The following is a 57,671-nucleotide window of genomic DNA, read 5'->3' as shown; positions in this document are numbered from 1 at the left end:
AATATGCTTGGCTAATGCCTGAAACACTTCAAGTTGCTGACTGGGAATGGCAGACAAGCCAAATATGTATAAATTTTGATGAGATAAATTAATTGCATTTTGGTTTAGAGATGCAATTAAATCTTGATGCAGATTCGCACGGTGATATGGGTTTTGTCCAAGTGTTTTCGTATGCTCAACTAGTTTTCGCCATAATATGGGCTGCCACGGTGCAATTGATATATCGACATCGGCAAGTTCGTCATCGCCCTGCTGCCAGCTCTCTAACCAGACTGGTCGATACATTAAATATTGGTCAAAGGCATCGGCAATTTTTTCGCACAAACTAAATAATCGCGTATCGTTATCGAGCGCTGTTTGCGTATCCACCAAGTACTGTTTTAACAGTGCAAATTCCGCTTGTTCTAAACAATTAGGTAAAATATTAAATAGCTTCCACGCCATATTATTTTTGTTAAATGACGATTCTTGTGGCACATCTGACAACAAGCTTTGATATAAACGCCAAATATAACTTGAAGGCAACACATAATCGATTTGCCCAGTGACACCATGCTGCTCGGCAATCAACACTTTTAGCCACTGCGCCATACCGGGTGATTGCACCAATACTTGTTCTTTATTAAAAATGCTCGGATTGGGGCTGTGCATCAGCGACTGAGATAAGTGAAGCTGAAGCGCTTCCATACGGTTTGATTGAATAATATGCAGCATTTTAAGAACAAACTAACTAATTGGTTTACCTTATATTAATTTAAATAAAAGCGGCTGACTATGAAAGAGTAAAAAGCTAACGTGACACGCTTGTTTTTTGTTAGACTAGTGCACACTAATCTCAGATGTGGATAACAAGGTGAACAATGAAAGTTATCAGTTTTAATATAAACGGCTTACGTGCTCGTTTGCATCAACTACAAGCGGTTATCGACAAGCATCAGCCTGACGTAATTGGCCTTCAAGAAATTAAAGTACATGATGAAGCTTTCCCTATCGAAGATGTTGAAGCGATGGGATATCACGTTGCATTTCATGGTCAAAAAGCGCATTACGGCGTGGCGGTTCTTACTAAACAAGCGCCAATCGCAATTGAAAAAGGCTTTCCGACCGATACTGAAGAATCGCAAAAACGCATGATTATTGCGACAGTAGCAGATAAAAACGGTAATCCGGTTAAAATTTTAAACGGCTACTTCCCGCAGGGTGACAACATTGCCCACGAAACTAAATTCCCATACAAACGTCAGTTCTATCTCGATTTAATGACTTATTTAGCAAGTCATGATCCTGAAGAGCAAATTATCGTAATGGGTGATATTAATATTTCACCTCTCGATTTAGATATCGGTATTGGTGAGCCTAATCGTAAACGCTGGCTAAAAACTGGTAAATGTTCATTCCAACCAGAAGAACGCGAATGGCTTGCTCGCCTGCTCGATTGGGGATTTGTTGATACCTTCAGAGCATTAACGCCAGACGCCACAGAAAAGTACTCGTGGTTTGACTACCGTTCTAAAGGGTTTGATGATAACCGCGGTCTGCGTATTGATGTTGTACTAGCAACCAAAGCGCTTGCAGCAAAGTGCATCGAATCAGATATTGATTACGAGCTGCGCGGCATTGAAAAGCCATCAGATCACGCGCCAATTTGGGCAACATTTGATATTTAACCGAGTCAATTGGTAGGTAACCCTGTGCAATTTGATTTAGCTGAATTAACCTGTTTGTTGTTATTTGCAATTGCAGTGATTAAATCACTGAATGCGCCCACGCGTCATATTCTATTATCAAATCAAGTTGTGCAGCGAAGCGTGCTCGCCATCAGCCTAATGTTAGTTGGCTTTTGGTCACTCAAGGCTGGGCTTTATCTCGGTCTTGATATTCACGTTTTAGCGCTGACCGGTGTAACGTTAACGCTTGGTCCTCGCCTTGCAATTCTCACTGCAGCGCTTAGCCATAGTTTACAGTTAGGTCTTGGTTTAGTGCCGTTTGAACAAATTGGCAGCTATGCCCTGTTTACCTCGCTTTTGCCTATTTTGTTTAGCTACGCACTGTTTTTATTGTGCTACCAATACATTACCCGCCATTTATTTGTTTATATCTTTGTTAATAGCTTTTTAGGCGCTGGCCTTACCGCCGTGTTTCATATTGGCTTAATGACAGGCTATCATTATTTTTCTGGCCACTATGATTGGCAAACATTACTTGATAATTACACGTTTTTAGCAAGCCTCATCTGGTTTCCAGAAGCCACCATCAACGGCATGGCAATGACGGTGTTAATTATTTATCGCCCTCATTGGGTAAGAACCTTTTACGACAACGAGTATTTAGCGCGCTAAACCACATATTTTGAAAGAGCCGAGTTTATGGTGCACTAATCTCGTATCTGCTGGTGGTTTAAGGTTATAATCATGCGATTATTTATCGTGTAACCAGATTTAAATGTCTCAACTTTATTTTTGCCCTATGTGCCAGACGCCACTTGCCGATGACACACATCGTTTAATTTGCGCCAATAACCACAGTTTTGATAAAGCCAAAGAAGGTTATATCAACCTGCTGCCCGTGCAAAACAAAAAAAGTAAAGATCCGGGCGATAACAAAGAAATGGTTATGGCACGACGCGCGTTTTTAGCCCGTGGTCACTATAATTTTTTACGCGATGCGATTTGCCAACAGATTGAAGCACTGGAGAACAACAGCACGTTGCTAGATGTTGGTTGTGGCGAAGGTTTTTATACCCACAAATTTGATGAATGTGAGAATGTCGCAACGACTTACGGGCTCGACATTTCAAAACCTGCGGTTAAATATGCTGCTAAGCGCTTTAAAAATTGCCATTTTAGTGTTGCTTCATCGTCGAATGCACCATTTAACGATGCAGCGTTTGATATTGTAACCAGTGTATTTTCACCACTGTTTAGCGATGAATTAAATCGTCTTGTAAACGACAACGGTGCGCTAATTGTTGCAAGCCCAGGTGATAACCACTTAACTGAGTTAAAATCGATTATTTATAACGAAGTAAGACCACATCAACCAGTTGAAGCGCCAACAGGCTTTAGCCTGCAAAGCCATACGTTACATACCGAAGTAGTTAGTTTAGAGCTCGATGCGTTAACCGAATTAATTAAAATGACACCATTTGCGTGGAAATTCCGCCCGGAGCATTGGCACTCTCTCAGCGAGAAAACACCTTTTACAGTGACTTTGTCGTTTTATGTAAGTGTGTTTAACAAAGGCAATGCTTAATCTTACAAGGCATTTCTCGAAAGCAAAAAGTGTCAGCTAAAGCCCTGACACTTTTTGTTTTCACAGGATATTCAAAAAAGATCGCGTTTAAACGCATTATCCATTTTTTCGTACACCTCTTTAAGCAGATATGCCAAATCGCCGTAACGCGGTTTGGTAATTGATACTGGCGGCTCGACCCCGTGCTCAGTCATTTTGCCGTAAACCTCGCGAAACCACACCGCTTCTTGGGGCGGTAGCAACGTATTGGCACGCTTACCTAACCAATACAAACCTTGCACTGGCATTGACAACAAAAATAAAGAAAAGGTTAACGCTTGCGGTAAATATTCAAGACTTAAAAAGTTTACCTGCACAAACACACTTAACACCGCAAGCAAAGGCACAACTTTAATGGCAAGCTTAGTTGCCTTTATGACACGAAACTCCAAAAATACAGCGCCTAATTTAGGCTCCAACGGCCATGTTTTGCTGTAATGATGCCCATCAGAAATTTGCGCTAACATCGATTTTTGCATTACCACCTCGAAATTGCATTGAGTTTCTAGAATTACCTAACGAAAAAGTAAATTTTAGGGTAAAATTGCAACTAATAAAGTCAAGTATACCATAGTCTGAAATGACTGCCGAAAAATCTATTTAAGGAAACCATTAACTATGTCGCACAATGTGCTCGTATTAAATTGTGGAAGTTCAAGTTTAAAATTTGCCATTATCGATGCCACAACTGGCGCAGCAAGCCTAACGGGTTTAGCCGAGTGTTTATCACTTGATAATGCATCGCTAAGTTACAAACTTAACGGTGAAAAGCATAAAATCGAATTACCAAAAGGGGCACAGCACGACACTGCCATTGCAGAAATCGTTAATCTAATTAAACAGCAAAACTTAAGTAGCAGCTTAATTGCGGTAGGTCATCGCGTCGTTCATGGCGGCGAAGCATTTACCGGCTCAGTAATCATTGATAATGCTGTATTAAATAGCATCGAAAGTAATGTTGCTCTCGCACCACTTCACAATCCAGCTAATTTAATGGGTATTCGCGCTGCACAAGCGGCATTTGCAAACTTACCGCAAGTTGCAGTATTTGATACGGCATTCCACCAAACAATGGAAAAGCAAGCATACTTATATGCGCTACCGCTTTCGCTATACAAAGAGCACGGGGTGCGCCGTTACGGTTTCCACGGCACGAGCCACTTCTTTGTTGCTAACAAAGCCGCTAAATTAATTAATAAGCCAATAGAACAAAGTGCGATTATTACTGCGCACTTAGGCAATGGCTGCTCTGTTACAGCGGTTAAAAATGGCAAAAGCGTTGATACCAGTATGGGTTTAACACCGCTTGAAGGCCTTGTAATGGGTACGCGTTCAGGCGATTTAGACGCAGGTCTTTACAACTACCTATCAACCACACTTGACTATTCAAACAGCCAAATCGACGCATTACTTAATAAACAAAGTGGCTTACTTGGCTTAAGCGAACTTTCGAGCGATTGTCGAGAAATTGAAGAAGCAGCCGAGCAAAATCATGTACAAGCTAAGCTTGCTCTTGATGTGTTTTGTTACCGCCTTGCTAAGTACATCGCGTCATACGTTGTACCATTAGGTCAGCTTGATGCCATTGCTTTTACCGGTGGCATTGGCGAAAACTCATCGCTTATTCGTGAAAAAGTCATTCAATTACTGGCTTATTTTGCGTTTGAACTTGATAACGATGCCAACCTTGCAGCACGCTTTGGTAATAGTGGCGTAATCGCGTCAAACCCATTAGGTGCAAAAGTGCTTGTTGTGCCAACCAACGAAGAATGGGTTATCGCGATGGATGCACATAAGCTTGTGGAGGCACGCTAATGTCACATCGTATTATGCTTATTCCCGTATCAACGGGCGTTGGTCTTACCTCGGTTTCTGTTGGCTTGGTACGTGCCCTTGAAAAAAAATCGGTAAAAGTTAACTTTTTTAAACCTATTTCGCAGCCTCGCGGTAAAAAAACAGGGCCTGAGTTATCTACCGAAATCGTTAAAATTGGCTCAACCATTAACCCTGCGAAATCAATCGATTTACATACCGCGGAGCAAATGATTGGCGACGGTAAAACTGAAGTTTTACTCGAAGAAATTGTCGGACGTTTTGAAAAACACGTTGGCAAAGATGATGTTGCGATTATTGAAGGTATGGTACCGACACGTAAGCAACCTTATGTTGGCCGCGTAAACCGTGAAATTGCACAAACCCTTGGTGCACACATTGTATTTGTTTTAACGCCAAGTAACGATGACGTAGACGAAATTGAAGACCGTATTGAGCTAGCAGCAAGTTTATACGGTGGTGTTGAACACCCTCGCGTACTCGGCTGTATTTTCAATAAAGTAAATGCACCACTGGATGAAGAAGGTAATATTCGCACCGACTTTATCGAGCCAAGTAATGATGAAAGCTTGCAAATTGAGCTTAATCGCATTGCATCGCTGCCACTATTTCGTAAAAAGCCGTTTAAGTTATTAGGTTCGGTGCCTTGGTACCAAGATTTAGTTGCGCCGCGCGTAATGGACTTAGCCAAGCACCTCAACGCCGAAATTTTAAATTACGGTGATATCGAGCATCGTCGTTTAAGAAGCGTTACATTCTGTGCACGTACCGTATCAAATATTCTTAACCACTTTTCACCGGGTGCATTATTAGTAACCCCGGGCGATCGCTCGGATGTATTAGTTGCAGCCTGTTTATCAGCAATGAATGGTACAAAAATTGGTGCGGTACTGTTAACAGGTGGTTTTAAACCTGAAGAACGCATTTTAAAATTGTGCGAACAAGCGTTTGATACTGGTCTGCCAATTATTTGTACAGAAAACGACACTTGGCGCACCTCGATTCTACTACAAAGCTTTAATCTTGAAGTACCAGTAGACGATGAACAACGTATCGAAAAAGTAAAAGACCATAATGCCCGTCATATTGATAAAGACTGGTTAGAATCACTGACGCAGGGCGTTGCGCTAAATCGTAAAATGTCTCCGCCAGCGTTTCGTCATTTGCTGTCATCTACTGCACGCTCAGCGCAAAAAACCATTGTCTTACCTGAAGGCAACGAACCGCGCACAATTAAAGCTGCGGCAATTTGCGGCGAGCGTAACATTGCCCGTACCGTTTTACTTGGTGACCGTGAAGAAATTGAACGTATTGCTGAGCAACAAGGTGTGCAGCTAAACGATAACGTTGAAATTCAAGATCCGAGCATTGTACGACAAAACTACATTGCGCCTATGGTTGAGCTACGTAAACACAAAGGCTTAACGGAAGTTATTGCCGAAGAGCAACTGCAAGATAACGTCGTGTTAGGCACCATGATGCTCGCAGAGAATAAAGTGGATGGCCTTGTTTCGGGCGCGGTGCACACCACAGCCAATACAATTCGTCCGCCGCTACAATTGATTAAAACAGCGCCAAATAGCTCACTGGTATCATCTGTGTTCTTCATGCTTTTACCAGATCAAGTATTGGTTTACGGCGACTGTGCAATTAACCCTGATCCAACAGCAGAGCAATTGGCCGATATCGCCATTCAATCGGCTGATAGCGCAGCCGCATTTGGCATTGAACCACGCGTTGCGATGATCAGCTACAGCACAGGTACATCAGGTACTGGTGATGACGTTGAAAAAGTACGTTTAGCTACCGAACTTGCTCAGGCAAAGCGCCCTGATCTATTAATTGATGGTCCACTGCAATACGACGCTGCAATTATGGAAAGCGTAGCGAAGAAAAAAGCACCAGACAGTAAAGTTGCCGGTAAAGCAACAGTGTTTGTATTCCCAGACCTCAACACAGGAAATACAACATACAAAGCAGTACAACGAAGCGCTGACCTGATTTCTATCGGTCCAATGCTGCAAGGTATGCGCAAGCCGGTAAACGATCTATCTCGTGGCGCCTTAGTAGACGACATTGTTTACACCATTGCATTAACTGCGATACAGGCAACGCAAGAAAGCCGCTGATCAGGTTGAAAATAGCCTTACAGATGATATTTTTTTTGATATTGTAAGGCTATAAACCACAAGGATTTTTGGGAGTAATATGTCTCAACAAACGTTAGCCGTAATGCAAGAAACCTTTACGATTCACAGTTTTGACGTAGACACACCTATTCCACCTGCCGTTTATCAAAGCAAGGTGTTTTTTATTGCGCGCACCTATGATGAGCTCTCGGTTGTATGCCCATCTCATGTAAAACTTGATTCAAACGAGCAAGAAGAAGATTGGGCAGCGCTTGAGGTTTTAGGCCCTCTTGGGTTTTCTATGACCGGTATTCTTTCTAATATTTCGGGCGTACTCGCAAGTGCAAAGATTTCCATTTTCGCAATCTCAACATTTGATACCGATTATATTTTGGTGAAGAAATCATTAATTAATGACGCCGCAACTCACTTATCAAAAGCAGGCTATAAAGTGGTTGATAGCTAATGCGCGTGTTAAAACAAGATTTTTACAGCGTTAAACATGCAGCCCTCGCTATTCACGCGCCATTTTCCGGTCGGGTGATAAAGCAAAGCGACGCCGCAAACCCATTAGTACGCAATCAATTGTTGGGATTAGGGGTTGAATTAGAAATCAGCAATTATCAGCTTTTCGCGCCATTCTCAGGCACTCTGCTCTCAGTCAATCAAGGTGGTTTAGAGTTTGTCTTTAAATCAAAGCAAGGCCTTAAATTGCTCGTGCTCGTCAATCTAGATGAACAATCTCTACCAATGACAGGCTTCAAACAACACCTAAAGGTTGGCGATTTGGTTTCTGCTGGGCAACTTGTTGCTAGCTTTGATTTTCGTAAACAACATCACAGTGTTTTCGCGAGCATTTTACTGCTTGAACCTGAACGCTTAAGCAAGGTGCTTGATAAATGTTATTATCAAGCGAGCCGCGTAACCGCCGCAAACGATATTTTATTTAAACTAACAAAACGAATTAACCATGATTAAACTTTTTGGCATTCCAAACTGCGACACAATTAAAAAAGCAAAAAAGTGGCTTGAACAAAACAACATTGAATACACTTTTCATGACTACCGCAAAGACGGTGTAAACTCAGAGATGGTAAATAACTTTTGCCAACAGCTAGATTGGCAACAAGTATTGAATAAGCGTGGCACGACCTACCGCCAGCTCGATGATGCAACTAAAGAGAATCTTAACGCCGAGTCTGCGGTAGCACTATTAGTAGAGCAACCAGCCATGATTAAGCGTCCTATTTTAGAAAAAAATGGCGAATTCCATTTAGGCTTTAAAGCAGATCAATACCAAAGTATTTTCTCATGAGTGATTACAATGTAGTAAGCCTTACGCAAGCGCTTATTCAAAAGCCCTCAGTGACACCAGATGATGCTGGCTGCCAAGATTTAATGGCCGAACTGCTAACACCGCTCGGGTTTAATATTGAGTCTTTATTTTTTACCGACACATTAAACATGTGGGCGCGCAAAGGCACTGAAGCACCATTATTCTGTTTTGCAGGTCACACCGATGTAGTACCAACTGGGCCAACAGATGCATGGCATCAACCACCGTTTTCGGGTAATTTACTCGACGGCTATATTCACGGTCGCGGCGCCGCTGATATGAAAGGCTCGCTTGCCGCTATGCTGATTGCCACTGAGCGTTTTGTTGAAAAACACCCAAATCATAAAGGAAGTATCGCCTTTTTAATTACCTCAGACGAAGAAGGCCCGTTTATTAACGGCACAACTAAGGTGATTGACGTATTAGAAACCCGTAACGAAAAAATTGATATGTGCTTAGTAGGCGAACCTTCATCTAGCCATACCTTAGGCGATGTGGTTAAAAATGGTCGTCGCGGTTCATTGACCGGGTTTGTTACTGTGAAAGGTGTGCAAGGCCATGTCGCCTACCCGCATCTTGCAAAAAATCCAATTCATTTAGCTGCCCCCGCATTGGACGAACTGGCAAATACGCAATGGGATAATGGCAACGAGTACTTCCCAGCCACCAGTTTTCAAATCTCAAATATAAACGGTGGTACTGGTGCAGGTAATGTCATCCCTGGTAGCGTTGAAGTGCAATTTAACTTTCGCTACAGCACTGAAGTAACCGCTGATGAGCTCACTGCGCGTACTGTCGCTATTTTAGACCATCACGGACTTGAATATGATATTCGCTGGGTTTACAACGGACTGCCTTTTTTAACCGATGAAGGTCCACTACTTGAAGCAACCGTAGCAGCCATTAAAGATGTACAGCATATTGATACATCGGTTGAAACCACAGGTGGTACGTCTGACGGGCGTTTTATTGCACAAACAGGCGCACAAGTGGTTGAACTGGGTCCTATCAATGCAACCATTCATAAAGTTAATGAATGTGTAAACGCACGCGATCTTGAGATCCTTGCTGATGTGTATGAGGCCATTTTAGTTAAATGTTTAACCTAGATGAACAGGCTGCGCTTGGTCTTACACAAGCGCATTTATGCGATTATCACGGTCGCTTAGTTGAGCAATCGATTGTACGCGACCTTAAGCAAATGCAAGTTGCAGCAAGCAAGTGCAATATTACTCTTTCTCTTGCATCTAGCTTTCGTGATTTTGAAAGGCAGAGCCTTATTTGGAACAATAAGTTTAACCAAATCAGGCCTGTGTTTGATATCAACGACCAGCCGGTCGATTTAACTCACTTAAACGAACAAGACAAATGCCAAGCAATCATGGTGTTTAGTGCGATTCCTGGGGCAAGTCGACATCACTTTGGCACCGATCTAGACGTGTTTGACGCAAATAAGGTAGATGATGATTATCAATTGGCGCTTAGCCAACAAGAGTATGCGTCGGGTGGACCGTTTTTTGAACTTGCAAAGTGGCTTGAACAACACGCTGAAACGTATGGATTTTTCTTACCTTATAGGCAATTTAATGGGGGCGTTGCAAAGGAGCCGTGGCATATTAGTCATATCAGCCGCGCGCAATACTACAGCAATATTCACTCTAAAGAATTGCTTGAAAAGCTACTGATAAACTCAAATGTGGCAGGTTGGCCAAGTTTAGTTGACCAACTCGATACAATTTATCCTCAGTATGTCAGCAATATTAGCGCTGCTGGTAATTAGCAAAGAAGCGCTGTATTCCCTCTATCGCAGGAGTTAATTGGTCTGGGTGTGGCAAAAACACAAGCCTGAAGTGATCTGGATCCGGCCAATTAAACGCACGTCCATGCACTAATAAAGTGCGCTCTTGCTTAAGTAAGTCTAAAATCAGCTTTTCGTCATCATCGACATTAAAACGCTTACGATCAAACTTAGCAAACGCATACAGGGCGCCCTTTGGTTTTACACACGAAACACCATCGATGGCGTTCAAGCCTTCATATGTCATATTACGCTGCTGATACAATCTGCCGCCTGGCAAAATCAGATCGTCGATTGATTGCACACCACCTAATGCTTGTTGAATAGCATATTGTGCAGGTACGTTTGCACACAAACGCATTGATGCAAGCATTTCGAGCCCTTGCATATACTCATCTAACAATGACACTTTACCGCTTAGTACCATCCAACCCATGCGAAGGCCCGCTGCGCGATAGGTTTTTGCTAACCCATTAAAGGTAATAATTGGTACATCGTCACACAGGCTTGCAATCGAGGTGTATGGCGTGTTGTCGTAGATGATTTTTTCGTAAATCTCATCACTAAATACCAGTAAATTGTGCTCTCTTGCTAAACCTAACAGATCATTAAGCAATGCTTTGTCGTAAACAGCGCCCGTTGGGTTATTTGGGTTAATCAGCACTATTGCTTTGGTATTTGACGTAATTTTACTTTTAATATCATTGATATCTGGAAACCAATCTTGCTCTTCATCACACAAATAGTGCACTGGGTTACCACCAGCCAACTTAACCGATGCGGTCCAAAGTGGATAATCAGGCGCCGGGATCAGCACTTCATCTTGGCTGTTAAGCAAAGCTTGAGTCGCCATTTGAATAAGCTCACTAACGCCATTACCAATGAAAATATTATCGATTGATAAGTTAGAAAACTGTTTATTTTGGTAGTATTGATAAATAGAAACGCGGGCCGAATATAAGCCTTTTGAGTCACAATAACCCTGTGCAGCGCTCATATTTCGAATAATGTCTTTTAACATATCTTCTGGCATGTCAAAGCCAAAGGCGGCGGGGTTACCAATATTTAACTTTAATACCTGTTCCCCTTGATCTTCCATTTCGCGTGCCATTTTTAAAACTGGCCCACGAATGTCGTAACAAACCCCTTGTAACTTATCGCTTTTTTTAAACACTGCCAAACGTCCCCAAATACAAATTTTTGCGTTTACCTTAAACGCTCTATTTTTATAACAACCAAACGCGCAACGGACTTATGTCGTTACATAAGTCCGATAAAAGCATATATCAATTGAAAGCTAACGCGTGCTCAAGCCACAGGCTATCGCATTTGCATTAAAAGCGAAAGGATAAACACACTAATGGAATAAAATAATTAAACCAGTCTATTTATTGCGTCTTTAGTAGCAGAAATATGCGCGGGCAAAGTCGTTTTTAATTCGCTGGCTAGGGCCATATTTGACTCGTTAAGCGCGTGTTCGAGTTGTCTCGCGATTTGCGCAAGCGAGTCTGCACCAAATTGCGCCGCATTTGATTTTAAACTATGGGCATGTCGCGTTGCCTCGGTTAAATTACTATCAAAATCGTTTTCAAGATCTTGATAAAGGCGGTCAAATTCTGTCAGGCAGAATTCTAAGGTAGGTAAGAATTGATCTTGCAGCAGATCTTGCATAGCAAACAGTGCATCTGAATTAATGTTTACGTCTATTTCACTCATAGTAAGCTATTAAAGTATTTAACTTACTTTAACATTAAACCAAGATGCGCCACTTTTCTATTCCGATTTAAAAATTAACTGTTAGTTCCTATATTTAGCACAATATTTAGTTTTTATTTAACGCATCAATCGGCGTGCTTGAATGAAGTAACACGGACTATTAAACTACTCATTTTAGCGACGAAACTACACACCTATGGCCCGCCCCACTTGTAATACATGTCACTTTGTTAAAACTGATTGCATATGTGCACACGTTAAAACCCTTTCTAATTGCATCAACATCATTGTATTGCAACACAAAGGCGAAGAGAAAAACGCAAAGAATACAGTGCGATTGGCCGAGTTGATTTATTCAAATATAACGGTTTTAGTAGGTGAAAAACCTGAAGACTTTGACGCACTCAACGAACTGCCACAAAATTCCAGTGCCCTTTTGTACCCAACAGAAAATGCTGTGCCACTAGAAGACAACAATACCGCGTCACACCTTACCCATTTTATCGTGCTTGATGGTACCTGGAAAAAAGCGAATAAACTGTTTTTTAGTCTGGATATTTTGAGTCAGTTTAAACAGGTGAGTTTTAGCCAGCTACCTGAAAATCGGTATCATATTCGTAAAGCCAACCGTATGGATAGCTTATCGAGCTTAGAGGCGATTGCTTACGCGCTAAACTTAACGGAAAAACTACCGATGGAACCCGCCTACGCGGCATTAGAGGCAATGATGGAGAATCAATTTAAGCACATGCCCGCAGAAGTGCGAGCACGCTACAAACAAAACGATTAAGACTGGCTGTCGTCACTAATACGACTAGCCACAGCGCCAGATTGACCTTTATATTTTGCGTCTTTACGGCGGTTATAAGGGTTCTCTGCCGGACCAGACATGGTTTCAAAACTCAGCGCCCCGATTTTCATATACGGGCGAAGGGCTAATGGCAATTTGCCTGAGTTATAAAACTCAAGAACGATATTACCCGACCAACCTGGATCAATTCGGTGAGCGGTTACGTGAACCATTAAGCCTAAACGCGCAAGCGACGAACGGCCATCTAACCAACCTACGATATCGTCTGGCAAAGTGACACTTTCATATGTAATAGCGAGGGCAAGTTCACCCGGGTGTAGAAAGAATGCTTCTCCCTCTTCTAGCACAATTTCATCGCTCATAATCGATTCCATTGCCGCAGACACCAACTCTTTTGGACCACTTAAATCAACATAGGGTGCTTTATGATCCTGAAATACACGAAATTTGTTGCCTAATCGTAAATCGACCGTCACACCGGAAATCATGTCATCTTTTGGTGCAGGATCAATGCTAATTTTACCCGCGTTTAGATACTCTTTTATATGGGTATCGCATAATCGCATAGTTAATCGTCCGTTATAATAATTTCGACGGGATTGCTGCCACTTCCTTGATAAAACAAATGACTAGCAATAAGTTTTGCCGCTCGATTATAAATGGCAACGAGCGCCTTGTCAGCATTATGTGAAATAAACTCACCTGCTTCGCCACTTTCGCGAATGGCATGGGCCAGCGGCACTTGGCCAAGTAATAGTACATCAATACGCTGGGCAAGTGCTTTACCACCGTCTTCACCAAATACGTGGTTGATACCATTACAATGTTGACAGTGAAAGTAACTCATATTTTCAAGCAAACCTAAAATCGGCACTTTAACTTTATTAAACATGTCGATGCCTTTATTGGCATCAGCAAGCGCTAAATCTTGTGGTGTCGTAACAATCACAGCGCCACTTGCGGGAATTTTTTGCGACATGGTGAGCTGAATATCTCCCGTACCCGGTGGCATATCCACAATTAAATAATCAAGTTCAGGCCACGCGGTTTCGTTTAGTAACTGCATCAGCGCTGTGGATGCCATAGGACCCCGCCACACCGTCGCATCCTCTTTGCCTAGCAAAAAGCCTATTGATTGTGCTGCAAGCCCATTTTTACTCATAGGTAGCAAAGTCTTATCGTCTTTCGCTTGCGGTTTTTGGTCTTCAAGCCCCAGTAATAATGGAATAGATGGGCCATAAATATCGGCATCTAGCACCCCGACGGCTGCACCATTTTGCTTCAACGCATGAGCCAAATTAACGGCACTGGTTGATTTACCGACACCACCTTTGCCACTGGCAACTAAGATAATATGTTTAATCGTGCTATGGCGAAAAGGCTCGAGCAATTGCACCTGCACACTCACGTGCACCGGTTTTTGCAGTTGTTCTGAAAGAAACGCGGCGATTGCAGGCTGCTCTGTCGTGGCAGCAAAATGAAGCGTTAGAGCAACGTTAACACCGTCAACATCATCCACCGAGACTAAACTACACGCTTGTTGTAACCCCACAGGAAAGACGTCCGAGCGATAATCGCCGAGCAAACTGTTTATTTGCTCAAATAAGTCGGAATTTTGTGGTTTTTTCAGCGCTTTTTCGGCTGCTTTGGACCCTCGGAAAAGATTTTTAATATTAAACATGTAAATCTTCATTTGGCTAATGAAATACGCGCTGGAATTATGTAATATTCCTGACCTTAACTCCAGTTTTAAACTTAGCTTGTTGTACTGTTTAATATTCGCTTTCACAAGTTAGGTGTTACCCGTTGGGTATTTTAATGGTGTTGTCACCACACTAGTTTACGGTAAACGATATGTCGCAAAGAAAAATCTTAATTACAAGTGCATTGCCTTATGCAAATGGCCCGACTCACCTAGGCCATTTACTTGAGTATATTCAAACGGATATCTGGTCGCGCTTCCAGAAATTACGTGGTCACGAAACGTATTATGTATGTGCCGATGATGCGCACGGTACGCCGATCATGCTAAACGCGCAAAAACAAGGTATTACACCAGAAGAAATGGTGGCGAATGTAAGTGTTGAGCGCCAGCGCGACTTTGCTGACTTTCATATTAAATTTGATAATTACCACAGCACTCACTCAGAGGAAAATAAACAGTTTTCTGAGTTAATTTATAACCGTCTAAATGATGGCGGCTATATTAAAAAACGTACTATTTCTCAGCTATTTGACGAAGAAAAAGGCATTTTCTTACCCGATCGTTTTGTAACAGGCACGTGCCCTCGCTGTAAAGCAGAAGACCAAAATGGCGATAGCTGTGATGCATGTGGCGCAACTTACAGCCCAACTGAATTGGAAGCACCAAAGTCTGTGATGTCTGGTTCAACACCAGTATTAAAGGATTCTGAGCATTACTTCTTCGATTTACCAGCATTTGAAGACATGTTGAAATCGTGGTTAACCTCAGGCGCAATTCAAGGCGAAATGGCAAACAAACTAAACGAGTGGTTTGAAGATGGCCTACAGCAGTGGGATATCAGCCGTGATGCACCGTATTTTGGTTTCGAAATTCCTGGTGCACCCGGTAAATACTTCTACGTATGGTTAGATGCACCAATTGGTTACATGGCAAGCTTTAAAAACTTATGTGATAAATCTGGCCTAGATTTCGACGCATTTTGGTCAACCGATTCAGATGCAGAGCTATATCACTTTATTGGTAAAGACATTGTCTATTTCCACAGCCTGTTTTGGCCAGCAATGTTAGAAGGTGCAGGTTTTAGAAAGCCAAACAATGTATTTGCTCACGGCTTTGTAACGGTAAATGGCGCTAAAATGTCTAAATCAAAAGGCACCTTTATTAAAGCGCGCACATACCTAGATCACATTAACAACCCTGAATACTTACGTTACTACTTCGCGGCGAAGCTAAACTCAGGTATTACTGATTTAGACTTAAACCTAGAAGATTTTGCTCAGCGCGTTAACTCTGACTTGGTCGGCAAAGTAGTGAATATTGCGAGCCGTTGCGCTGGCTTTATCACCAAGAAATTTGATGGCAAGTTAAGCACTGATATTGCAGAGCCTGAATTACTTGCTGAGTTTGTAAACGCACAAGAAAGCATTGCAGCTTCGTTTGAAAATCGTGAGTACAGCCGTGCCATTCGTGAGATTATGGCGTTAGCGGATAAAGCAAACCAATATATTGATGCTAAAGCACCGTGGGTGTTAATTAAGAACGAAGAGACCCAAAACGAAGCGCACCTTGTGTGTTCAATGGGTATAAACTTATTCAAGTTATTAATGACTTACTTAAAGCCTGTGCTTCCAGCAATGGCCGAGCAAGTAGAAACGTTCTTGAACACCGAACTGACATGGCAGAGCATTAATACAGCACTAACTGGTCATGAAATTAGTAAGTTTAAAGCGCTTATGCAACGTGTAGAAATGGATAAAGTCAACGCTATGCTTGAAGAATCAAAAGAAAGCCTTGCACCAACAAAACCGGCAGTTGACCCAAATAGCCCACTGGCAAAAGAGCCAATTGCTGACGAAATTGAGTTTAACGACTTTGCAAAGGTTGACCTACGCGTTGCCAAAATTGCAAAAGCAGAGCACGTTGAAGGCGCAGACAAACTATTAAAGCTTACACTTGATTTAGGCGGCGAAACACGCCAAGTATTTGCAGGCATTAAGTCAGCGTATCAACCAGAAGATATTGAGGGTAAGCTTACAGTTATGGTTGCAAACCTTAAACCACGTAAGATGCGCTTTGGTATGTCTGAAGGTATGGTGCTTGCTGCAGGTCCTGGCGGTAAAGAGATTTACATCTTAAACCCAGATGACGGTTCAGAGCCGGGTATGCGTGTAATGTAATAGCAATTCTGTTGAGAGTGTGTTCAGAAATGGCGCAGGGTAAATTCAGACGCTGTTAGCAAAATATATACCCGCTAGCATGAACAGCTATTCAAGTAAATTGGTAGAAAATACACACTAAAAAAAACCGCCAACTGGCGGTTTTTTTGTATCTCAATAATTTAATAGGCAAAACACCTAAAACGGTCATTACATACCTAAATTAAAGCTAAACGGGTTAAGCATAAATCGGGAAAATTTAACTCACCTGTTTAATCGAGCGCATAAATGATTGATACGATGAGCTAATATCTTTTTGTGATTGTGATTTCAAGGCGCCTTCTAAACCTTTAGCCATTTGACCCAACTCATCAAAGCCAAACATACCTGCCGCGCCATAAATTGCATGGCACAGTTTTGCCAACTCTTTATTATCACCTAAACAAAATAGGTGCTCAGCGAGGGCTTTTTGTTCCATTAAGTTATTAATAAATTGCAAACGCATAATTTTTAAGTCTTGCTCTGGAATGGCCGCGACTTCAATTGGTATACCGGTATACTTGCTAAGCTTTTCATAAAACTCGGTTTGATCAATGGGTTTGGCAATATGATCATCAAATCCTACTGATAAATAGTGTTTAATTTCATCTGTCATAGCATTAGCAGTAAGGGCCAAAATCGGGCACGATACACCGGTTGAGCGCATTAATTCATGGGCTTCAATACCATCCATCACTGGCATTTGAATATCTAACAAAATAATATCAAACTCATCAGTAAAGGTGGCATCAACTGCCAGTGCGCCATTTTCAACACACGTAACCTGAAATCCTAAATTCTCAAGCATTCGGGATATAAATAGGCGATTATCAGGGTGATCTTCTGCCAGCAAAATACTGCCTTCGAGCTTTTTAACCTCGCCAGATTGTTTTTTCTTGGTATTCGCTTCTTGAGTGACTTGGTATGAATCAAGCCATTTGGTTTCTGTGGTTGTATAACATGGCAGTGTAAAACTAAATTTTGATCCTTTGCCTGGTTTGCTCGAAACATTAATTAAACCACCCAAGCGCTCAATTAAGTTTTTGGAAATATGTAAACCTAAACCAGTGCCACCATATTGCCGTGTGGTCGATATATCGCCCTGATGAAATGGCGTAAATAACTTTTTAACGGCCTGCTCATCCATGCCAATGCCCGTATCAACAATGGTAATTTTCAGGTCGTCTTCTTCCATTTCAACCTTAATACTGACACTGCCTTTTTTGGTAAATTTAACTGAGTTACTGGCTAAGTTAAGTAAAATTTGGCGCAACCTAACGGGATCTGACATGATGGTATTAGGCAGCGGAAAATGGTAATCAATATTAAATTCAAGGCCTTTATCGCGCACTTGGCGCCCCAAAATAGAACCTACCTCGGAAAGTAGCTGGAAGATATTTGTTGGTACTTGCTCAATGGTGAGTTTGTTTGCTTCAATCTTAGATACATCTAGGATGTCATTAATTAAGCTTAGTAAGTGTCGGCTGTTCTTTTGGATGACTTTAAGCGCATGACGCTGCTCGTTTGGCGTTAACGTGTTATCACTGTTTAAGGTATCCACATAGCCTAAAATAGAGGTCATAGGCGTACGAATTTCATGACTCATATTGGCTAAGAAGCGTGATTTTGCCTGATTTGCGTCTTTAAGCTCATCAGTCAATACTTCCAGAGCGATGGTACGTTCACGTACTTTTAGTTCTAGGTTTTGACTTAAATCGATATTTTGCTGATTAATTAAACGCAATTTATCAGCCACCGCAAACGCCAATAACAAGGCATCTAACGTGGTGCCAATTAAACCGTACAAGTAAAAGTTTGCGTTAACATCGCCCAATAACCCTAAGTTATTTAAATTGCCCACCATATTCGGCAGCAGCATTGCAATGTAAGCCAAAATAAAATAACGGGCTGGTTTAAAACCATGTTGCCAACTAAGTAACCCAGACGCCATGCCAATCACCATCATGGTTCCAGTAACGAGCGTGGCCCAGATAAAGCCGAACCCTGGCATAAACAAACTTATGGGAATGCCGGCGAGCGCGCCATAACCGATCCATAAAGCGACTTTTGCCAATTGGGGAAAGCGTTCATCCAGTCGTAAAAACGGAATAAAAAACAGTGCATTGGTAAGCGGCAGCAAAATAAAGCCCAACCAATGAACAGACGCCGTATTAACATTAAATAACTGCTGTGGAATTAAAAAGAAATGACTCCACGCGAATACCCACGACGCGGTAAACAATGCATAGTACAAATGCATTTTTTCTCGCGACACAAAGTAAATCAGTAAATTATATAACCCAAGCGCTAAGCCAATGCCGAAACAAAGCAGCATTATGGTAGAATTTACGGTTGCTTGCTGTTCAAACTTGGAGGTGTGACTAACCGTTACTTTTGGCGCAGTGTAAAAATAGTTACTGGTGATGCGCATAATCACCATATATTGCTCACCTTGTTTTAAGTGAACACGATTGGCGAAATGAAATGGCACATTTAATGGGTAATTAGCGCCCGAATACGTGGTTTGTACGTCATCTTTGGCAAAAACCCGTACCTCAATGTCATCTGCCATAAAATTTGACGGCGCAAATACATAATCACCAGTCGCGAGTTGATTATCAATTGAAAGCGCATACCACACTTCATCGCCAAATATATTAGGTCGTTTTACGGCTTGTGCTTTGTGTTGCCAAGTTAGGGATTCCTGAAAGCTCAGCGGAAAGCTTAGAGGCTGTGAGTTATCAATTTGTACCGCGTGGGTTAATACATTACTACCGAGTTGTTCTTCAGACAGAACAGTTGCTGAGGCCAAAATTGGACTCAGCAAACACCAACAAATCAGTAAAAAGTATATCCCACGTGTTCTGATCATCTACTGCTTTCCGAACAAGAATTAAAATTGATAACGCAGATTTACGCCATATTGACGGCCTTCGGCTTTAAAATCTTCGAGCATGCCTAAAAATGAGCTCAGGTCGAACTTTAAGTGGCTGTACTCTTCATCTGTTAAGTTTTTACCCCACAGATTAACATGCCAATTTGCGATACGATACGATACGTTTGCATGCCATAACAATACATCATCCTGCATCGCAAACTCATTCATGTTCTGGTCAAAGTAGTATTCCGACTGGTAATCGTTACCAATGCCAAACGTAAGTTCGCTTTTATCAAAATTAATGCGGTAATTTACGTTGCTTGAAATATTCCATTCAGATGTAAATGGTAAACGGTTATCGGTAAGCTGATTACCAAGTGGATCGGTATATTCGTCAAACTCTGCATGAGGCAAGTAACCGATATTAAGCACGATATCTAAATCGCTGCCGACAAACCACGTATTTTCAACTTCCACACCATAGATTGTTGATGAAGCGACATTTTCTAAAAGCTGTAACGGTGGCGCATTAGGTGTAGCGCTCGCCTGATTCATAAACACTTGCTGATCTTGATAATCATAATGGAACGCCGCAGCTGACATTTTCCACGCATTATCAAACAGCTCTGTACGCAGGCCCAATTCATTCGCAATCAAATATTCAGGACCATATGCAGCTAGCTTTGCCTGCTCTTCGGTGGCAATAAAGCCGCCATAGTAACCGCCACTTTTATAACCATTGGAAAGTGAATAATAAAATTGCGTGCCATTTAATGTTTGATAATTAAGCGCTAACTTTCCTGATAGCTGCTCATCGCTTTCATCACCAGACACGCTGTAGTAATCAATTGTTTGTCCAAGCAAATCACTTGGGTCGAGCACAAGGTTTAAATCGCTATCGGATTCATATTTAACCGTTTCATCGGTATAGCGCGTGCCAAGCACCACGGTAAATTGCGAATTGACTTGCCAATCAAACTGGGCAAACAAGGCTGCAGATTCAACGTTAATGGTATTATCATAAAAGAAGGTCGTCGTTAAACTAGGATCAAGCACGCCACGTAGGTCACGCAGAATGTCATTGAAGTTATTTTGTTTAATATCTTCATGTAAGTAAAACAAGCCCGCCATTAAATGCCCAACATCAAACTTTGACGATACGCGAATTTCCTGACTAAACGCATCATCTTTGGTACCCAAATGGCCTTCACATAGCTGGGCTGGACTGCCGTCACAATTGAAGCCGTGATCGCGGTTAAGGGAGTTATATGCAGTAATGCTAGTGAGCTGAGTTACATCGTTAAATTGATAATTAAGTTTTAGCGACGCACCAATATTTTCCGTATCGTGTTCTTGCTCATTATTCACCATAACATCGAAAAAATTCTCACTGCCATCGTTAAAGCCAAACGCATCAAAGCAGCTATTTGAGCCAAGTTCGTCTTTACTGCATAAAGAACCATCGGCAGGATTTTTAAATATGCCAATAGAGCCAACTGGATTTACTCGGCCATCCCAGTCATTGCCATTGATTTTGAACAGCATATCAAAGTTATCCCATTGCCCATAAACAGCAATACGATAATCGGTTTGCACCATATTCGCTTGTTCTGAATCAGCAAGTAAATTGTTGGTAGAATAATCATATTCTTTTGAGCTCACCGCTACGCGCGCCGCGATTGAATCACTCAACGGAAGATTCGCCACACCTTCAAGCAAACCAAAGTTTAGATTACCTCGCCCTACTTTTATGTAGCCATCTAAATTATTTAGCTCAGGTAACTTATTACGAACTAATATTGCCCCACCGGTACTATTGCGTCCAAATAAGGTACCTTGCGGTCCGCGCAGCACCTCGACGCTTTCGATGTCAAATAAGTTAACTAATTGATTATTGGCAGCACCAACAGATACATCATCCTGATAAATCGCAATAGGCGATGTATTTGATGTGTTGTAATCAATTAGGCCAACGCCACGGATATTTACAGCGGGCGTTGTACCCTCTGCGGCATTTTGGGAGATTTTAACGTTTGGAATTAAATGACCGATGGCGGTGATGTCTTTTAACTGCTCTGCATTAATCTGCTCACCATCTATTCTCGACAGGGTTACACTTACTTGTTTAATCGGTTGTGCACGTTTTGTAGCATAGACCTCAATCACCTCCATATCACTTTTAGTTGATTGAGCAAACGAAGGGGCGCAAGCAAGCGCGCAGGCAACATAAAGTAAGCGTAGTTTCATACGTGAGAGCATTCTTTTGTTAGTTATAAATGTAAGTATAATCAGTGAATTGCAAAGGTACTAATTTTTTCGCTATTGTACCTCAAAGCCATTAAACTGTTTTGTTTGAATATAATCCCACGACACCTTTTCCACCTCAGCTTTACTTGGCCCTTGCTCTAAAAACTCAGTGAACTTAATGAGTTTTAAGTCTTGGCCAGTGGCTTCAACTTCTACTTCACCATTAGCAAGATTTTTTGCATAGCCACTAATGCCTAATTGCTCTGCAACTTGCTTGACTGACGCGCGATAAAAAACCCCTTGTACGCGCCCAGCGACAATAGCTTTTAAGGTTCGCTCTGACATATCCACACCAATTTAATAGCAACCGTTTAAACAAACTTAGTCGGTCACTCTAGTATTGCCAAATTTTTCATAGTAATTCGCAAAACTGTCACCTTCAACGGCGTCAATACTTTGCAAAAGACAGGCTATTGCCTGCTCTCTTGCCGTGTGATTAAACTGCAGCGAATCTGGATTTACAAAGCCATGGCGATATGGCGCGCGATAAAGAGAAAGCGCAGTTTTTGGCAACAACGCATCAATTATTTGGTTTTGGTCAAAATGCGCTTCGTATTGCGCAAACACAATATGCCAAGGCACAGCAGGCTGCACTTCTAGAAAGTGTCGGATCTGCCCCGGGTAAAAAGCTATCGCTTTTTTAAGTGACGGCAACAAGTGTTGTCCCGCCCAAACTGCCGCGCCGCCAGCACTGAAACCAAGGGCTATGTCAATTTCACCCGCATTTTCCAAACTTTTTAAGCGTAACAGATAGTTATCCATACCACCTGATTGTAAAAAATTCTGATAGGCGTCTGATTCATTCGCAAATGCAGGGGGGTTATACTCGTACGGGGAAAGAGACGTAACTGAATGATGTAACGCTAAGCGTTCACAGAGCGCCAAATGTGATGGGGTTTCACCAAAAATATCTGTGGCAATAAGAATCTTCATAGCAATTGTCCGACTGCAAAAGCGTATTCTACTTGTAAGCACCTACGAGGTTAACTAAAATAACGACCTTTTTTATCTGCAACAACCGGAGCCATTATGTCTGGGGTTATTTATCTTCAACCAGGGCGTGAAAAGTCGTTAAAGCGCAAACACCCTTGGATTTTTTCTAAAGCCATTAAAAAAGTTAAGGGCAACCCGGGCTTAGGTGACACCGTTAGCGTTTACGATGCAGATGGTAAATTTTTAGCAATTGCTGCTTACAGTCCGCAATCACAAATTCGCGCACGTGTTTGGTCGTTTGATGAAAATACCATTGTTGATACAGACTTTTTCTATACCCGATTAAAACAGGCCCTTAGTTTACGCGATTATGTTATTGAAGAAGGTGGGCTAACCGGTTTTAGATTGTGTGCAGCAGAATCAGACGGCCTACCGGGCATCACCATCGACAAGTTTGATAAATACTTAGTGTGCCAGTTACTAAGTGCCGGTGCCGAACGCCATAAAGGCGAATTAGTACAAGCACTAATTAAATTATTCCCAGGTTGTAACGTATATGAACGGTCTGACGTTGATGTACGCAAAAAAGAAGGCTTGGAGCCAATTACTGGCGTATTACACGGCAGTGCACCAACCGAGCCGGTTAAAATAATGGAAAATGGCTTGGCGTTGGAAGTGGATATTTTAGGCGGCCACAAAACCGGTTTTTACTTAGACCAACGCGATAGTCGTAATGCGCTGAGTCGTTTCTCGAAAGATAAAACCGTACTTAACTGCTTTAGCTATACAGGTACATTTAGTCTGTACGCATTAAAAGCAGGCTGCGAAAAAGTGACTAATGTCGATGTATCGGAGAGTGCACTTGCCATTGCCAAACGCAATGTCGAGCATAACAATCTTGATCTATCAAAAGTAGACTTTATCAAACAAGACGTTTTCAAATTACTGCGTGAATACCGTGAAAACGGCGTAAAATTCGATACGATTGTAATGGATCCACCTAAGTTTGCAGACAGCAAAGCACAATTGACCGGTGCATGCCGTGGTTATAAAGATATCAATATGATTGCCATGCAAATTTTAAAACCAGGTGGCACGTTATTAACCTTCTCATGCTCTGGTTTAATGGAACAGAATTTATTCCAAAAAGTCGTTGCCGATGCGGCATTAGATGCGGGCCGAGAGCTGCGTATTATGGAACGATTAAATCAAGCTCCAGATCACCCAATTGCGGGGGAATACCCTGAAGGATTCTACCTTAAAGGCCTTATCTGTAAGGTATTATAAAGACTTAAACTGTCAGATTCAGGTTATTGCATCTGACAGTTCTTTTTAAGTTTCAAATTTAACAGTCACCGCCCCCGCCAGAACAATCGCCACCGTTTGAACCACTATCACCACTGAGAAATCCACCGCCACTAAAGCTAGTTCCATGGGTTCCGCTTCTAGAGTTACTAAGACCAGATGAAAGAAGTGATGCTTTAATTAAAGTGGTAATAATCAGTATCACAAAAATAATCGGGCACACTATCGCTTGCAAGTTTGATTCAGAATACACATCGGTAAAATACCCAGATGCGACTAGGCCTAGTACTATCATTATCCATGACCACATACACATATCCTTTTTGCTAAAATCAAAACTACGTTGCCGCCCTTAGCGCATTATGTCAACACTAAATTCTTTATATTCAATAAAGTAACGCTAAGGTCTAGGGTCTATTGACCTTTCAAGTTCGTTTTATTTCAGGTAGATTTTGCCATTAAAAAAGGAGCATCATGCTCCTCTTTTAATTTATTTCCAGTACTTCTAAACCCAGCAAATATTCTTGATCTTCTATTTCGCTGCAGCGCACCACAGTTGCTAGTGCATCAAGTGCCGGCACACTGTTATTGGTGGCATCGATGCGCACTTTTACTTGTGTGCTTACCTCTAATGGTTCATCAATTTCAATTGCCATTCCCGTAGCACTTAAATCTCGGCATACACCATCAATTTTACGGCCAGCTTCTGAGTCTAAAATTACTAGCTGTGCTTCGGCATTTACTAACATGCGAAAAAAATTACGCTTGTCTTCATACAACATTAGATTTCCCCTAAACTTCCTGTCGCAGGTTTATTATTACCACAGCAAATGCCGATTTCCAATAACAAAAAATTTACATTTGCTTGTGATATTTATTCGCCACTACTCTCTTTGATTGCATTTTGTATGCGCTTCAACGAGATAGGATACGCTGTACCTAAATTCTGTGCAAACATTGAAATGCGCAGTTCTTCAATCATCCAGCGTACTTCCTCAAGTTTCTGTTTTTCACTGTTTGAACGCGCTTTACCAAGTGCATCGCTAAGTAGCTTTTGTGCTTTTTCCACATCCAACATTTTAAGTTTATCTTGATGCGGGTCAATCGGCAGTTTTTCTAATCGTCGCTCAATGCCTTTTAAATAGCGGATCACATCTTTGATGCGCTTGGCGCCGTGACGGGTGACAAAGCCTTTAAAAATAAGCTGTGATAACTGTTCTTTAATATCGCCTTGCGCCAAGATCATAGTGAGATCAGTTTTACCTTTAAGCTTTTTATTCAAGCCACTAACTAGGCTAAGTGCCGCTTCAACATCGAGTGCAATAGCAACAACTGCATCACCCAACTCACCGCGAATGGTTTCTTTAATCTCGGAAAACGATTGCTCATCGCGTACAGCGCTGCTCGTAGCCAAAATGCCATCAACTGCGGCGGCAATACAATCGTCAATCAGTTCGTTAATTTTACCAAACGGATTAAAATAAAGGCCTAACTTCGCCTTGTTTGGCAGTTTTTGCTGTAAATACTTAATCGGCGATGGAATGTTTAATAACACTAAACGGCGTAAGCCTTTTAAGTGTGCACTATCTGCTTTGTCTTTAGCATCAAACAATTTAATGCTTGTGGATTTTCCTTCATCTACTAAAGCTGGATACGCCTTAACCTCGTACTGACCTTGTTTTTGTACGTAAGATGCCGGTAATTCACCAAATGACCATTCAATTAAGTCACTTTGTTCTATGCCTTTTTCAGCCACTTTGGCAAGATTGTCACTTACTTTACCTTTCAGTTTTTCTTTAAGCTCAGTTAAGTCGAAACCACTTGCAAGCAATTTATTTTTATCATCTCTAATGGCAAACTGAAGTTTCAAATGACTTGGCAACGCAGAATAATCCCATTCTTGTGCTTTAATTGTAATACCTGACATACGCAATAACTGCTTACTGATTGCTTCAATAAAACTGCCCTGCATTGGCTCAAGCGACGCCATTACGGCATCAGCGTAATTAGGCGCTGGCACAAAATTACGGCGCGTTGTTTTCGGTAACGATTTGATTAACGCAGTTATTAACTCATGACGAAACGCCGGAATATGCCAATCAAAACCTGTATCTTCCACTTGGTTTAACAGCGCTAAAGGCACCTGCACCACTACACCATCCAATGCTTGCCCCGGTTCAAAATGATATTCTAACGGGAAGAACAAATTGCCTTGCTGCCAAACGTCAGGGTAATTGTCTTTACTAATATGAGCCGCATCATGTTGCATTAACGCCGCTTTATCCATATGCAGGTATTTTGGCTCAGTTTTCTTTTTACTCTTCCACCAAGTATTAAACTCAACGCGACTGGTGATGTTATCTGGCAATCGTTGATGGTAAAAGTCCATCAAGGTTTCTTCATCGACTAAAATATCGCGACGGCGCGCTTTGTGCTCAAGATCTTGTACTTCATCAATCAGCTTTTGATTAAAGTTTAAAAAGCTTTCACTTTGACCAAGCTGTTGTTCAACCAACGCACTGCGTATAAAAATTTCACGGCTTAACTTGGCGTCTATTTTATTAAATTGCACACTTTTACGTGACACAATGGTTAAGCCATATAGGGTTTGCTGTTCAAACGCCATTACCGCGCCCGCTTTCTTTTGCCAGTGCGGTTCACTGTAACTGCGATTCACCAAATGCTGTGCAAGTGGCGCAACCCATGCAAGATCTATCTTGGCATTAATACGGGCAAAGAGTTTACTGGTTTCAACGAGCTCTGCGGCCACTAACCATTTCGGTGACTTTTTGAAAAGACCTGAGCCTGGGAATACAAAGAACTTACTTTGACGCGCCCCTGTGTATTGCTGATTTTCATCTTTCATACCAATGTGGCTGAGCATACCTGCCAAAATTGACTTATGAATTGCTTCGTAATCGCTCGGGTTTTGGTTAATTTTAAAACCCATTTCTTCGCATGTTGATACCAGTTGATAAACAATATCTTGCCATTCACGCACACGCATATAAGCAAAGAATTCGTTTTGGCAAAGCTTTCTAAATTGGCTGCGCGACAACGCTTGTTGTTGCTCTTCTAAATAACGCCATAAATTTAAAAAGCCGATAAAATCAGAATTTTTGTCCGCAAAGCGGCTATGGCTTTCTTGTGCTTTGGCTTTTTTGTCTTGCGGGAATTCTCGTGGATCTTGAATCGATAACGCCGCCACAATCACAATCGCTTCGAACATGGTGTCGAAATCTTTCGCTGCGTGCACAATTTTAGCTAGCCGCGGGTCAACTGGTAAGCGGCTTAATTCGCGCCCTGCTTTAGTCAGCTTATAATCTTTCTTTCGTGTAACCGGTGTAATTGCCTGAATTTCTTCGAGTAAGCGAAGACCATCGGTAATATTACGGTTATCTGGTGCTTGCACAAATGGGAATTTCGCAATATCGCCTAAGCCAAGTGCCAACATTTGCAAAATAACTGACGCTAAATTTGTGCGTAGAATTTCAGGGTCGGTAAATTCAGGGCGGCCCAAAAAGTCTTCTTCTGAATAAAGACGAATACAAATACCTTCCGCCACACGACCACATCGCCCTTTACGCTGATTGGCACTGGCCTGCGAAATTGCTTCAATTGGTAAACGTTGAACCTTAGTACGGTAGCTGTATCGGCTAATGCGTGCCGTACCAGGATCGATAACATAACGAATGCCCGGAACCGTAAGTGACGTTTCTGCAACGTTAGTAGACAATACAATACGACGGCCAGAGTGCGAGGCAAAAATACGATTTTGCTCAGCATTTGAAAGGCGCGCATAAAGTGGCAGCACTTCGGTATTTGCAAGGCCGCGTTTTGCGAGCGCATCGGCAGTATCGCGAATTTCACGCTCTCCATTCATAAAAATAAGAATATCGCCCGGCCCAGCTTGCAATAGCTCATCAACCGCATCAAAAATACCTTGCAGTTGATCGCCCTCTGCTTCCATCTCTGTTTTGTCGATTTCCGTTAACGGACGGTAACGTACCTCAACAGGGTAAGTGCGGCCCGATACTTCAATAATCGGCGCATTGTTAAAATGCTTTGAAAATCGCTCGGGATCGATGGTTGCCGAGGTGATAATCAGTTTTAAATCGGGGCGTTTGGGTAACAGGTTTTTCAAATAACCTAAAATAAAGTCGATATTTAAACTGCGTTCGTGCGCTTCATCGATAATGATGGTGTCGTACTGGTTTAAAAATCTATCTTGTTGAATTTCCGCAAGCAACACACCATCAGTCATCAGCTTCAAATAGCTTGAGTTAGAAACTTGATCACTAAAGCGAATTTTAAAACCCACTTTATCACCTATGGTAGTGCCAATTTCCTCAGCAACACGGGCGGCAACACTGCGCGCAGCTAATCGGCGTGGTTGGGTGTGGCCAATTAAACCTGCAACACCTCGGCCAAGCTCTAAACAAATTTTAGGTAACTGAGTGGTTTTACCTGAACCGGTTTCACCCGCGACAATCACCACCTGATTTTCGCTAATGGCTTTTTTAATATCGTCTTTTTTCTGACTAACTGGTAGGTTTACTGGATAACTCACCTTTGGCAGTTGCTTTAAACGTAACTCCCTCAGCTCGATGCTTTTTTCAATGTCTTTTGTAATTGTGGTAAGCACCTTCACCTGTTTTGCTTCATCATTTATTTTTTTCACACCATCGAGGCGACGTTTGAAGAAAAACTGATCTTTCTTAAGACAATTTTTTAAGAGTGAATAGAGCTGCTGTTGTGGATTAGCCATAGATAGAATAAAGCGGAATTTCAAAAGGCCAATAATAACAAATTGATTGTCATAAAATAAGGGAAGCATTGCGCTTCCCTTATTTTAATTTTATTCAACTAGTGTCTGTTGATCTTCGCTGTTCTATTTTCGTTATGTGTGAGCGTGCTTTTATCGCGGCGCTCGGTGTGTGGGCTAGCAATCTAAGCGAATATCGAGCAAAGCTTCCGCGTCCTGCTCACGCCCCTTACCTACATCCATATAGGAAACAATGAAAAAAGTGCGCTCAAAAGAACCGTTCGGCAGCGCTTGATTGGGTTTTCAACTGTGTTATCGGCTGACTCACATAGAATAACTATGCCACGCAGCCTCTGCCTTGTATAAAACCCAATCAAACTGCTGCAAAAACAAACTTGAAAGGTCAACAGACCCTAAAAAATCGCCGTTATTCGTCTTTAAAAATTGCCACATAGGTAGGCTGATTTGCCAGTTTTGACGCGCGATACATGCCTTTGGTATTAAATGGCAGACTAATATTACCTTTACTATCAACAATAATTACACCACCTGTGCCCCCTATTGGTTTAAGTACATCATGAATTACTTCATCACCGGCTTGCTGAATGGTTTTGCCTTGATACTGCACACGAGCACAAATATCAGACGCCACACTGTAACGGATGAAATATTCACCATGGCCTGTAGCAGACACCGCACATGAACGGTTATCGGCAAAGGTACCCGCACCAATCACAGGCGAATCACCAATACGACCAAAGCGTTTTGCCGTCATACCACCCGTTGACGTACCAGCTGCCAAGTTACCGTGTTTATCTAACGCCACAGCGCCGACCGTGCCCATTTTATATTGCTCAGGCAGTGCACGATGATTTGCTTGGTAGTTCTCTGTTTTATTGAGTTTCTTTTTAGCGCGTTCTAGCGCTTTATATCGGTGCTCGGTGTCGAACACACTGTTATTAACTAAACTCATGCCGTTTTTCTTAGCAAATTGTTCTGCGCCATTGCCGCTTAGCATCACGTGTACAGACTCTTCCATTACTAACCGTGCTAAATCGATTGGGTTTTTAATGTGCTTTACACCCGCAACGGCACCCGCTTGACGGTCGCGCCCATCCATAATTGATGCGTCAAGTTCATGGTGTCCATCATAAGTGTAAACGGCACCAATGCCGGCGTTAAAAAACGGCGAATTTTCTAAAATATTAATGGCTGTAGTGACCGCCGTTAAGCTCTCACCACCGTTTTCAAGCACTTTATAACCTGCTTCTACTGCTTCTTGCAGTTTAGCGCGATACGCCGCTTCCTTTTCAGGGGTAAATTTACTTTTGTCTATCGTGCCTGCTCCACCGTGAATGGCGATTGAGAAAGGCTGTTCACTGGATGCAAACACGCTAGTAGATAAAAACGCTGTTAAAAACGCAGTTGCGAGTCGTTTGTTCATTATTGTTTTCCTTTTGTTTTTAGAGCGTATTGATCTTTGTGGTCTAAATTCTGTTCAAATCCAAAGCTTTTTTGATCGCGGCGTGGCTTTGTAGTCCTAGTGGTCTAAGTCAAGAAGCAACAACAAAGAACAAAACACTCTATTCAATTTGCAAGGCAAACGCGTCAATTTCAAGCATTTTCGATGAACAGCACAAAGGCGTTATTTTTTTGCGCTAGATCAACGCAATCCCATCAAAGCGGCGTAGATTAATAATTAAAGAATAGGAGGCGTTATGAACAAAAACGCAATTTTAATCGAGCTTAAAGAAAAACAAATCGAACTCAATAAACGCATCAATGCGATTGGTTCAGATTTTAAAAAAGGTCGCTCGCAAGACTTTGCAGAGCAAGCGACAGAGAGTGAAAACGACCAAGTGCTCGACGGCATTCGCCATGAGGCAAAATTGGAATTACAACAAGTAAATGCCGCTATTTCGCGCTTAGAAAACAATAATTATGGCATTTGTAGCCAGTGCGAGAGCGAAATATCACGCGAGCGTTTACATGCATTACCCTATGTTCAAACTTGTATCAACTGTGCACAATAAGGAATAACACCCATGTTTATTGAAAAACACGACATGCATCATGAGTTTCCAGAGTTTAATGAAGAAATTCGCGAATTAAAAATGACTAATGCGCACTTTTCTAAATTATTTAAGGAATACCACGATCTTGATCACGAAGTGATCCGCATTGAAGAAGGCGTTGAAAATACTTCTGACGCATACCTAGAAAAACAAAAAATGCGTCGTTTACACCTAAAAGACGAGCTGTACGCGATGCTGAAAACACATAAAGAAAATTAACAAACAACAAACACAAAAAAAGCGCCAACTGGCGCTTTTTTTACTTAACGTTTAGCCGTTAAATTAAGCACCGTGCTCTGCTTTTAAACGTGCAAGACGATTTACTTGAGGCATTGATGTTAAGAACGAGTAGATTGGTGGTAAGTAACCACGCTTACGAAGCTCTAAGAACTCGTCATCAGCCATCTCGTTTAGTTTTTTCTCGTCGATTAGGTAGATACCATTGATATCACGCTTCTCGCCTTTAATTTCAAGCGTTAGTGTTTGCGGGATAAGTAGTTCTTTATCAGCTAGGAACTTAGTGAACGCAGCAGTAACTTGTGAGAATTCAACAAACGCAATTAAGCCTTCTTTACGACGCTTAAGGTAATCTGTTTCTTCGCCCTTTTCATCGAAAAGTGCATTACCTTCTTCTTTGTTTACAAGGTCGCTAGATTCGTTGATACCAACAAATAGTTGCTCTTCATTTTCAGGGTTCTTGCTCAGTACTAACGGGTAACGCGTAAGTGCGTGTGGAAGATAAGCACCCTGCCATTTGCCATCTTTAACAAATAGGTTCTCACCAGGCTCAAGACCTAACATTGCAACTGGCTGGAATTCTTCAGTTTCGTTATTTTTTACAAATACAATTGGGTATTCGTTAGCTACACGTGCAAATTCGTGCGCCACAACTGGTACTAAGTGTTGATCTTTAACTAGGTCTGTGTTGAAACCGTTTTTAATTTTAACATCTTTATGTTCAACATTATGAAGTGGCTTTATTACGTCCGTCATCTTACTGCTCCAGTGGAATTCTAATAATTATAAATAGTTTTGCTAACAATTAATCAGCGTTTATACCGTTATATGGGTTGCATTAGTAAAAAACAAGCCCAAAAAATATGAATGTTATGTTAATGGTGGAAATCCTACTTCAAAAATAATGCAAGATCTAGTTTGATCAAGCGCATGTTCTGTCGTGCCGTGCAAATACGTCGCATCGTGGACCACTAATCTTGCTGCTTTACTATCAATTGTGGTGCACAGCTTTGCATTGTAGTGACTGATATGCTCTGCTCGCATTACATTTGAGTCGTCATCAACAAACACTAAATCGGCACTTCCTGGGGCACATTCAACGTATAAAATTGCAACCACATGAGGTGCAGCCCAATCTTTTTGGGCATGTCGATGTGCGATGGTATTGCAACCTTGTTCTATTCTATTTGCCCAAGTGCGATGAAACTTAAACTGGCGAATGTTTCGCGTTTTCCCTAACCCAAATTGGGACGCAGCTTGACTGATACTATTAAAAAGCCAATGTCCCATTGGCATTGTCTTTAATTGTAGAAAATTGACAAGATTTAAACGGTCACTTAAGTGTACCGTTGAAAGTGCTCTCGCACCTGATGCATCGGGCACATTTTCTACATTTAGAACTTCAGGCAGAACAAATAAATGATCTAACCCTTGTGTTAAAAACGCGAGTTCTTCGGTGCGTGATGACTCATCATAATCAAAAACCGCTATTTTTTTATCTGGATTTATAATTTCCACAAAACCTCTAAAGTAAAATTAACGTACTGCTTGCTTCAACTTAGTTAACCACTCACTCGTTAACAGTAGTTTTTCTTGCGCCATTGACAGCATTTCTTTGTTACGTGCCAATAGTTCACGACTTAGCTTGACCTCTTGCTCAGAACAGTGCGGTTTAGACGTTGGGTAGCGCATACCGTACAGTACATAGAGGTAATTTTTTTCATCAAAAAGATCAAAGCGACTAAAAAAATCCTGACGGTGCGGTGGTCTGATCTTAAATTTGGCTAAGCGTGTTTTAAGTTCTTCAGAGCTGTGCGCCAATGATTGGTTTTTTAACCAAAAATCAGAATCTTGACGATCAGAAATACAATAATGTAGCTTGATAAAATCCGTCGTTCTATCCCATGCATATGTCACAGCTTTATTGAAATCATCGCGCATCACATCTGCATCAGATTGATTTTTTGGAAAGTTTTTAGCAAGCAGATCTGCTGTAAAATCGGTTAATAAGATTGAAGTCGCTTCAAGCGGCTCTAAAAATCCTTGTGCAAGGCCTAAACACACACAATTTTTATACCACGACACTTCTCTGTAGCCTACTTCCATGTTGATTTTTCTTACATCAAGTTTGTCTGCATCTAAATTCAAGTAGCGTGCGTATTTACGGTGTGCGTCATCTTCACTCATAAACTCACTGGCATAGACAAAACCAGTGCCACGTCGGGTGGTTAACGGAATATCCCATATCCAACCTGCCTGATGTGCCGTTGCTTTGGTATATGGAAAAATCCCTTGTTTAGGGTTAAGGGGCACTTGTTTAACAAGCGCCTTATCCGTTAGTAATTCGTCCGCCTTACTAACAAAGGGTACATTAAGTGCTTTATCAATAAGCAGCGATGCAAAACCTGTACAATCAACAAAAAAGTCGAAAGCAAGTGTATCACCATTGACACTCGTTACTGCTTTTACATTACCGGTATCATCAAGTTGTACGTTCTCAACCGTTGCTTTTAAATGTTTAACGTTAAACCTTTCTTTGGCGTTACGTGCTAATAATAATGCAAACTTCGCGGCGTCAAAATGATATGCATAGTTTAGAACGCCCTGGTAAGGAGCTGAAGAAACAAGTTTCGGCGCTAATCCTAACTCACAAACAGCTGATTGTATCGTTACATCATCAAAGCGTAATTCACTCCCCTCGCCTAGCATATAGTTAGTGACATCAAACTCATTTGGGTATGGGGATTCGAACGGATGGTAATAATGGTTACATTCACCGTGACGGGTCTTATCCATCCAGTTGGTGAATTTTATACCTTGCTTAAACGTTGCGTCACAACCGAGTAGTAAATCAACTTCACAGATGCCAAACTTTTGCAGTGTATCTTTAATAAATGGAACGGTGCCCTCGCCAACACCTATTGACGGTACGTCTTCTGACTCGATAAGTGTAACTTCGATATCAGTTGCTGAAAGCGCATGCCCTAAATGATTTGCAGCTAACCAGCCGGCAGTGCCCCCACCTAGAATAGCGACTTTTTTTATCATTTTTGTGCTCCAAAACGAAAAAAACCCAGTAACAATACTGGGTTTTTATTAAAACATGAATTAGAACGTGAAGTTCACACCAAGTTTATAAGTTGTTTCACCTTCGAATGACCATACTGGGAAGCCATCTTTAAGTGAAGGTTTAACTTGTACATTAGAATCTGTACCTGATGCTGCACCGTATTGGATATCATCTTCAGCAGTTAAGTTTACAATTTCTAAACGTACTGCGATGTTATCCGTTGCATTCCAACCGAATGATAGGTCTAGCGAACCGTAATCATCGTGCATACGGTTACCATAATATGCGCCGTATTCACGGATCATATATTCTGAACGGTAGTTGTATGCCGCACGCGCAGAGAACGTCTCATTTTCCCAGTAACCAACTAAGTTACCCGTGTGCTTAGACGACTCAGAGAAAACGCTTAGCTGATCTGTGTATACTTCTTTAGGCGCTTCAGCATCTGAGTACGTGTAGTTAGCGTTCACACCAAAACCATTGCCAAATGCATGGTTAAGTTGGAATTCGATACCGTCAATTGTACCGCCACCCGCGTTAACGAAGTTATTAACGATCCAGCTATCAGCTGGCGTTTCTAAATCGTTGTTAATTACACCGATAGCAACATTGTCTTCAGTTGTACCTACGATAAAGTTGCTGATGTCTTTCATAAAGAAAGTCACTGCAAATAAGTTACTGTCACCATAGTAGTATTCTAAGCTGATATCAGCTTGAGATGCTTTCATTGGCTCAAGTGCAGGGTTACCGTATGTGATGTTTTCGTTGCCGCGACGGTCATCTGGGTATCCGTCAAGGCTTGCTAAGAATAGCGCGTCATAGTTAGGACGTGTAATCGCTTGTGACGCAGCAAAACGTAAAATCATATCTTCTGATAGGTCATACGCAATATTGATGCTCGGTAAGAAGTCACTGTAATCACCTTCAGCCGAAGTAAGACCCGTACTCCAACCTGCGTTAGTACCTAATTTGTCTGCCGGTGAGTTATCAATATAATGACCTTTAGACGTTACGTCTGTTGAAATGTAACGAACACCGAAGTTACCGCGTAAGCCGTCACTTTGGAACTCAAACATTGCGTATGCAGAAAGGTTATCTTCTTCAATTTTACCGTAACCTGGGCGTGAGTATACAAACTCATCCACTAGTGATACAGTTGAATTGATCATCGCGTCTAGGTTTGCTTTTGGAATAGTCCAACCTTCTGAACCTAGCTCCATTGTGCCACTGTATAAATCGCTCGTATTAAATACATTTGCACCGTCGCCATATACTGCACTGTATTGGAAGCGCTCGAATTCGTGTTGCGTGTAACGAATACCCGTTTTGAACTTGTTAATTGCACCTAGATCTACGTCAAGGTCTAAATCAACCTGCGCATAAACTTCTTCATCTGAGTTAGGACCTTTAATACCAGTCCACTGAGATGTACCAACTGTCGTATCAAGTTGATCTACAGTGAAGCCCATGTCACGGCCATCGATGTCAACTTTTTTGCCTGTCGCGTCTACTACACCAGCCCATTTAACTTCGCCAAAACGATCGCCCCACCAACCGTAGCCAAAGTTTGCACTCATTTGAGTACCACCGTCAGCTTTCGTGCTACCAGCCACTGCTTTTACTGTGTAGTTATCGCCTTCGTATTTAGCATTTAACTCGATTGTGTCAGATGTCATTTCACCTTGACGAGCCCAGTTTTGGAAGAATACGCGAGAAGCTGCATTTTCAGGAGTATCACTGTATGTACAAACGCCAGCTGAGTTTTTAGATTGACAAACTGACTCACCGTCACCCCAATCTGTATCAGTTTCGATGTACATGTTTGCACCGATGCTGTCTGCACCTAGTTCTAGCATCATAACTGATGCGCCGAACTCAAGGTTATCAGTTGGACGATACTGTAGTGCTACGTTTAATGCCGTACGCTCTTGCTCTTGTAGGAAGCTTGAAGGCTGAATAGACGAACGTCCACCCCAATCTAAATCTGCTTCTGTACCACGACGAAGATATTCACGGTCAACGTAAGCGCCTGATACTAAAACACCAAAAGTTTCAGCATCATTTTTCCAGCTGTATAACGCTGATACATCTGGTGCTACATTTTCATTGATTGAACCATATTCGCCTTTAACTGAGCCGAAAATAGTGTTTGCATCTAGGTCAAGCGGTTTACGAGTTTTAACGATAACCGTACCACCAATACCGCCTTCAACAATATTCGCTTGAGAAGTTTTATAAACTTCCATGCCACCGATAAGCTCAGGTGGAAGCATTGAATAGTTGAATGAACGGTCAATGTTCATTTGGTCATACCAACCAGTTGACGCTACGTTTTGGCCGTTAAGCGTTGTTAGTGTCATACGTGGGTCTGTACCACGGATAGAAACTGAACTACCTTGACCGAATGTTCTATTTACAGAAATACCCGGAATACGTGCTAAAGACTGACCTACGTCAGAATCTGGAAGTTTACCGATATCTTCAGCTGTAAGCGCATCTACAACTGAGTTTTCGAAACGTTTAGTATTTACCGATGCTGCAAGAGAGCGACGAATACCACGTACCTCAATTACTTCCACATCTTCTTTTGCTTGTACTTCTGAATCAGCTGCAACAGCCACGCCTGAAAAACCAGCGCCCATTGCTAAACCGATGTTAACTGCTAATAAGCTTTTTTTGAAATTTTTAGCTAACACAGGATTCCCCTTGAATCATTTTGTTTTGGTTTAATTCACTTTCTGCCCAGTGAAGATGACAGCGTTGTCATCTGATAACAAACCTTACACGTAAAATTACAATATCGCTACAATTATTTTTGCATTTTTTAAACAATCGCGTTCATTTATATATAACAAATAAGAACAGTTTATTTACATTTGCAATAATAAATTTTCATAACACCCGCTAAATACGGGGGCTAGCGACCTTTTTACTATAACATACGGCGAATATTATCTGTAAAGCTTAATCTGTAAGAAAAGTTTAATCAGGTGGAGGTCGGATCAGGTGCTTGGAGCGATTTTAGAAAAATGTCAGGCAATTATTACATTGCCTGATAAAGCGCTTTGCTTAACGTTACGTTGGTTAACTCTGTGTTAGCTAATTGAGGGCCCCTATCACTGGGCAGAATGATAGAAGTGGAGCCCTCAAATCTTAATTCACATTACTTACAAGGGAAAATAATGACAGCGCTGTCATTTGTTAATGAGGATAATAAAGACACCGGTGTCATTTGTCTAGTCATATTTCGATCTTTTCGTAAAATTAGCCATGATTATGTTTTTAAAAACACATTAGGTTACAAAGTAAGCGTTTAAGTCACCTTAAGCGAGCCTGTCGTATCGTCAAAAAATAACCACGCCACGCATATCGAATTGTTGTTTACACAGATAAAGTGAATTCTGCTCCATAATCCGATAAGGCGGTGATTGATATGTAAGGCAGCGATGCGGGTTAGCTGTTTTTTACATGAAAGCCTATTAAGCTTTCATGCTTATTTTCACGATATTTAAACAATGCCGAGAACGCAATGGGGTTAGTCAGCATAAATAAGCGATAACGCAGTAGAAAATCAACAAGCGCAGGCGAACAGTTCTCTTACGCAAACTTTTATCATTGTTGTGAACAAAATCCAGGTAAGGGATGTGAGCTGAGCGTGCAAGCTTTGGTTTGTATTCATTTAGATCGCTAGGCAACATATCAAGCACCGCGATAAAGACACGCAAAATGAGGGCTGTAAAGAAAAACAGCCTTGGTATTCAGCGAATTTGTAACCCTTATACATGAAGCAAGCAATAACCACCCAGCTTACATAAAGGCACAAAATGACTGGTAAAACGATAGTGATTAAAGCACTGTTAGTTAGCATGTTTACTGATATCAATCGACCAATCTGTTTCACAATAAACGGAATGCGCTTTAGGCAGAGTTTGCTCGAGCATGATACTGCCTGCCCTATTTTGTCTGCGATAGGCTTCAAGCAGGTCGTTATCTTGTATTGTGAAATACCCCGGCATTACTTCTTTTAAATCATTAAGCGTGTTGGCCGCCTTATTATATTGCGCTAATGCAGCATACGCTTTGGCGACATAAACCGCTTGTAGTCTTGTACGCCAAGGGCGTTTTTCTATTTCCAGCACTTTTTGCGCTTGGTCTTGCAGTAGGTAAATATACATTAACGAATAACGCGCATATTCATTTGTTAAGGTTAACGCAGGGTCGCTGGAATGGGTTAACGCTAATTTAAGTGCATGCTTCGCCTTATCAAACTGTTGTAAGTCGGTGTATGCCCATGCAACAAATACATAACTGCTTGCTTTTATGACATCCGATTGCGTATTCGGTAATAGTGTCTGAAACGCATTAATCGCTCGCTTAAGCATTTCTGGGTTTTGTCCATGGCGGCCCAGTTCACTTTGATCTAGTCCTTGATCAAGGTAGGAAAACGCTATATAAAAATCAGCCCACGGCAACGCCGATTTGGCACCCAGCTTTTCAAACCCATGCTTTGCTTGCTTAAAATACTGCTCAGCAAGTTGTCCTTGGTGCAATTGCATATGATAAAAACCCGCATAAAGTTCTGCCATTGCTAACTCATACGGTAAGTTAAGCTCGGCAAAGCGCGCTAATGCATCTTGCAAAGCGATTTCACGTTTTTCTTGGTCAAAATAATAGTTTTGTGCAATCGCCAGTTGTGTTGCCGCGATTTTTTCTAGATTGCCGAGGGTTTGGTAAAAACTCAGCGCCTTAGTGAGTCGCTCTTTATTTTTGGCTAAATCGTTATACGGGCTTTTTTCTAGCCCCACATTATTTGGTTGGCCCAAATAGAATAGTGAATCTGCCGTTGCGGCTAACTCAGTATAATTATCAGTTAACTTCGCTGCTTTTTTTAGTAATTCATCATGTTGCTGCCATTTCATTGCTTGCCAAGCCAATGACGCTTGTAAACGATAACTTTCTGCGATTAATTGTGGGTCTTGGCTGTTGATACTGGCGTGAATGCTTTTCTCAATCAAAGCGTGTTGGTCGCTACTGCCTTGACGTGTCGCGATAATTGCCTGCCAATACGCGATAAAGGCATTAAGTAGTGGGTCGTATTTTAGGTCGTTTTGCCCAATTTTACTAAATTCGATGCGAGCCTCTGACCATTTTCCCACAGCAATATAACTTCTTGCCAAATAAGCGCTTGCCCAATTTGTTTGCGATATGGTGTTTGCTGCTTGAAAATATTTAATCGCCTCTGCAGCACCCGTGGTTTGCAATGCTTGCATGCCTTGAGCGATCGCCATTGCGGAAATATCAGGAAGCGCTTTTTTATTATTGTGTTTATGAACGTTTATCATTGCTAGGATCTGCTGCGAGATAACTTCAATATGCGACGCTAACTCGTCATAGCTCAAACTACCCTGTTTGATGCGTCCATCAGAATAGATTGCCTGAAAGTCGATAACTTGTTTTTGCTGATGCATGCGCACACTTGCGAAAATAGCGACATTTGCCCCAAGTTTATCGAGTAAGTTACGTATTTGTACTGGCATTGCGGGCCACGGCAACTCATTTTTCAACAACGATAAATGTGCCTCAGAGGGCGAAATCACATCAACCCGTTGAGAGCGCTTTAAATCGACCGCCAACATATCTGACAGGCCATGTTCTAGCCATGCCATGCTTGGCTGTTGTGTATCGTTAATAAACGGCAGCACCATTACTCGCAAACGCGATGTAACTTGGTTTTGTTGTTCGCTATGGTTAGCAACATTACCGCTATTAAGTTGCCAAATTCCAATAGCCAATATTAACCCGGCTAACATTAAAACGCCCACAACAATCCATAAACCTAGGGATTTATTTAACGTGTTTTCTGTCTGTATTTTTTTTGCTGTTGGTTGTTCAGAATGCTTTGATTCTGCCTGATTTACGTCACGTGTTATTGGGCAAATCCACTGATAACCACGTTGTGGAATTGTTTTAATGTAACACGGCGATTTAGCATCATCGTTTAGGGCCAAACGTAACTCACGAATACTTTGCGTTAATGCTGATTCGCGATAGTCACCATGCTGCCATAAATGTGTAAGCAAGGTTTCTTTAGCAATGAGTTCATTTGGGTGCTGCAAAAAATAGGTCAGTAAATTAGCAACCTTATTTCGCAGTAACACCGGCTGCTGAGTTTGGGCATCGTTCAACCGCGTTAGGTAACCTGTTTCTGGTTCAAATTCATAATCACTAAAACGAAACAACAGCGCATCCATCCACAAATCAAAATAGGCCTAAATAATAAATCAAAGCACAGCAAAACAAAACCTTTAACAAACGCCAAGCTAGAACTTAATACATTGAAAAATATATAAATATATTTATTTTAGATGGATTTTATATCGATTTAATAGGGTTTGGGGCAAATAACAGCAACACTGATGCAAGCCAATTTTTAAAGCGAGCTCAGTATGGAAATGTTTATTCAAGAAGCCCTCGTCAGCGATAAAGCTTCGCTGTATGTGGTGCTGGTAATATTTGTAACAGGCGTATTAACCAGCCTAACACCCTGTGTTTACCCGATGCTGCCAATTACCGTTGCAGTGGTACGCCAGCATGCAAACAATGTTTACCAGTCAACAGCATATACCTGTTTATATGTGTTAGGTCTTGCACTTAGCTACAGTTTATTAGGTTATTTTGCCGCCAAGCTGGGATATTTGTTTGGCAGTGTCGCCACCCACCCTGCAATGTTATTTATTGCGGGTAGTTTTTGCTTAGTCATGGCTGCATGGATGCTTGGCTGGATAAACATGCCGCAGCTTTCTGTCGCCAAAAGTTCATTCAGTTCATATGCGCCACTCAATGTATTTGTCAGTGGTGCGTTATCCGGCTTGGTAATGGCGCCCTGCACTTCGCCGGTACTTGGTATGTTACTGATGTATGTTTCAACTGAGCAAGCACCACTCGTTGGCCCCATTTATTTGTTCGCATTTGCACTTGGATTAAGTGCCTTACTGTTTATTGCGGGTATTTTCTCCAACGTTTTGAACTCGCTGCCAAAAAGCGGCCCTTGGCTTAACGGCTTCAAATACATATTGGCGGCCTTGCTGATTGGCGTGGCCCTTTATTTCTATTTTCAAATCACGTTTTAAGGATATTAATATGAAAAATATACTGGCTTTTGTGTTACTTACTCTTGCCACCCCTTTGTTTGCATCACCGCTTAAGGTTGGCGACAAAGCACCTAATTTAATTAGCCATACCCTAAAAGGCGAGACTATTAACTTAAACGAGTTACTAAAGGAAAAACCCGTTTACCTTAAGTTTTGGGCAACATGGTGCCAATATTGCCAAGCTGAAATGCCACATTTAACAGAGTTAAATAAAAATCACAGCGACAAAATCACCATCATTACGGTGAACGTTGGCATTAATGACTCAATTGACAATATTAACGCCTACTTTAATCGCAATAATCTGTCGATAGATACAGTGTTTGATACAAACGGCGAAATCACGCAAAACTTTGGCGTATTAGGCACGCCTTATCATATTTTAATTGAGCAAAGCGGCAAAGTTGCACTAACGAGCTTTTTACATTCAGACAAAATTGACGCCTATATCGCTGCGCTACCAGAAAAGGAGTAGTACCTATGTTTAATCAACTTAAACCATTGCACATCCTAGTTGTTACTTTAGGCTTACTATTTTTTGCTAACCCTGCGTATACAAAAACACAAGAGCCAACTAAACACACAGTGTTTATGGATATTTGGGCACATTATGATGGCGCAAATTCCGTGTTTATTGACTGGCTAAATCAACAAAGCTATAGCGTTAGCTATAAACAACAAGATCTCAATGTAACTCCCAGTCAATTAGCTGAATTTAAAAGCTACTACCCGCAATTTGCATCCATTGAGATCGATAAAGGGTTTAAGTTAATGCGGCAATATGGCGTTTGGCAAACACCGTTTCATATTATTGAGCACGATGACAAAGTTATATTTAAAGGTGATGATGCTGCACTATTAGCATATCTAAAATTAAACCAACAAATTTCCCAAGCTCAGTTTGCACACTATAAAAGCAAATTAATAAAAGAGACGTCTTCACCACGCTTTAAAAAACAACCGCCGGTAAATCATATTGCCGTTGGTGAACAATTTTCAGATTTTGTTCGTGAAAGTTTATCTGGGCAAACGGTATCGCTAGGCAATACCATAAAAATGCTCAAGCCCAGTAATACACTTGAATTGGTATTTCTTGATAGTTTATGCCCAATGCCACACTTTCCAAATTGTGAGGCAAGCCTAAAGCAATTAGCTGAAAATCAATTTAAACAAGGTAAATTGTATCTAACTGTGATCAGTGGCTACTACGTTAACGAAGCCCATGTACGTAAATTTATTGAAACCCATCAATTACAAATGCCGGTAATTTGGGACAGCGAAAATGTCATTTTTAAACGTTATGGTGTCTCTCAAACGCCTTATAAAATTGCCATAGATCATCGCGGAACTATCTTGAAGCGTCACGCTTTCTAAATAAAAAAAGCCCAACTTGAGTTGGGCTTTTTAATCTATTTTAGTCGAACATTAAGCTGTCCAGTACACTTCTACCGGTACCTTTGTTTGCTGTAAAATAGCGCGAAGTGGCATATCTGCAACCTCTCCGCCAGCTTTAGCTTCTTTATAAACTGCCAGTTTTTCTTCACCGCTGATCAAAAGCTTAATCACTTTCGATTGTAGAATAGCAGCACGCGTTAATGTCATGCGCTCAGTAATATCACCAGTTACATCACTCTTAATTGCATCAATTGCCGCGACTAAATCAGAAGTTGTTAACGCATTATCAAGGCCTTGAGCATGCGGGAAAAGTGATGCGGTATGACCATCTGGTCCCATACCTAGAATCGTCACATCAAAATTTTGTTTAAGTGCCGCATATGCGTTTTGACACTCAACTTGACCAAGTTGCGCACTGTCCGCTGAGTTTTTCATGGTTACAAAGTTAGCAGCTGCAGCTTTATCTTGTAATAGCGTTGATTTAATAAACGCTTCATTACTTTTATCATGGCTTTGCTCAACCCAACGTTCATCAACCATAGCTACGTCGATTTTATCCCACGCTAACTCAAGACCACTTAAATAGCGATATGCTGGCGCCGGTGACGAACCACCTGATACCATTAGTACAGCACGACCATCTTGTTCAATACCTTGTGCTAAACACTTAGCAAGATCTTCACCTAATTCAGCGTTATAGGCACCTTTTGAATCGAAAAATTTTTCAATAATATTGGCTGACATTATTTGTTATTCCCTGCGTTGTACCATGCGTGATTATTTTCAGCGAGTAGCTCGTCTGCATCTTCTGGCCCCCACGTACCTGCACGATAAAGTGCTGGCATACCCGCTGTTTGCCACTGTTCAATAATTGGGTCAATCCACGCCCATGCTTGACGTACTTCGTCACGGTGAATAAATAGTGATGCATTACCTGCCGCGGCATCAAGCATTAAGCGCTTGTATGCATCTGAATGGAAGCCATTTTCGTAGTTTTTAGACAAATCTAAGTCAAGCGTTACTGGTTCAAGTTGCATTTCTAAATTATCTAAACGCTTAGACATTAGCGTTAACTGAATGCTTTCTTCCGGCTGTAAGCGGATCACTAATCGGTTTGGTTCAATGCCGCCAACCGTTTCGTCATACACGTTGTGTGATACATTTTTGTATTCTACGATAATCTCGGCACAACGCTGCTTCATGCGTTTACCGGTTCTTAGGTAGAATGGTACGCCAGCCCAACGCCAGTTTTCAATGTGTGCGCGGATCGCTACAAAGGTTTCGGTCTCGCTGTTTTCGCCAAGTTCTTCTAAATAGCCAGGTACCAATTTGCCGTCAAGTTGGCCCGGTACGTATTGACCACGTACGGTGTTTGCTTCAACGTCATCACCTACAAGTGGACGCAAAGCTTCAAGTACTTTTAATTTTTCCGTGCGAATGCTTTTAGCCGTTAGCTTATTTGGTGATTCCATCGCTACAAGGCACAGTAGTTGTAACAAGTGGTTTTGCACCATGTCGCGCAGCGCACCGGCTTTGTCGTAAAAGCCCGCTCGGCTTTCTAGGCCAACAGTTTCAGAAATACTGATCTGAATATTATCAATCGATTTTGCATCCCACATATTCTCAAACATCACATTTGAAAAACGCAGTGCCATTAAGTTTTGAACTGTCTCTTTACCCAGATAATGATCGATACGATAAATTTGGCTTTCTTTAAAGTATTCTGCGATTTTCGCGTTAATTTCTTCTGCTGACGCGCCACAGTAACCAATTGGTTTTTCCACCACAACACGTGTTGATTTAGTAATCAGCTGATTATCAGATAAAAGTTCGCTACAACGACCGTATACTGCAGGCGGTAATGAGTAATAGAAAACGCGCGCTTTGTCTTGTTCGTCTGACTCTAAAATTTCTTTTAAGCGTAACCAGTTATCATCTTGCTCAGTGACATTAACAACAATTGGTTTTAAAAACGTAGAAAACGCTTTCCAGTCTTTCGCGTTATATTCGCCTTTACCTAAAAACGACTTGAGGCTGCTTTGTACTTTATCAACAAATTCTTGTTCATTTGCTAATGCCCTAACGGTTGGCAGAATTCGCGTCCCTTCCGGCAGGTTTCCTTCTTGATAGGCACGGTACATTGCAGGTAGCAGTTTACGCAGTGATAAATCACCACCACCACCAAAAATAACGATATCGAATGGGTTTAGCATAATTGTTCTCTTCGTTTTAGTAACTTGTTGTTAAGTACAATATAGAATGTGTTTTTAGTTCGTTATGTTAGCACTAAATAGCGCTTGGGTAAGCTATTTATGAATGCTAATTTATATTGAATTCGTATGTAACTGCTCACGCAAATGGGGCTATGAAGAAAAGAGTTTTCAGGAGTAACAATGCTCTCACCCACTGTTACCCCTGAATACTCAGCGCTACTCAGTTCGCTTTATAAACGGATATGAGCTTTGGAGGCGTCAACTCTCTCACCAATTGACGCTCCAAATCACTCAGCGCTACCCGTTCAAAGGTATTTTTTACTATTTGATCACGTGCAACTTGCATTTGCCAAGTTGCTATTTGAGCTGGTAAATAAGAGTGTTTGGAAGCGTCAACTCTCTCACCAATTGACGTTCCAAATAACTCAGTGCTACCCGTTCAAAGGTATTTGTTGCAGTTTAAAAACAGCCTAAGGCATTTTGAAAACCGCGCAGTCTAAGCTAATGCCAATCACTTAACCCTGACATTTGACCGCTTTTTAATTTTTTCGCTTATTTTTATACAGTGCAATTAAGCCCGCTGTTGAGCTATCGTGTGCCAGCGTTTCATCTGTCTCTAATTCTTTTTGAATGGCATTTGCTAAGCCTTTGCCCAATTCCACGCCCCATTGGTCGAATGAACAAATTTCTAAAATAATGCCCTGACAGAAAATCTTATGTTCATAAAGTGCAATTAAACGGCCTAAATGCTTCGCATCAATGGTATCAAGTAAAATTGATGTGGTAGGACGATTGCCTTGATGTACTTTATGCTCAACCAGTTCAGCAATACGCGCTTCGCTTAAGCCTTTGCTTGCTAATTCTTTTTCAACTTGCGCTTTGCTAACGCCTGTCATCATGGCTTCAGTTTGCGCAAAAAAGTTTGCCATTAAAATTTCATGATGATTGTTCACCTCATGCACAGGCTTTATTGAACCAATAAAATCGGCCGGCACAATCGTCGTACCTTGGTGTAAATATTGGTAAAACGCGTGTTGACCATTGATCCCTGTCATACCCCAAATAAGTGGTACACTCGTATAATCAATTGCTTTGCCATCAAACGTGACTGACTTGCCGTTACTTTCCATCTCAGCTTGTTGCAGGTATGCCGGTAACATATGCATGCTTTGGTCGTAAGGTAAAATAGCCTGCGCTCGTGCATCCAAAAAGCTAGTATTCCACACACTTAAAAGCGCCATAAGCACAGGAATATTATTTTCAAAGTTTGTTTCTACAAAGTGCTGATCAACTTCAAATGCACCTTCAAGTAATTCAACAAACGCATCAAAACCAAGATACAAAGCGATAGGTAAACCAATTGCTGACCACATTGAAAAACGACCGCCAACCCAGTCCCACATGGTAAATACGTTATCTGGATTAATACCGAATTCTGACGTTTTTTCTAAATTGGTGCTCACTGCAGCAAAATGCTTTGCAACCGCATCATCATTACCAGCAGCCTGTTTCAACCATGCAACAGCAGTTTTCGCGTTTGCCATGGTTTCTGATGTGGTAAAGGTTTTACTTGAAATAATAAATAGCGTGGTTTCCGCATTCACTTTGCTTAGTACATTTGCTATCTGCATGCCATCGGCGTTTGATGCATAATGCACTTTAAGCGTTGCATCTGCGTATGCAGCAAGCGCTTCCGTTGCCATTTGCGGGCCAAGGTTTGAACCGCCAACACCAATGCTCACCACATCAGTAATGCGCTTACCTGTGTAACCTAACCAAGCGCCACTGCGCACTTTTTCGGTGAATGCACTGATTTTATTTAATTCTGCGTTAACGGCATCAACCACATTTTCGCCGTCAACATACACCGCCTGGTTATTGCGTTTACGCAAAGCGGTATGCAGCACTGCACGGTTTTCGGTAATATTAATTTTTTCACCAGAAAACATTTTGTCGCGCCATGATGCCAAATCAACATCATCGGCGAGTGCTAATAACGCATTTTTAACATCTTGAGTGATCAGGTTTTTTGAGTAATCAAAGAAAACGCCATCAATTTGCGTGGAAAAACGCTCAAATCTTTGTGCATCATTAGCAAATAAATCAACTAAGTGCTGTTGCTTTATATCACTTGCAAGGCCTGCCAGTGTTTGCCAACTTGCTAAAGAAGAACGACTACTCATACTCTACCTAACTCTCTTTACCCTAAGCGTGTGTTTGCAACTTGAAACTCGCTAAACACTTGCTAAAGTTACTACTTATTAAAATGTCTAGGTTAACAATAAGTAAAAATGACAACGCTGTCAATTGGCAATTTAAACTTTTTGACACCGGTATCACGTCATATTAATTGTATAAATTATGAAACATAGCTACAGACTTGAAAAAAAAACAGTTAGAATAATACGTTGTGTGTTATTAACCCCATGCTTTACGCAAAGCTCATCAGCAAAAGATATAATAACAATATGAAAGTCACCATAAATGATGTTGCACGCCTAGCCGGCGTATCAATGAAAACAGTATCTCGTGTTATGAACAACGAGCCTTCTGTTAGAAAAAAAACCTCCGATAAGGTTATGGCAGCTGTTAAAGAATTAAACTACAAGCCGAACTTAGCGGCGCGTAGTTTAGCAGGCACCAAGTCATTTGCTATCGGCTTCGTTTATAGCAACCCTAATGCTTATTATGTCATTGATATGCAAAATGGTATTTTATCTCGCTGTAAAGAAGAAGGTTACGAACTACTTATTCACCCGTGCAGCAGTACCGACGAAAATGTGCTAGAAGAAATTCAAACCATGATCGAGCGCTCGCGTTTATCGGGATTAGTATTAACGCCACCGCTGTCTGAGCGTCAAGATGTTACAGATTTACTTGATTCTATCGGCATTAACTATGTGCGCATATTATCGGGCCGCGAACCAAGCGAAAAAGAAAGTAAGCCTAACGCTATATTCGTAAATGACCACGATGCTGCATATCAAATTACCGAGCATTTAATTTCGCTCGGTCACAAGCACATTGCATTTATTACCGGTGAAGAAGAACACAAATCAACACTTGAGCGCTTAGCGGGCTACAAAGCCGCATTATCTGCTCATAATATTACGTTAAACGATGCGCTGATATTTCCGGGTAAGTACTCGTTTGAATCTGGTGTTGAAGGCGCTAAAGCACTGATGGCGAATAACGAAAAAGTCACCGCTATTTTTGCCTGTAACGATGAAATCGCGGCGGGTGCATTATTCGCGTCGCGTTTGATGGATATTAAAATTCCTGAGCAACTGTCTATTACTGGATTTGAGGATTCACCCTTCTCAAAACAAACATGGCCAAAATTAACAACGGCTCATCAGTCTAACCAAGATATTGCTACGCAAGCAGCGAAGCTGCTATTTGCAAACAGCCGCCCAACGAAAATTAAAGAAGAAAAAATGGCAATTTGTTTTACACCTGAATTAGTTGTGAGGGATTCAACCGGTAATGCGCTGTAACAACAATTCATTTAAATTATAAAAAAAAGCAGCTTTAAGCTGCTTTTTTTATACCAATTCTGTTAAGAATGTAGTCAGAGTTTTTGCTGATAAATAAATCATCACGGAGCAAAACTTTTCTTATGCGGTTGTTCTACATTGATAAATTCAAACACTGTTAGCATTAAACTTAACCCGCTAGGATGACCTGCTATGTAAGTGAGTTCTATTCGTGCTGTTATCCACTGCTAAATAAAGGCAACGCCACCAGAGAGATTATTTAACTTAGTAAAGTTGAGGCTTGTCAGTAGCTCACAACAGGCTTTAGAGCGACGACCACTGCGACACACCAACACATAATGTTTGTCTTTTACCAGCTGCCCTGAAGCAAACTCATTTAGCAAACGGTGACTTGGAATATTCGTCACCATATCACCTGGGATCTTTAGATAGTCACTTAGCTCGCCTTCTTGATGTTCATAATGCTCACGAATATCAATGATGCCATCTAATTTATTAGCGGCTAATTGTGCTTTAAGCTCTGTACTGTTTATTTCGGTAACGGCGTTAGGTGCATCTAATGTTAATGCAAGTTTTAACTGATCACCTTGATGAGTAAATAGAACTGCGCGATCACACAGTTCAACGTTAAACTCAGGCATTACTTTATTTGTTATTAAATCAATATATTGACTGTCTAAAAACACATCTGCGTAGTCTGATTTATCGCTAATAATATGGGTGATCTTCAACCCTTGCTTAGTTGCTAAACGTTTAACCTTGTTGATCTCAGAAAAGATAGGGTTAATCAGCAAGGTATCAAGTGATTGATTGACAATAAGGTACATAATATTGCCATCGATTACATATTGATTAATACCAACTGCACACGGTGTTTCTTTAGTATAACTCGTTAACATACATGCATTTGCAAGCTTATCTTTAAGCGCCATAATACGCTCACACGCACTGTTAATTTCATCTTCACTTGCCATTGGGCCAAATGATAGGCGAATTGCGTTCTCACTTTGCCACGGCGCTAGATTCATCGCATCGAGTACAAAGCTACTCGCAGCACCTGAACTACAAGCAGAGCCTGCACTCACTCGAATGCCAGCAGCATCAAATAAATTCATTACTTCGCTGCCTGCAATGTTAGCAACACTAAAGTTAATTGTGGTTGGAACCGATACTGAAAAGTCGTTATTAAAAACGATTTCATCAAATGTATGCGACAATGCGTTTGCTAACTTATCACGGTAACTCGCCAACACATCTGCCGATTTAAACGGGCTTGCTTCGCCCTTTTGCATTAATTCAAATAACTTTTTTAAACCTGCTATGCCCGGCAAATTCTCGGTACCTGAACGCGCGCCACTTTCTTGCCCACCACCTGCAATAAAAGGTGTCAGTGGCGCATCTTCACTTAAATATAAAAAGCCAATACCTTTAGGTGCATACAGCTTGTGACCAGAAAACGGCGCATAATTGATGCTTGTTTGGTCAAGATCCAATTTTTGTTTACCTAAACCTTGTACACAATCCACCATCCAAAACACATTTGGATTGTTATCACGGATCACTTTATCTAATGCTGCGATGTCTTGTGTTGCACCTGTTTCATTGTTTACTATCATGGTACAAATTAGCAGAGCATTTTTGCTGTGCTCTGCAATAAACTGATGATCGAGCAAGCCTTTTTTATCAACTGGAATTGCTAATATTTCAGCGTTAATTTCAAGTAACTCATTCCAATGCTTTAGCGTATTTGGCACGGCTTTGTGCTCAGTTGCACCATAAAGCAATACTGGCTTTTCGATGGTGTGATTTTTTGCAGCAACCAATGCAGATACAACCGACGTTTGGATCCCCTCGGTTGCACCCGAGGTAAATAGCAACCTTCCCTTTTCAGCGCCAATTAATTGTTTGCCTAATTGGCGTGTGTCTTCCATTAAACGCTTGGCTTTTAACCCGGTAATGTGAGATGACGACGGATTACCAAACTCCACTTCCATACAGTGCATCACTTCTTGAGCGATTTCACTGTAAACCGGTGTTGTTGCATTGGCGTCTAAATAAATTAAAGATTGGCTCATGGTTACTGCTTTATTACTTTATGGAATATCTTATAACATTGTTTCAAATATCCATCAGAAAGGCTAATAACATTTCGTTTTGACCTAACGGCTTTTTATAAAGCTTTTACCACAAACAAAAAAGGCCACTGTATTAGTGGCCTTTAATAATTATTAGAAACAGCTTAGCTGAGCACAGTTGTTAAGATCACCAATAGCAGTAATAACGCTAATATGAGTGATATTGGCGACAATATGCGAATAAGCGTTAATGCAAACGGGTGCTTAATATTTGGGTATAAGTTGCTGCGCTTTAATGACAAGGCAAAAGCAAATGCACCGAGTGACACTAGCGTTGTCGCAATGCTGATTTCTGTTTTTATAGTAATTGAGTCTGAAAAGATCAGAAAAATCTGTAACGGCAAAATAAAACACACTAATGCATGTAACAAATGCACATGCTGGATCAGTTTTAATTGCCCTTCTTCACTCAATTCTTTAATACCAAACTTGTGTTCGAAGTGCTTTATCACTTCAGGCAGCTCTAGTTCAACCGCTAAACGATATGGTGTAAGGCCATCGCTGTCTTTTTGATGATAATTTACGCCACCGTTAAGCGCTTTACTAATAATATCCAAACTGCGAGCTCGCACCGCAAAATGCAGCAAGTTATTACCTTTTAAATCGCATTCAGTTGCACGTTCCTTGCTTAGCAATGCATCAAATACATTTGCAAAGCCTTGCTTAGCTGACCAAATTAAGGCAGTTAAACCATCTTCATCAGTGATCTGCCCTTTTGCCCCCTGCTCGATAAATCGCATACATAAGCTTTGTTTAGCATCAGGCTGTGAAATATGAGATAGCAGCGCGCGCTCTAACAAACGGTTATCAACTTCACCATCAGAGAGTGCAAGCAACAAATCAAAAAAGTCTTCGCCTTGACGCAATCTATCGGCGATTTCTTCTGCCAATACATTGGTATCGCCAGTTACATTACTTTTTATAAAGGGTAAGGCAACTTCACGAAAATCATCATCCGCCCAAATCGCTAACACATCATCGTGTGATAACGGCATGCCGAGGTTTAAAAACTGCTGAAACAGCTTAAAGAAACGCAAATGCATACACAGTGAGGTAAGTGTTAGCTCACTTTGCATTGCAACCTGATTACCAATCGCCGCGTATTGGTCGATTCGTGATAACAAGAGTTCGCTTATTGCTTCTTTGCTATTGAGTTGCTGATGTAAATGGGCAATAGCCGATTCAATATACTGCTGAGCATTATCATCGTATTCAAATATATGCTGATAGAAACATTGCTCAAATGGCTCTGCCGGCTTTAGCCACAATAAATAATACAGTGGCGGTAGCACGCTGGTGCTGATCCCTTGCGCGTCTTTGGTCTCTTCGCATTTCGGCCAAGCTTCAAGGGCATCCAAAATAAATGCGCCATTTTGCTCTAACAAACCTTTTAATAAAAGTGGATAAGCCTCAGGCCAAACTAATACTCGCTCAAGTGACAACGCAGTGCTCCAGAATAAAATGTAATTACGCGAAACGCGCTAATAGTAACAACTATTTAATTGATGAAAAAGAACTTATTAAGTTCCATTTACTGGGTTAAAATTAAAGAAATTCACAACTTTTAGGCAAATCTATGAGCATCTGGGCCACAATCTTAATAATCGCAATTGTGCTTGGCGTGATTTGGAGCAATATCGCTTTACTAAAGCATTCCGCAAAAATGGATATGAAAAACTTTAATCAAGATCCGATAGAAAAAGCTCGCCGCTCATTAGAAGAAAAACAGCGAGCCGAAAAAGATCAAGAAAATTAACCTACTAGCCAATGTCCCATTAAGGCGATTACCGGTAGCGTTACTAATGTACGTAAAATAAAAATCATAAATAACTCAAAGATATTTACTGGAATTTTGCTACCTAGTAACAGTGCACCCACTTCAGACATGTAAATCAACTGGGTTACACTCATTGCCGCAACCACAAAACGCGTCAGTTCACTGTTAATATTTTGCGCCGCCAAAATTGATGGAATAAACATGTCGGCAAAGCCAACAACCACAGTTTGCGCAGCCTTTTCAGCTTCCGGAATTTGCATCAGTTCAAACAGTGGAATAAACGGTGTGCCTAACCATTGAAATACTGGCGTATATTCAGCAATCACAAGAGCAATCGTACCGATCGCCATAACGACTGGCAGTACCGCAAACACCATATCAACGGCATTTTTTAAACCATCAATAAGCGTTTCTTTAATTGTTTGTGCATGACGTGCTTTATCAAGTGCTACATCAAGTGAATGTTTAAACAAGGTTTTCCCTTCAGGTAATGCCTCTGGATTACCTTTTACTTCTTCACCATCAATGTATATGTCTTTTTTGAATCTAAGTGGTGGCAAGCGCGGAACAATCAGTGCAGCGGCAATACCCGCCATACAAACAGTAAGGTAAAACGGTGCAAATAAATGCGCCAATTTTACTTGACCAATAACCACCAAACAAAAGGTAATTGAAACCGCCGAGAAAGTTGTACCAATAATCGCCGCTTCACGCTGTGTATAATGTTTTTCTTCATACTGCTTCGCAGTCATTAAAATACCCACACTGCCGTCACCTAACCAAGAGGCAACACAGTTAACGGCACTGCGACCCGGTACACCAAAAAGTGGACGCATTACTTTAGTCAGTAACGTACCGACTAATTCAAGCAAACCGAAATTAAGCAATAAAGGCAGTAATAAACCAGCTAAAATAAATACCGAAAATAGAATTGGCATCAACTCGTGCAGTACCAAGCCACCAACTGCGTCTGAGTGAATCTCAATTTTGGTATCACCAATCGAAAACGTACCGACTTTTAAGTACGCCATTAGCACAAAAATAGCGCCTAACGTACGTGCCACAAGCCAAATCGGGCTAACAATCAGTAAGTGACGAACAAAGCTACCCGCTTTTAAAAACTTTGGTTTAAATAGCGTAGCTAAGCCCGATATTACTGCCATTGACACAATTACCGATGTCACAATAAGCGTAATTGAGTGTGCTAACGCGCCTTTTAATTCCTTAGCCAATATCGCTATGGGGATAGTGAATTCGCCACCATAGTTAATCGGTGTCATAAATAAAAACACGCCTATTAATGACGGAATAAGGAAAATCATTATGGTCGCAAAATTACTGCGTGGTGCAGTCGATTGATTAGCTTCCAAACTCATACTTGTTACCTTTAAAGTGATAGCGGTAAATTGATTTGCATATCTTTGCCAACAAAATGCATAACCATTTACTTATTTGCTATTTTAATCGCTACTTTTCTATCGTTTAAAAGCAAAAAAGAGCCGAGGGCTCTTTTTTGCTAATCCAATTTTATAAATTATTGAACGGTTACACCGCGCTCTTTTAGCATGGCTAAAATAACTTGTAGTGTATCGCTTAACGTGCCCGGCTCTAATGTTTCACCCTCAGCATCAAGCCAAGTAATTGATGTGCCACCGGTCTTCGTTTCAGCAACCAATAATTGATACTGACCTGCTTCAAGTGGCAGTTTACGAACGTCATCACCCCAAATTGAATCCCAAACGCTTTCATCTGGTGTTTCGTACGTGGCGAAAATTAAGTTACGAGATTGCTCGATTTCATCAATATTGAAACCAACGCGCTCTAAGAAGCTTGGGAAGCGCTCAAAAATAGCACGTGCTTTTTGCTCAGTTACAAACGCCGCGTTACCTTTGTCATCAAAACCCATTTGCAACGATACAATGCCGCGAGCTTTGTTTAATTCAACCATTAACTGTCGGTAGTTAAAGTCAAACTGACCAATAAATTCATTTAGCGCCGCCACTTCTAAACGCTGCTGCAGTACCGCTGTCAACTCGTCGTATTTCGATTCAAAATCAACTAATTCAACCTTTACCGATGCGGTACGTTTATGCTCTTCAGTTTCAACGATAAACTTAAATTTTTGACGGCTTAATTCGCGCTCTTCTTCCCACCACCAAACATCAATTGGTTCTTCAATTGTATGCCAGTTAGTCACTACGAAATTGTCAGCTTTATTTTCTGTGGTAACTTGGCGCTCAACGAATAAATCGTCAATCGCTTGCCAAATAAAACTTTCTAAATCTTGAATACCTTCGTTTTTATCGAAGAAAATGCGCGACTCTTTATCACCTTCGTTAATCCATGAACCTTGTGCAAAAGTAAGCACTTGAGCCGGTGCTTTTACCAGATATAACGCACTTTCTTCAGCTGATGTATATTGTGCCGAGTCAAGATCGTAGGCAGGATCTTTGTATGGTTTTGTCAGGTTACCTGGCACTTTAAGTTCATCATTAACACGGTAATTGCGTTTATGATGCGAATCATTGGTGAAAACAGAACAAGCAGTAATCGCCATTGAGATAGCGACAACCAATGAATTTCGGATCCAATACTGCACAAATTTCTCCTTGGTGTGCTCTTTATTATTTGCTTGATTTGACGCAGCACACACTGTTTGGTTCATAATATTATTCTCAAAATTGCCGCCTATGTTACTTTTACTAAGGACCAAACACAAGAAACCACCACCCTATCTTTAGTTTATTCTTAACAATTCGCTATAATTTTCACCACATCATATATTTACATGGTTGAACCCATTTAAATTTGCTAAAATTCGCGGCCACGTTATTAACCCATTGAGACTAAAAATGACGTTAAACACTGGAAATCAACTTGTTGTTACTGCCATCGGTGAAGATCGCCCAGGCATAGTGAGTGAGCTTACCAAGCTAGTAAGTGAAACTAATTGCAATATTATTGATAGCCGCATTGCCATTTTAGGCAATGAATTCACCTTTATAATGTTGCTTGAAGGCGATATTTCTGCCATTAGTCGTGTTGAATATAATATTCCGACAAAAAGCGTTGAGCTTGGTTTATTAACCATGATGAAACGCACCAGCCAACATCAGGAAAAACAGTATAAAGCAGGTTATAAACTCACCTACCACGGCCCTGATACGCCGGGCACACTAAGCAAAGTGACGCAATTAATGGCTGACTACCAAGTAAATATTGCAGCACTTAAATCCGATAGTGTAGAACAAGATGGTGATGTGGTAATGCGCTCGGAAATTGACATTAATTTCTCGCGTGACGTGGATGAAGCTGAATTTAAACATCAACTTGAGATCATTTTTTCAAAGTCTAACGTAGAACACATTTTAAAACGGATTCGATAGGAAATTATAATATGAATACGCTTCAAGCTGGCGATAAAGCACCGCTATTCTCACTTGCCGATCAAAACGGTGACACAGTAGAACTTGCAGAATTATTAAAAGAAAACAAAGTACTTGTTTATTTTTACCCTAAAGCATCTACACCGGGCTGTACAGTACAAGCTGAAAATCTGCGCGATCATAAAGCGGAACTTGCAGCGCTTAATACCGTTGCGGTTGGCATTAGCCCAGATCCAGTAAAACGCCTTAAGAACTTCGAAACCAAAAAAGAGCTTAACTTCCCGCTGTTATCTGACGAAGACCACGCCATTGCCGATGCATTTGGTGTGTGGGGTTTAAAAAAGTTTATGGGTAAAGAGTATGACGGCATTCACCGTTTGTCTTTCCTTATTGGACAAGATGGTACAATTGAACATTTCTTTAATAAATTTAAAACCAAAGATCACCACCAAGTGGTTATCGATTACTTAAAAGAAAATGCTTAATTAAGAAAAACATTCTTAATTAAAAAAAGCGCCAATTGGCGCTTTTTTTATATCTACAATTCAGTTAAGTACCGAATTACTTTTTTGGTGCACGGCGTTTATTGCCCGGCGTCACACGTTGATTATGCTTTTTAACCGCTTTACGGATTTTGTTAATCTTAGCGCGGCGATCTTTACGCTTCTCAGGCATTACCGATAGTTTTGTTTCGGTTTCGCGGCGCATTCCTACCGTTTGACGTAAGTAGTTCACATCTTTTAGGTTTAGCTCTTCCCAACCACCTTGCGGTAAACGTTTATTTAGTAATAAGTCACCATAGCGCACACGAATTAGGCGTGATACTTCCACTTCCTGTGATTGCCATAAACGACGTACTTCTCGGTTACGGCCTTCGGTTAAGGTAACGTTAAACCAGTTGTTTAAACCGCTTCCGCCTTGTGGCACTACCGATAAGAACTTAGCAAAGCCATCGTCTAACTCAACGCCATTTGTCACATTTTTCAGCGTTTGATCCGTTACTTCACCGAATACACGTACTGCGTATTCACGTTCCACTTCATAACTTGGGTGCATTAAGCGGTTCGCAAGTTCACCATCGTTAGTAAACAGTAGTAAGCCTGATGTGTTGATATCTAAACGGCCAATGGCAATCCAGCGATCATTTTCAAGCGGTGGTAAACGGTCAAATACGGTGCGACGACCTTCAGGATCTTTACGTGTACACAGCTCACCTTCAGGCTTGTGGTACATTAAAATACGACAAACACGTTCGTTTGACGCTTCAACCTTAACAACATGTCCGTCAAGGCGGATACGCTGTGTTGGCTCGACACGGTCACCTAAACGGGCAACTTTGCCATCAATACTAACACGACCCGATTCAATAAATTTTTCACATTCACGACGTGAACCTTTACCAGCACGTGCTAATACTTTTTGTAACTTTTCGCTCATTATTTTCTCATGTAACTTCGCAGCTAGGAATTGTTGGCTATTCTAGCACAGAGCTAATCAAGTTGCGCAGGCTCACTGAGGATTTGTGAGATTTTTTCGTCTTGCGCTACTGGTAATGGCGGTAATTCATTCAATGAAGACAATGAGAAGTGATCTAAGAATTGTTTGGTGGTGCCATAAAGCGCCGGTTTGCCCGGTACTTCTTTATAGCCAACCACTTTGACCCAATTGTGCTCTAGCATTGTTTTAATAGTTTGGCTGCTTACGGTAACGCCGCGCACTTGCTCTATTTCACC

Annotated in this window: 50 protein-coding genes (2 of these 50 only partly in view); 22 read left to right on the top strand and 28 right to left on the bottom strand. The window is 41.3% G+C overall.

Features of this window, described 5'->3' with window-relative positions; all coding sequences use genetic code 11:
• On the bottom strand, window positions 1–714 hold the 5' end (the start) of the coding sequence (gene recC, locus PSPO_RS06285) for an exodeoxyribonuclease V subunit gamma (protein ID WP_010560285.1). 2,568 nt of this gene lie to the left of the window's left edge; only the first 714 of its 3,282 coding nucleotides appear in the window; its start codon is at window positions 712–714; its stop codon lies beyond the left edge, outside the window.
• A gap of 146 nt (window positions 715–860) precedes the next feature.
• On the opposite strand from recC, the gene xthA reads away from it, so the two are divergent.
• The 3 genes from xthA to rlmA all read left to right on the top strand — a co-directional run bounded on the left by xthA (window position 861) and on the right by rlmA (window position 3,252).
• Complete coding sequence (xthA, locus tag PSPO_RS06280) at window positions 861–1,667, top strand: exodeoxyribonuclease III (RefSeq protein WP_010560286.1); 807 nt, start codon at window positions 861–863, stop codon at window positions 1,665–1,667.
• 24 nt (window positions 1,668–1,691) lie between these two features.
• Window positions 1,692–2,339, top strand: a complete 648-nt coding sequence (locus tag PSPO_RS06275) for a hypothetical protein (protein ID WP_010560287.1) — start codon at window positions 1,692–1,694, stop codon at window positions 2,337–2,339.
• A gap of 103 nt (window positions 2,340–2,442) precedes the next feature.
• Entirely contained in the window at window positions 2,443–3,252 is an 810-nt protein-coding gene (gene rlmA / locus PSPO_RS06270; protein ID WP_010560288.1) for a 23S rRNA (guanine(745)-N(1))-methyltransferase, read from the top strand.
• 71 nt (window positions 3,253–3,323) lie between these two features.
• Here rlmA and yfbV read toward each other — a convergent pair whose 3' ends face one another.
• Entirely contained in the window at window positions 3,324–3,770 is a 447-nt protein-coding gene (yfbV, locus tag PSPO_RS06265) for a terminus macrodomain insulation protein YfbV (protein WP_010560289.1), read from the bottom strand.
• A gap of 139 nt (window positions 3,771–3,909) precedes the next feature.
• On the opposite strand from yfbV, the gene PSPO_RS06260 reads away from it, so the two are divergent.
• The 7 genes from PSPO_RS06260 (at window position 3,910) to PSPO_RS06230 (ending at window position 10,369) form a co-directional block, all read left to right on the top strand.
• A complete protein-coding gene (locus PSPO_RS06260) occupies window positions 3,910–5,106 on the top strand; it encodes an acetate kinase (RefSeq protein ID WP_010560290.1) in 1,197 nt (398 codons plus the stop codon).
• Window positions 5,106–7,253 (top strand): phosphate acetyltransferase, encoded by a 2,148-nt coding sequence (gene pta / locus PSPO_RS06255; protein WP_010560291.1) that lies wholly within the window; start codon window positions 5,106–5,108, stop codon window positions 7,251–7,253. The genes PSPO_RS06260 and pta overlap by 1 nt, the downstream gene beginning before the upstream one ends.
• Window positions 7,254–7,332: 79 nt before the next feature.
• Window positions 7,333–7,719 carry an ACT domain-containing protein gene (locus PSPO_RS06250; protein WP_010560292.1) on the top strand — a complete coding sequence of 129 codons (387 nt, stop codon included), beginning with the start codon at window positions 7,333–7,335 and terminating at the stop codon, window positions 7,717–7,719.
• A complete protein-coding gene (locus PSPO_RS06245) occupies window positions 7,719–8,231 on the top strand; it encodes a PTS glucose transporter subunit IIA (RefSeq protein ID WP_010560293.1) in 513 nt (170 codons plus the stop codon). Before PSPO_RS06250 ends, PSPO_RS06245 begins: the two co-directional genes overlap by 1 nt.
• Window positions 8,224–8,568 (top strand): ArsC family reductase, encoded by a 345-nt coding sequence (locus tag PSPO_RS06240; protein ID WP_010560294.1) that lies wholly within the window; start codon window positions 8,224–8,226, stop codon window positions 8,566–8,568. Before PSPO_RS06245 ends, PSPO_RS06240 begins: the two co-directional genes overlap by 8 nt.
• The gene (gene dapE, locus PSPO_RS06235) at window positions 8,565–9,698 is read left to right on the top strand and encodes a succinyl-diaminopimelate desuccinylase (RefSeq protein WP_010560295.1); all 1,134 of its coding nucleotides are present in this window, start codon (window positions 8,565–8,567) and stop codon (window positions 9,696–9,698) included. Before PSPO_RS06240 ends, dapE begins: the two co-directional genes overlap by 4 nt.
• Complete coding sequence (locus PSPO_RS06230) at window positions 9,686–10,369, top strand: M15 family metallopeptidase (protein WP_010560296.1); 684 nt, start codon at window positions 9,686–9,688, stop codon at window positions 10,367–10,369. Before dapE ends, PSPO_RS06230 begins: the two co-directional genes overlap by 13 nt.
• On the opposite strand, the gene PSPO_RS06225 is transcribed toward PSPO_RS06230, so the two are convergent.
• Both PSPO_RS06225 and PSPO_RS06220 read right to left on the bottom strand, forming a co-directional pair.
• Window positions 10,350–11,567, bottom strand: a complete 1,218-nt coding sequence (locus PSPO_RS06225) for a pyridoxal phosphate-dependent aminotransferase (RefSeq protein ID WP_010560297.1) — start codon at window positions 11,565–11,567, stop codon at window positions 10,350–10,352. The genes PSPO_RS06230 and PSPO_RS06225 overlap by 20 nt on opposite strands.
• Window positions 11,568–11,761: 194 nt before the next feature.
• Window positions 11,762–12,103: an Hpt domain-containing protein gene (locus PSPO_RS06220; RefSeq protein WP_010560298.1), complete on the bottom strand. Its 342-nt coding sequence runs from the start codon at window positions 12,101–12,103 to the stop codon at window positions 11,762–11,764.
• A 196-nt stretch (window positions 12,104–12,299) separates the two neighbouring features.
• Here PSPO_RS06220 and PSPO_RS06215 point away from each other — a divergent pair, with 196 nt between their 5' ends.
• Window positions 12,300–12,893 carry a tRNA-uridine aminocarboxypropyltransferase gene (locus tag PSPO_RS06215; RefSeq protein WP_021033064.1) on the top strand — a complete coding sequence of 198 codons (594 nt, stop codon included), beginning with the start codon at window positions 12,300–12,302 and terminating at the stop codon, window positions 12,891–12,893.
• Here PSPO_RS06215 and dcd read toward each other — a convergent pair.
• Complete coding sequence (gene dcd / locus PSPO_RS06210; protein ID WP_010560300.1) at window positions 12,890–13,480, bottom strand: dCTP deaminase; 591 nt, start codon at window positions 13,478–13,480, stop codon at window positions 12,890–12,892. The two genes, PSPO_RS06215 and dcd, sit on opposite strands and share 4 nt — an antisense overlap.
• Window positions 13,481–13,482: 2 nt before the next feature.
• Window positions 13,483–14,595 (bottom strand): iron-sulfur cluster carrier protein ApbC, encoded by a 1,113-nt coding sequence (gene apbC, locus PSPO_RS06205; protein WP_010560301.1) that lies wholly within the window; start codon window positions 14,593–14,595, stop codon window positions 13,483–13,485.
• A 173-nt stretch (window positions 14,596–14,768) separates the two neighbouring features.
• On the opposite strand from apbC, the gene metG reads away from it, so the two are divergent.
• Window positions 14,769–16,796: a methionine--tRNA ligase gene (metG, locus tag PSPO_RS06200; RefSeq protein ID WP_010560302.1), complete on the top strand. Its 2,028-nt coding sequence runs from the start codon at window positions 14,769–14,771 to the stop codon at window positions 16,794–16,796.
• Window positions 16,797–17,034: 238 nt separating this feature from the next.
• Here metG and PSPO_RS06195 read toward each other — a convergent pair whose 3' ends face one another.
• The 4 genes from PSPO_RS06195 to PSPO_RS06180 form a co-directional block, all read right to left on the bottom strand.
• Window positions 17,035–19,686, bottom strand: coding sequence for an ATP-binding protein (locus PSPO_RS06195; protein ID WP_010560303.1), 2,652 nt, complete (start codon window positions 19,684–19,686; stop codon window positions 17,035–17,037).
• A 21-nt stretch (window positions 19,687–19,707) separates the two neighbouring features.
• Entirely contained in the window at window positions 19,708–21,939 is a 2,232-nt protein-coding gene (locus PSPO_RS06190; protein ID WP_010560304.1) for a TonB-dependent receptor, read from the bottom strand.
• 72 nt (window positions 21,940–22,011) lie between these two features.
• Window positions 22,012–22,284 (bottom strand): acylphosphatase, encoded by a 273-nt coding sequence (locus tag PSPO_RS06185; RefSeq protein ID WP_010560305.1) that lies wholly within the window; start codon window positions 22,282–22,284, stop codon window positions 22,012–22,014.
• A gap of 36 nt (window positions 22,285–22,320) precedes the next feature.
• Window positions 22,321–22,932 carry a dienelactone hydrolase family protein gene (locus PSPO_RS06180; protein ID WP_010560306.1) on the bottom strand — a complete coding sequence of 204 codons (612 nt, stop codon included), beginning with the start codon at window positions 22,930–22,932 and terminating at the stop codon, window positions 22,321–22,323.
• A 96-nt stretch (window positions 22,933–23,028) separates the two neighbouring features.
• Between PSPO_RS06180 and PSPO_RS06175 the strand changes: the two genes are divergently transcribed.
• Complete coding sequence (locus tag PSPO_RS06175; RefSeq protein WP_010560307.1) at window positions 23,029–24,219, top strand: class I SAM-dependent methyltransferase; 1,191 nt, start codon at window positions 23,029–23,031, stop codon at window positions 24,217–24,219.
• Window positions 24,220–24,277: 58 nt separating this feature from the next.
• On the opposite strand, the gene PSPO_RS21565 is transcribed toward PSPO_RS06175, so the two are convergent.
• The 4 genes from PSPO_RS21565 to PSPO_RS06160 form a co-directional block, all read right to left on the bottom strand.
• Window positions 24,278–24,547, bottom strand: coding sequence for a hypothetical protein (locus PSPO_RS21565; protein ID WP_010560308.1), 270 nt, complete (start codon window positions 24,545–24,547; stop codon window positions 24,278–24,280).
• A gap of 175 nt (window positions 24,548–24,722) precedes the next feature.
• Complete coding sequence (locus tag PSPO_RS06170) at window positions 24,723–25,019, bottom strand: PilZ domain-containing protein (RefSeq protein WP_010560309.1); 297 nt, start codon at window positions 25,017–25,019, stop codon at window positions 24,723–24,725.
• Between the two features lie 92 nt (window positions 25,020–25,111).
• Entirely contained in the window at window positions 25,112–29,005 is a 3,894-nt protein-coding gene (gene hrpA / locus PSPO_RS06165) for an ATP-dependent RNA helicase HrpA (protein WP_040642413.1), read from the bottom strand.
• 424 nt (window positions 29,006–29,429) lie between these two features.
• On the bottom strand, window positions 29,430–30,446 hold the full coding sequence (locus tag PSPO_RS06160; RefSeq protein ID WP_010560311.1) for an isoaspartyl peptidase/L-asparaginase family protein: 1,017 nt from the start codon (window positions 30,444–30,446) through the stop codon (window positions 29,430–29,432).
• A gap of 274 nt (window positions 30,447–30,720) precedes the next feature.
• Here PSPO_RS06160 and PSPO_RS06155 point away from each other — a divergent pair, with 274 nt between their 5' ends.
• Window positions 30,721–31,035 (top strand): TraR/DksA family transcriptional regulator, encoded by a 315-nt coding sequence (locus PSPO_RS06155; protein ID WP_010560312.1) that lies wholly within the window; start codon window positions 30,721–30,723, stop codon window positions 31,033–31,035.
• Window positions 31,036–31,047: 12 nt separating this feature from the next.
• Window positions 31,048–31,296, top strand: a complete 249-nt coding sequence (locus PSPO_RS06150) for an HP1242/YdcH family protein (protein ID WP_010560313.1) — start codon at window positions 31,048–31,050, stop codon at window positions 31,294–31,296.
• Between the two features lie 63 nt (window positions 31,297–31,359).
• On the opposite strand, the gene PSPO_RS06145 is transcribed toward PSPO_RS06150, so the two are convergent.
• The 5 genes from PSPO_RS06145 to PSPO_RS06125 form a co-directional block, all read right to left on the bottom strand.
• A complete protein-coding gene (locus tag PSPO_RS06145; RefSeq protein WP_010560314.1) occupies window positions 31,360–32,070 on the bottom strand; it encodes a SapC family protein in 711 nt (236 codons plus the stop codon).
• 114 nt (window positions 32,071–32,184) lie between these two features.
• Window positions 32,185–32,832: a putative 2OG-Fe(II) oxygenase gene (locus PSPO_RS06140; protein WP_010560315.1), complete on the bottom strand. Its 648-nt coding sequence runs from the start codon at window positions 32,830–32,832 to the stop codon at window positions 32,185–32,187.
• Between the two features lie 18 nt (window positions 32,833–32,850).
• Window positions 32,851–34,362: a tryptophan halogenase family protein gene (locus tag PSPO_RS06135; protein WP_010560316.1), complete on the bottom strand. Its 1,512-nt coding sequence runs from the start codon at window positions 34,360–34,362 to the stop codon at window positions 32,851–32,853.
• A gap of 60 nt (window positions 34,363–34,422) precedes the next feature.
• The gene (locus PSPO_RS06130) at window positions 34,423–37,080 is read right to left on the bottom strand and encodes a TonB-dependent receptor (RefSeq protein WP_010560317.1); all 2,658 of its coding nucleotides are present in this window, start codon (window positions 37,078–37,080) and stop codon (window positions 34,423–34,425) included.
• 1,161 nt (window positions 37,081–38,241) lie between these two features.
• On the bottom strand, window positions 38,242–40,623 hold the full coding sequence (locus tag PSPO_RS06125) for a winged helix-turn-helix domain-containing protein (protein ID WP_158523438.1): 2,382 nt from the start codon (window positions 40,621–40,623) through the stop codon (window positions 38,242–38,244).
• A gap of 207 nt (window positions 40,624–40,830) precedes the next feature.
• Between PSPO_RS06125 and PSPO_RS06120 the strand changes: the two genes are divergently transcribed.
• Genes PSPO_RS06120 through PSPO_RS06110 form a run of 3 tightly spaced genes read left to right on the top strand, consistent with a single transcriptional unit; the run spans window position 40,831 to window position 42,909 of the window.
• Complete coding sequence (locus PSPO_RS06120) at window positions 40,831–41,514, top strand: cytochrome c biogenesis protein CcdA (RefSeq protein ID WP_010560319.1); 684 nt, start codon at window positions 40,831–40,833, stop codon at window positions 41,512–41,514.
• Window positions 41,515–41,524: 10 nt separating this feature from the next.
• Window positions 41,525–42,010, top strand: coding sequence for a TlpA family protein disulfide reductase (locus PSPO_RS06115; protein WP_010560320.1), 486 nt, complete (start codon window positions 41,525–41,527; stop codon window positions 42,008–42,010).
• A 5-nt stretch (window positions 42,011–42,015) separates the two neighbouring features.
• Window positions 42,016–42,909 carry a peroxiredoxin family protein gene (locus PSPO_RS06110; RefSeq protein ID WP_010560321.1) on the top strand — a complete coding sequence of 298 codons (894 nt, stop codon included), beginning with the start codon at window positions 42,016–42,018 and terminating at the stop codon, window positions 42,907–42,909.
• A gap of 51 nt (window positions 42,910–42,960) precedes the next feature.
• Here the strand turns inward: PSPO_RS06110 and pgl are convergent, their stop codons facing one another.
• From pgl to pgi, 3 genes are all read right to left on the bottom strand, one after another.
• The gene (gene pgl / locus PSPO_RS06105) at window positions 42,961–43,674 is read right to left on the bottom strand and encodes a 6-phosphogluconolactonase (RefSeq protein ID WP_010560322.1); all 714 of its coding nucleotides are present in this window, start codon (window positions 43,672–43,674) and stop codon (window positions 42,961–42,963) included.
• Complete coding sequence (gene zwf / locus PSPO_RS06100; RefSeq protein ID WP_010560323.1) at window positions 43,674–45,143, bottom strand: glucose-6-phosphate dehydrogenase; 1,470 nt, start codon at window positions 45,141–45,143, stop codon at window positions 43,674–43,676. Before zwf ends, pgl begins: the two co-directional genes overlap by 1 nt.
• 539 nt (window positions 45,144–45,682) lie before the next feature.
• The gene (pgi, locus tag PSPO_RS06095; protein ID WP_010560324.1) at window positions 45,683–47,326 is read right to left on the bottom strand and encodes a glucose-6-phosphate isomerase; all 1,644 of its coding nucleotides are present in this window, start codon (window positions 47,324–47,326) and stop codon (window positions 45,683–45,685) included.
• Window positions 47,327–47,611: 285 nt separating this feature from the next.
• On the opposite strand from pgi, the gene PSPO_RS06090 reads away from it, so the two are divergent.
• Complete coding sequence (locus tag PSPO_RS06090; RefSeq protein ID WP_010560325.1) at window positions 47,612–48,640, top strand: LacI family DNA-binding transcriptional regulator; 1,029 nt, start codon at window positions 47,612–47,614, stop codon at window positions 48,638–48,640.
• Between the two features lie 227 nt (window positions 48,641–48,867).
• On the opposite strand, the gene PSPO_RS06085 is transcribed toward PSPO_RS06090, so the two are convergent.
• Window positions 48,868–50,715, bottom strand: a complete 1,848-nt coding sequence (locus tag PSPO_RS06085; protein ID WP_010560326.1) for an aminotransferase class V-fold PLP-dependent enzyme — start codon at window positions 50,713–50,715, stop codon at window positions 48,868–48,870.
• Window positions 50,716–50,879: 164 nt separating this feature from the next.
• The gene (locus PSPO_RS06080; RefSeq protein ID WP_010560327.1) at window positions 50,880–52,217 is read right to left on the bottom strand and encodes an ankyrin repeat domain-containing protein; all 1,338 of its coding nucleotides are present in this window, start codon (window positions 52,215–52,217) and stop codon (window positions 50,880–50,882) included.
• Window positions 52,218–52,351: 134 nt separating this feature from the next.
• Between PSPO_RS06080 and PSPO_RS06075 the strand changes: the two genes are divergently transcribed.
• The gene (locus tag PSPO_RS06075; protein ID WP_010560328.1) at window positions 52,352–52,531 is read left to right on the top strand and encodes a DUF2897 family protein; all 180 of its coding nucleotides are present in this window, start codon (window positions 52,352–52,354) and stop codon (window positions 52,529–52,531) included.
• On the opposite strand, the gene PSPO_RS06070 is transcribed toward PSPO_RS06075, so the two are convergent.
• Both PSPO_RS06070 and bamC read right to left on the bottom strand, forming a co-directional pair.
• Window positions 52,528–53,928, bottom strand: a complete 1,401-nt coding sequence (locus PSPO_RS06070) for a YjiH family protein (RefSeq protein WP_010560329.1) — start codon at window positions 53,926–53,928, stop codon at window positions 52,528–52,530. The two genes, PSPO_RS06075 and PSPO_RS06070, sit on opposite strands and share 4 nt — an antisense overlap.
• Before the next feature lie 158 nt (window positions 53,929–54,086).
• Window positions 54,087–55,151 (bottom strand): outer membrane protein assembly factor BamC, encoded by a 1,065-nt coding sequence (gene bamC / locus PSPO_RS06065; RefSeq protein WP_040642405.1) that lies wholly within the window; start codon window positions 55,149–55,151, stop codon window positions 54,087–54,089.
• Window positions 55,152–55,404: 253 nt separating this feature from the next.
• Between bamC and PSPO_RS06060 the strand changes: the two genes are divergently transcribed.
• Both PSPO_RS06060 and bcp read left to right on the top strand, forming a co-directional pair.
• Entirely contained in the window at window positions 55,405–55,938 is a 534-nt protein-coding gene (locus PSPO_RS06060; protein ID WP_010560331.1) for a glycine cleavage system transcriptional repressor, read from the top strand.
• 11 nt (window positions 55,939–55,949) lie between these two features.
• Window positions 55,950–56,423 carry a thioredoxin-dependent thiol peroxidase gene (bcp, locus tag PSPO_RS06055; RefSeq protein ID WP_010560332.1) on the top strand — a complete coding sequence of 158 codons (474 nt, stop codon included), beginning with the start codon at window positions 55,950–55,952 and terminating at the stop codon, window positions 56,421–56,423.
• Between the two features lie 76 nt (window positions 56,424–56,499).
• Here bcp and rluB read toward each other — a convergent pair whose 3' ends face one another.
• Complete coding sequence (gene rluB, locus PSPO_RS06050) at window positions 56,500–57,375, bottom strand: 23S rRNA pseudouridine(2605) synthase RluB (RefSeq protein ID WP_010560333.1); 876 nt, start codon at window positions 57,373–57,375, stop codon at window positions 56,500–56,502.
• 53 nt (window positions 57,376–57,428) lie between these two features.
• Window positions 57,429–57,671, bottom strand: the 3' portion of a protein-coding gene (gene scpB / locus PSPO_RS06045) for an SMC-Scp complex subunit ScpB (RefSeq protein WP_010560334.1). 336 nt of this gene lie beyond the right edge of the window; the window shows 243 of its 579 coding nt (coding positions 337–579); its start codon lies off the right edge, out of view; its stop codon occupies window positions 57,429–57,431.

This window comes from Pseudoalteromonas spongiae UST010723-006 (genome assembly GCF_000238255.3).
GTDB lineage: Bacteria > Pseudomonadota > Gammaproteobacteria > Enterobacterales > Alteromonadaceae > Pseudoalteromonas > Pseudoalteromonas spongiae.
This window is presented reverse-complemented; position numbering and strand designations above follow the sequence as displayed.

Coding starts and splice junctions, on each gene's coding strand:
- xthA (WP_010560286.1), top strand. CDS start 861: ATGAAAGTTATCAGTTTTAATATAAACGGCTTACGTGCTCGTTTGCAT.
- rlmA (WP_010560288.1), top strand. CDS start 2,443: ATGTCTCAACTTTATTTTTGCCCTATGTGCCAGACGCCACTTGCCGAT.
- yfbV (WP_010560289.1), bottom strand. CDS start 3,770: ATGCAAAAATCGATGTTAGCGCAAATTTCTGATGGGCATCATTACAGC.
- PSPO_RS06260 (WP_010560290.1), top strand. CDS start 3,910: ATGTCGCACAATGTGCTCGTATTAAATTGTGGAAGTTCAAGTTTAAAA.
- pta (WP_010560291.1), top strand. CDS start 5,106: ATGTCACATCGTATTATGCTTATTCCCGTATCAACGGGCGTTGGTCTT.
- PSPO_RS06250 (WP_010560292.1), top strand. CDS start 7,333: ATGTCTCAACAAACGTTAGCCGTAATGCAAGAAACCTTTACGATTCAC.
- PSPO_RS06245 (WP_010560293.1), top strand. CDS start 7,719: ATGCGCGTGTTAAAACAAGATTTTTACAGCGTTAAACATGCAGCCCTC.
- PSPO_RS06240 (WP_010560294.1), top strand. CDS start 8,224: ATGATTAAACTTTTTGGCATTCCAAACTGCGACACAATTAAAAAAGCA.
- dapE (WP_010560295.1), top strand. CDS start 8,565: ATGAGTGATTACAATGTAGTAAGCCTTACGCAAGCGCTTATTCAAAAG.
- PSPO_RS06230 (WP_010560296.1), top strand. CDS start 9,686: ATGTTTAACCTAGATGAACAGGCTGCGCTTGGTCTTACACAAGCGCAT.
- PSPO_RS06220 (WP_010560298.1), bottom strand. CDS start 12,103: ATGAGTGAAATAGACGTAAACATTAATTCAGATGCACTGTTTGCTATG.
- PSPO_RS06215 (WP_021033064.1), top strand. CDS start 12,300: ATGGCCCGCCCCACTTGTAATACATGTCACTTTGTTAAAACTGATTGC.
- dcd (WP_010560300.1), bottom strand. CDS start 13,480: ATGCGATTATGCGATACCCATATAAAAGAGTATCTAAACGCGGGTAAA.
- apbC (WP_010560301.1), bottom strand. CDS start 14,595: ATGTTTAATATTAAAAATCTTTTCCGAGGGTCCAAAGCAGCCGAAAAA.
- metG (WP_010560302.1), top strand. CDS start 14,769: ATGTCGCAAAGAAAAATCTTAATTACAAGTGCATTGCCTTATGCAAAT.
- PSPO_RS06195 (WP_010560303.1), bottom strand. CDS start 19,686: ATGATCAGAACACGTGGGATATACTTTTTACTGATTTGTTGGTGTTTG.
- PSPO_RS06190 (WP_010560304.1), bottom strand. CDS start 21,939: ATGAAACTACGCTTACTTTATGTTGCCTGCGCGCTTGCTTGCGCCCCT.
- PSPO_RS06185 (WP_010560305.1), bottom strand. CDS start 22,284: ATGTCAGAGCGAACCTTAAAAGCTATTGTCGCTGGGCGCGTACAAGGG.
- PSPO_RS06180 (WP_010560306.1), bottom strand. CDS start 22,932: ATGAAGATTCTTATTGCCACAGATATTTTTGGTGAAACCCCATCACAT.
- PSPO_RS06175 (WP_010560307.1), top strand. CDS start 23,029: ATGTCTGGGGTTATTTATCTTCAACCAGGGCGTGAAAAGTCGTTAAAG.
- PSPO_RS21565 (WP_010560308.1), bottom strand. CDS start 24,547: ATGTGGTCATGGATAATGATAGTACTAGGCCTAGTCGCATCTGGGTAT.
- PSPO_RS06170 (WP_010560309.1), bottom strand. CDS start 25,019: ATGTTGTATGAAGACAAGCGTAATTTTTTTCGCATGTTAGTAAATGCC.
- hrpA (WP_040642413.1), bottom strand. CDS start 29,005: ATGGCTAATCCACAACAGCAGCTCTATTCACTCTTAAAAAATTGTCTT.
- PSPO_RS06160 (WP_010560311.1), bottom strand. CDS start 30,446: ATGAACAAACGACTCGCAACTGCGTTTTTAACAGCGTTTTTATCTACT.
- PSPO_RS06155 (WP_010560312.1), top strand. CDS start 30,721: ATGAACAAAAACGCAATTTTAATCGAGCTTAAAGAAAAACAAATCGAA.
- PSPO_RS06150 (WP_010560313.1), top strand. CDS start 31,048: ATGTTTATTGAAAAACACGACATGCATCATGAGTTTCCAGAGTTTAAT.
- PSPO_RS06145 (WP_010560314.1), bottom strand. CDS start 32,070: ATGACGGACGTAATAAAGCCACTTCATAATGTTGAACATAAAGATGTT.
- PSPO_RS06135 (WP_010560316.1), bottom strand. CDS start 34,362: ATGATAAAAAAAGTCGCTATTCTAGGTGGGGGCACTGCCGGCTGGTTA.
- PSPO_RS06120 (WP_010560319.1), top strand. CDS start 40,831: ATGGAAATGTTTATTCAAGAAGCCCTCGTCAGCGATAAAGCTTCGCTG.
- PSPO_RS06115 (WP_010560320.1), top strand. CDS start 41,525: ATGAAAAATATACTGGCTTTTGTGTTACTTACTCTTGCCACCCCTTTG.
- PSPO_RS06110 (WP_010560321.1), top strand. CDS start 42,016: ATGTTTAATCAACTTAAACCATTGCACATCCTAGTTGTTACTTTAGGC.
- pgl (WP_010560322.1), bottom strand. CDS start 43,674: ATGTCAGCCAATATTATTGAAAAATTTTTCGATTCAAAAGGTGCCTAT.
- zwf (WP_010560323.1), bottom strand. CDS start 45,143: ATGCTAAACCCATTCGATATCGTTATTTTTGGTGGTGGTGGTGATTTA.
- pgi (WP_010560324.1), bottom strand. CDS start 47,326: ATGAGTAGTCGTTCTTCTTTAGCAAGTTGGCAAACACTGGCAGGCCTT.
- PSPO_RS06090 (WP_010560325.1), top strand. CDS start 47,612: ATGAAAGTCACCATAAATGATGTTGCACGCCTAGCCGGCGTATCAATG.
- PSPO_RS06085 (WP_010560326.1), bottom strand. CDS start 50,715: ATGAGCCAATCTTTAATTTATTTAGACGCCAATGCAACAACACCGGTT.
- PSPO_RS06075 (WP_010560328.1), top strand. CDS start 52,352: ATGAGCATCTGGGCCACAATCTTAATAATCGCAATTGTGCTTGGCGTG.
- PSPO_RS06070 (WP_010560329.1), bottom strand. CDS start 53,928: ATGAGTTTGGAAGCTAATCAATCGACTGCACCACGCAGTAATTTTGCG.
- PSPO_RS06060 (WP_010560331.1), top strand. CDS start 55,405: ATGACGTTAAACACTGGAAATCAACTTGTTGTTACTGCCATCGGTGAA.
- bcp (WP_010560332.1), top strand. CDS start 55,950: ATGAATACGCTTCAAGCTGGCGATAAAGCACCGCTATTCTCACTTGCC.
- rluB (WP_010560333.1), bottom strand. CDS start 57,375: ATGAGCGAAAAGTTACAAAAAGTATTAGCACGTGCTGGTAAAGGTTCA.